At 71.4% G+C, this 57,671-nt stretch carries 44 protein-coding genes (2 of these 44 only partly in view); 25 read left to right on the top strand and 19 right to left on the bottom strand.

The genetic code is table 11. The features are described 5' to 3' along the window. On the bottom strand, nucleotides 1–1,141 hold the 5' end (the start) of the coding sequence (glgP, locus tag HCC61_RS19860; protein WP_169137197.1) for an alpha-glucan family phosphorylase. 1,595 nt of this gene lie to the left of the window's left edge; only the first 1,141 of its 2,736 coding nucleotides appear in the window; it begins with the start codon at nucleotides 1,139–1,141; the stop codon falls past the left edge of the window. 795 nt (nucleotides 1,142–1,936) lie between these two features. On the opposite strand from glgP, the gene HCC61_RS19855 reads away from it, so the two are divergent. The 6 genes from HCC61_RS19855 to glgB all read left to right on the top strand — a co-directional run bounded on the left by HCC61_RS19855 (nucleotide 1,937) and on the right by glgB (nucleotide 13,378). Then, nucleotides 1,937–3,100 carry a cytochrome P450 gene (locus tag HCC61_RS19855; RefSeq protein WP_206322771.1) on the top strand — a complete coding sequence of 388 codons (1,164 nt, stop codon included), beginning with the start codon at nucleotides 1,937–1,939 and terminating at the stop codon, nucleotides 3,098–3,100. Then, nucleotides 3,097–4,380 (top strand): cytochrome P450, encoded by a 1,284-nt coding sequence (locus tag HCC61_RS19850; RefSeq protein WP_169137193.1) that lies wholly within the window; start codon nucleotides 3,097–3,099, stop codon nucleotides 4,378–4,380. The genes HCC61_RS19855 and HCC61_RS19850 overlap by 4 nt, the downstream gene beginning before the upstream one ends. A 289-nt stretch (nucleotides 4,381–4,669) precedes the next feature. Further along, nucleotides 4,670–6,766 (top strand): alpha-1,4-glucan--maltose-1-phosphate maltosyltransferase, encoded by a 2,097-nt coding sequence (locus HCC61_RS19845; RefSeq protein WP_169137191.1) that lies wholly within the window; start codon nucleotides 4,670–4,672, stop codon nucleotides 6,764–6,766. Nucleotides 6,767–6,810: 44 nt separating this feature from the next. After that, nucleotides 6,811–8,523, top strand: coding sequence for a maltose alpha-D-glucosyltransferase (gene treS / locus HCC61_RS19840; RefSeq protein WP_169137189.1), 1,713 nt, complete (start codon nucleotides 6,811–6,813; stop codon nucleotides 8,521–8,523). A gap of 198 nt (nucleotides 8,524–8,721) precedes the next feature. Then, a complete protein-coding gene (locus HCC61_RS19835) occupies nucleotides 8,722–10,383 on the top strand; it encodes a phosphotransferase (protein ID WP_169137187.1) in 1,662 nt (553 codons plus the stop codon). Between the two features lie 79 nt (nucleotides 10,384–10,462). After that, on the top strand, nucleotides 10,463–13,378 hold the full coding sequence (glgB, locus tag HCC61_RS19830) for a 1,4-alpha-glucan branching protein GlgB (protein WP_346777290.1): 2,916 nt from the start codon (nucleotides 10,463–10,465) through the stop codon (nucleotides 13,376–13,378). 239 nt (nucleotides 13,379–13,617) lie between these two features. Here the strand turns inward: glgB and HCC61_RS19825 are convergent, their stop codons facing one another. Next, the gene (locus tag HCC61_RS19825; protein WP_169137185.1) at nucleotides 13,618–15,051 is read right to left on the bottom strand and encodes a cation:dicarboxylase symporter family transporter; all 1,434 of its coding nucleotides are present in this window, start codon (nucleotides 15,049–15,051) and stop codon (nucleotides 13,618–13,620) included. 174 nt (nucleotides 15,052–15,225) lie between these two features. Between HCC61_RS19825 and HCC61_RS19820 the strand changes: the two genes are divergently transcribed. The 6 genes from HCC61_RS19820 (at nucleotide 15,226) to HCC61_RS19795 (ending at nucleotide 22,568) form a co-directional block, all read left to right on the top strand. After that, the gene (locus tag HCC61_RS19820) at nucleotides 15,226–17,139 is read left to right on the top strand and encodes a sensor histidine kinase (protein WP_169137183.1); all 1,914 of its coding nucleotides are present in this window, start codon (nucleotides 15,226–15,228) and stop codon (nucleotides 17,137–17,139) included. Next, complete coding sequence (locus tag HCC61_RS19815) at nucleotides 17,136–17,855, top strand: response regulator (protein WP_169137181.1); 720 nt, start codon at nucleotides 17,136–17,138, stop codon at nucleotides 17,853–17,855. Before HCC61_RS19820 ends, HCC61_RS19815 begins: the two co-directional genes overlap by 4 nt. A 233-nt stretch (nucleotides 17,856–18,088) precedes the next feature. Next, complete coding sequence (locus HCC61_RS19810) at nucleotides 18,089–19,108, top strand: chitinase (RefSeq protein WP_346777289.1); 1,020 nt, start codon at nucleotides 18,089–18,091, stop codon at nucleotides 19,106–19,108. A 218-nt stretch (nucleotides 19,109–19,326) separates the two neighbouring features. After that, nucleotides 19,327–20,712 carry an extracellular solute-binding protein gene (locus HCC61_RS19805; protein WP_169137177.1) on the top strand — a complete coding sequence of 462 codons (1,386 nt, stop codon included), beginning with the start codon at nucleotides 19,327–19,329 and terminating at the stop codon, nucleotides 20,710–20,712. 98 nt (nucleotides 20,713–20,810) lie between these two features. Next, entirely contained in the window at nucleotides 20,811–21,644 is an 834-nt protein-coding gene (locus tag HCC61_RS19800; RefSeq protein ID WP_206322768.1) for a sugar ABC transporter permease, read from the top strand. A gap of 6 nt (nucleotides 21,645–21,650) precedes the next feature. Continuing rightward, a complete protein-coding gene (locus HCC61_RS19795) occupies nucleotides 21,651–22,568 on the top strand; it encodes a carbohydrate ABC transporter permease (RefSeq protein WP_169137173.1) in 918 nt (305 codons plus the stop codon). Nucleotides 22,569–22,644: 76 nt separating this feature from the next. Here HCC61_RS19795 and HCC61_RS19790 read toward each other — a convergent pair whose 3' ends face one another. Further along, nucleotides 22,645–23,115 (bottom strand): MarR family transcriptional regulator, encoded by a 471-nt coding sequence (locus HCC61_RS19790; RefSeq protein ID WP_169137171.1) that lies wholly within the window; start codon nucleotides 23,113–23,115, stop codon nucleotides 22,645–22,647. Between the two features lie 110 nt (nucleotides 23,116–23,225). On the opposite strand from HCC61_RS19790, the gene HCC61_RS19785 reads away from it, so the two are divergent. Then, complete coding sequence (locus HCC61_RS19785; protein WP_169137169.1) at nucleotides 23,226–23,639, top strand: DUF1398 family protein; 414 nt, start codon at nucleotides 23,226–23,228, stop codon at nucleotides 23,637–23,639. 87 nt (nucleotides 23,640–23,726) lie between these two features. Here HCC61_RS19785 and HCC61_RS19780 read toward each other — a convergent pair whose 3' ends face one another. Continuing rightward, the gene (locus tag HCC61_RS19780; protein ID WP_169137168.1) at nucleotides 23,727–24,752 is read right to left on the bottom strand and encodes an ATP-dependent 6-phosphofructokinase; all 1,026 of its coding nucleotides are present in this window, start codon (nucleotides 24,750–24,752) and stop codon (nucleotides 23,727–23,729) included. A gap of 349 nt (nucleotides 24,753–25,101) precedes the next feature. Here HCC61_RS19780 and pta point away from each other — a divergent pair, with 349 nt between their 5' ends. From pta to pyk, 3 genes are all read left to right on the top strand, one after another. Beyond that, a complete protein-coding gene (gene pta, locus HCC61_RS19775; RefSeq protein ID WP_169137167.1) occupies nucleotides 25,102–27,228 on the top strand; it encodes a phosphate acetyltransferase in 2,127 nt (708 codons plus the stop codon). A 993-nt stretch (nucleotides 27,229–28,221) separates the two neighbouring features. Next, nucleotides 28,222–29,601 carry an acetate kinase gene (locus tag HCC61_RS19770; protein WP_346777288.1) on the top strand — a complete coding sequence of 460 codons (1,380 nt, stop codon included), beginning with the start codon at nucleotides 28,222–28,224 and terminating at the stop codon, nucleotides 29,599–29,601. A gap of 84 nt (nucleotides 29,602–29,685) precedes the next feature. Next, nucleotides 29,686–31,113, top strand: coding sequence for a pyruvate kinase (gene pyk, locus HCC61_RS19765; protein WP_169137166.1), 1,428 nt, complete (start codon nucleotides 29,686–29,688; stop codon nucleotides 31,111–31,113). 205 nt (nucleotides 31,114–31,318) lie between these two features. Here pyk and HCC61_RS19760 read toward each other — a convergent pair whose 3' ends face one another. The 4 genes from HCC61_RS19760 to HCC61_RS19745 form a co-directional block, all read right to left on the bottom strand. Further along, entirely contained in the window at nucleotides 31,319–32,476 is a 1,158-nt protein-coding gene (locus HCC61_RS19760) for a hypothetical protein (protein WP_240969131.1), read from the bottom strand. Nucleotides 32,477–32,621: 145 nt separating this feature from the next. Beyond that, nucleotides 32,622–33,257 carry a DUF6114 domain-containing protein gene (locus HCC61_RS19755; RefSeq protein WP_169137165.1) on the bottom strand — a complete coding sequence of 212 codons (636 nt, stop codon included), beginning with the start codon at nucleotides 33,255–33,257 and terminating at the stop codon, nucleotides 32,622–32,624. A gap of 111 nt (nucleotides 33,258–33,368) precedes the next feature. After that, nucleotides 33,369–33,986, bottom strand: a complete 618-nt coding sequence (locus tag HCC61_RS19750; protein WP_169137164.1) for a DUF6230 family protein — start codon at nucleotides 33,984–33,986, stop codon at nucleotides 33,369–33,371. Between the two features lie 643 nt (nucleotides 33,987–34,629). Beyond that, nucleotides 34,630–35,598 (bottom strand): tetratricopeptide repeat protein, encoded by a 969-nt coding sequence (locus tag HCC61_RS19745; protein ID WP_169137163.1) that lies wholly within the window; start codon nucleotides 35,596–35,598, stop codon nucleotides 34,630–34,632. A gap of 475 nt (nucleotides 35,599–36,073) precedes the next feature. Here HCC61_RS19745 and HCC61_RS19740 point away from each other — a divergent pair, with 475 nt between their 5' ends. Then, nucleotides 36,074–36,709, top strand: coding sequence for a TetR/AcrR family transcriptional regulator (locus HCC61_RS19740; RefSeq protein WP_169137162.1), 636 nt, complete (start codon nucleotides 36,074–36,076; stop codon nucleotides 36,707–36,709). 758 nt (nucleotides 36,710–37,467) lie between these two features. Here the strand turns inward: HCC61_RS19740 and HCC61_RS19735 are convergent. From HCC61_RS19735 to HCC61_RS19715, 5 genes are all read right to left on the bottom strand, one after another. Beyond that, nucleotides 37,468–38,742: an APC family permease gene (locus tag HCC61_RS19735; protein WP_346777287.1), complete on the bottom strand. Its 1,275-nt coding sequence runs from the start codon at nucleotides 38,740–38,742 to the stop codon at nucleotides 37,468–37,470. A 259-nt stretch (nucleotides 38,743–39,001) separates the two neighbouring features. Continuing rightward, nucleotides 39,002–40,702 carry a methylmalonyl-CoA mutase family protein gene (locus HCC61_RS19730; protein WP_169137161.1) on the bottom strand — a complete coding sequence of 567 codons (1,701 nt, stop codon included), beginning with the start codon at nucleotides 40,700–40,702 and terminating at the stop codon, nucleotides 39,002–39,004. 169 nt (nucleotides 40,703–40,871) lie between these two features. Continuing rightward, nucleotides 40,872–41,204 carry a DUF3817 domain-containing protein gene (locus HCC61_RS19725; protein ID WP_169137159.1) on the bottom strand — a complete coding sequence of 111 codons (333 nt, stop codon included), beginning with the start codon at nucleotides 41,202–41,204 and terminating at the stop codon, nucleotides 40,872–40,874. Between the two features lie 118 nt (nucleotides 41,205–41,322). Beyond that, nucleotides 41,323–41,832 carry a MarR family transcriptional regulator gene (locus HCC61_RS19720; RefSeq protein ID WP_169137157.1) on the bottom strand — a complete coding sequence of 170 codons (510 nt, stop codon included), beginning with the start codon at nucleotides 41,830–41,832 and terminating at the stop codon, nucleotides 41,323–41,325. A gap of 21 nt (nucleotides 41,833–41,853) precedes the next feature. Then, nucleotides 41,854–43,311, bottom strand: a complete 1,458-nt coding sequence (locus tag HCC61_RS19715) for an MFS transporter (protein ID WP_206322738.1) — start codon at nucleotides 43,309–43,311, stop codon at nucleotides 41,854–41,856. A 187-nt stretch (nucleotides 43,312–43,498) separates the two neighbouring features. Between HCC61_RS19715 and HCC61_RS19710 the strand changes: the two genes are divergently transcribed. Beyond that, nucleotides 43,499–44,584: a DUF5937 family protein gene (locus tag HCC61_RS19710; RefSeq protein WP_169137155.1), complete on the top strand. Its 1,086-nt coding sequence runs from the start codon at nucleotides 43,499–43,501 to the stop codon at nucleotides 44,582–44,584. A gap of 102 nt (nucleotides 44,585–44,686) precedes the next feature. On the opposite strand, the gene HCC61_RS19705 is transcribed toward HCC61_RS19710, so the two are convergent. After that, nucleotides 44,687–44,986 (bottom strand): MTH1187 family thiamine-binding protein, encoded by a 300-nt coding sequence (locus HCC61_RS19705; protein WP_169137153.1) that lies wholly within the window; start codon nucleotides 44,984–44,986, stop codon nucleotides 44,687–44,689. Further along, entirely contained in the window at nucleotides 44,983–45,345 is a 363-nt protein-coding gene (locus HCC61_RS19700) for a DUF3817 domain-containing protein (RefSeq protein WP_169137522.1), read from the bottom strand. The genes HCC61_RS19705 and HCC61_RS19700 overlap by 4 nt, the downstream gene beginning before the upstream one ends. Nucleotides 45,346–45,466: 121 nt before the next feature. Here HCC61_RS19700 and HCC61_RS19695 point away from each other — a divergent pair, with 121 nt between their 5' ends. The 4 genes from HCC61_RS19695 (at nucleotide 45,467) to HCC61_RS19680 (ending at nucleotide 48,164) form a co-directional block, all read left to right on the top strand. Beyond that, nucleotides 45,467–46,105 carry an AIM24 family protein gene (locus HCC61_RS19695; protein WP_169137151.1) on the top strand — a complete coding sequence of 213 codons (639 nt, stop codon included), beginning with the start codon at nucleotides 45,467–45,469 and terminating at the stop codon, nucleotides 46,103–46,105. Next, nucleotides 46,105–46,755: an AIM24 family protein gene (locus tag HCC61_RS19690; protein WP_169137149.1), complete on the top strand. Its 651-nt coding sequence runs from the start codon at nucleotides 46,105–46,107 to the stop codon at nucleotides 46,753–46,755. Before HCC61_RS19695 ends, HCC61_RS19690 begins: the two co-directional genes overlap by 1 nt. Further along, nucleotides 46,752–47,537, top strand: coding sequence for an AIM24 family protein (locus HCC61_RS19685; protein ID WP_169137147.1), 786 nt, complete (start codon nucleotides 46,752–46,754; stop codon nucleotides 47,535–47,537). The genes HCC61_RS19690 and HCC61_RS19685 overlap by 4 nt, the downstream gene beginning before the upstream one ends. A gap of 141 nt (nucleotides 47,538–47,678) precedes the next feature. After that, on the top strand, nucleotides 47,679–48,164 hold the full coding sequence (locus HCC61_RS19680; protein WP_169137145.1) for a MarR family transcriptional regulator: 486 nt from the start codon (nucleotides 47,679–47,681) through the stop codon (nucleotides 48,162–48,164). Here HCC61_RS19680 and HCC61_RS19675 read toward each other — a convergent pair. Beyond that, a complete protein-coding gene (locus tag HCC61_RS19675) occupies nucleotides 48,161–50,080 on the bottom strand; it encodes a HAMP domain-containing sensor histidine kinase (RefSeq protein WP_346777286.1) in 1,920 nt (639 codons plus the stop codon). The two genes, HCC61_RS19680 and HCC61_RS19675, sit on opposite strands and share 4 nt — an antisense overlap. Further along, the gene (locus tag HCC61_RS19670) at nucleotides 50,073–50,738 is read right to left on the bottom strand and encodes a response regulator transcription factor (RefSeq protein WP_169137143.1); all 666 of its coding nucleotides are present in this window, start codon (nucleotides 50,736–50,738) and stop codon (nucleotides 50,073–50,075) included. The genes HCC61_RS19675 and HCC61_RS19670 overlap by 8 nt, the downstream gene beginning before the upstream one ends. 110 nt (nucleotides 50,739–50,848) lie before the next feature. On the opposite strand from HCC61_RS19670, the gene HCC61_RS19665 reads away from it, so the two are divergent. After that, nucleotides 50,849–51,676, top strand: coding sequence for a PepSY domain-containing protein (locus HCC61_RS19665; protein WP_169137141.1), 828 nt, complete (start codon nucleotides 50,849–50,851; stop codon nucleotides 51,674–51,676). A 533-nt stretch (nucleotides 51,677–52,209) separates the two neighbouring features. Here HCC61_RS19665 and meaB read toward each other — a convergent pair. Together meaB and HCC61_RS19655 are read right to left on the bottom strand one after the other, a co-directional pair. Further along, entirely contained in the window at nucleotides 52,210–53,169 is a 960-nt protein-coding gene (gene meaB, locus HCC61_RS19660; protein ID WP_169137518.1) for a methylmalonyl Co-A mutase-associated GTPase MeaB, read from the bottom strand. A gap of 155 nt (nucleotides 53,170–53,324) precedes the next feature. After that, nucleotides 53,325–54,557: an acetyl-CoA C-acetyltransferase gene (locus HCC61_RS19655; RefSeq protein ID WP_169137139.1), complete on the bottom strand. Its 1,233-nt coding sequence runs from the start codon at nucleotides 54,555–54,557 to the stop codon at nucleotides 53,325–53,327. Nucleotides 54,558–54,733: 176 nt separating this feature from the next. Between HCC61_RS19655 and mce the strand changes: the two genes are divergently transcribed. Both mce and scy read left to right on the top strand, forming a co-directional pair. Continuing rightward, a complete protein-coding gene (gene mce / locus HCC61_RS19650) occupies nucleotides 54,734–55,219 on the top strand; it encodes a methylmalonyl-CoA epimerase (protein ID WP_169137138.1) in 486 nt (161 codons plus the stop codon). Between the two features lie 182 nt (nucleotides 55,220–55,401). Further along, nucleotides 55,402–57,671: the 5' portion of a polarized growth protein Scy gene (gene scy / locus HCC61_RS19645; RefSeq protein WP_169137136.1), read on the top strand. It continues 1,084 nt past the right edge of the window; the window shows 2,270 of its 3,354 coding nt (coding positions 1–2,270); its start codon is at nucleotides 55,402–55,404; the stop codon falls past the right edge of the window.

Here is a 57,671-nt window from a genome sequence, read left to right as displayed (position 1 = left end):
GCGCCAGCCGCAGGCCCATCACCGCCATGTTGAACAGGCCCGGGTCGCCGCCGGGGTAGCTCTCGGCGCCGAGCCGGAGCACGTCCTCCGTGGCGACGCCCTCCAGTTCGCCGTCGTCACCGAAGTGGGAGGCGATCAGAGAGGTCTCGAAGCGGTCGATGCCCGCGGGCACGGGGGTGTGCGTGGTGAAGACGTTGCCCGCCCGCACCGACTCCAGCGCGGCCTCGAACTCCAGCCCCCGCTCCCCCAGTTCGCGGATGCGCTCCAGCCCCAGGAACCCGGCGTGGCCCTCGTTGGTGTGGAACACCTCGGGCTCGGCGTGCCCGGTGCGCCGGCAGTACGCGCGTACGGCACGCACACCGCCGATGCCGAGCAGCATCTCCTGAAGCAGGCGGTGTTCGCCGCCTCCGCCGTAGAGCCGGTCGGTGACGCGGCGTTCCTGTTCCGCGTTCGCCTGCACCGCCGAGTCGAGCAGCAGCAGCGGTACGCGTCCCACCCGTGCCTGCCACACATGTGCGTACAGCGATCGGCCGCCCGGCAGCCGCAGCGCGATCCTCACGGGCATGCCGTCCGCTTCGCGCAGCAGCCGCAGCGGCAGCTCGGCCGGGTCGAGTTCGGGGTAGTCCTCCTGCTGTGAGCCGTCGCGGGACAGGCTCTGCCTGAAGTAGCCGTGTCTGTAGAGCAGTCCGACGCCGATCAGCGGAACGCCCAGGTCGCCGGCGGCCTTGAGGTGGTCCCCGGCGAGGATGCCGAGGCCGCCGGAGTACTGCGGCAGTGCGCCGGTGATGCCGAATTCCGGCGAGAAGTAGGCGACGGCACGCGGGAGACCGGCGGAGGCCGCGGCCTCCCGCTGGTACCAGCCGGGTTCGTTGAGCGCGTCGTGGAGGTCGCCCGCCGCGACGGCGAGCCGCCGCAGGAAGGCGCTGTCGGAGGCGAGTTGCGCGAGCTTGGAGGGCGGCAGCGCGCAGAGCGTGCGCAGTGGGTCGCCGCCCGTCCGCCGCCAGGCCTCAGGCGCCAGGTCGCGGAAGAAGCGCCGGGTCGGCGGGTGCCAGGACCAGCGCAGATTGTGCGCCAGTTCGCTCAGGGGACGGAGGGGTTCGGGGAGTACGGGGTGCACGGAGAAACGACGAATGGCCTTCACACCCCGACCGTAACGGGGCATACGTACGCATAGCGGCAATGATCCATTTCATCCGCGGTGTCCACCCTGACGCGGCCCGCGCGGCGGCCCGTGCGGGCCGCACGGAAGCCCGCGCGGAGGCCGGATGGAGGTCCGGGCGCGGCCGTGACGGGTGCGGCGGCGCGTATGACCGCCGATCACCAACCCGCCGTTCGCGGCGGCCACTCGGCGCCGCCGCAGTCACATCCGTCACATCCTCCGGGCAATTCCGCTCGTCACAGGCCCGGGCCGGAATGCCCAGCTCCACCCCCTCGACCGCGCTCCGCATCTCCTCCTAAGCTTCGTGACCTCAGTACAGGGGGCACGAGTTCTGCACGTACCACCTGCGTCTCTGCACATCCGGCGCGGACGTCGTGTGCGTGCGGAGACCACGGAGGTGACCGGAGAGCAACGGCGCGGGCCGCACGGCGCGGCCCGGGGCACGCTCGCTCCCCGACGGGGTGAAGCGTGACGGCGCAGCAAGCGGCGGGTTCCTGACCAGTTCCCGAATGCCGCCTGCGCCGCTGGAACCGTCCGCCGGCGAGGCCGCGCGCCTTCCAGCCCCGCCCTGTGTACGCAATCGGTCGCGATCCATCACACGGAAGGTTTTGCATCGTGACGGCGTATCAACACGCCCACAAGGGGGAGTACGACTTCTTCGGGACGTCTGCCGCCGCACCGGCCCCGCCGCCCGGCTGTCCCGCGCACGCCGCCGGGAAGGCCGTGCCGCTCAGCGGTCCCCGCTTCCACACCGACCCGTCCGGCCACTACCGCGAGATGCGCGGCGAGCACGGCCCCGTCGTGCCGGTGCTGCTGCCCGGCGAGGTGCCGGCCTGGCTGGTGATCGGCTATCAGGAGATGTACCAGGTCACCACCGACTCACGGCTCTTCCCTCGCGATTCGGGGCTGTGGAACCAGTGGGAGACGCTGCCGGAGGACTGGCCGCTGCGGCCCATGATCGGCCAGCGCCAGCCGTCCATCTACTACACGGTCGGCACCGAGCACCAGCGGCACCTGTCGATGGTGCAGACGGCCATGGAAGGCATCAGCCCCCTCGAACTGCGCACGCACTGCGAGGAGTTGGCCGACCAGCTGCTCGACGCGTTCTGCGCGCGCGGCGAGGCGGACATCATCTCCGAGTACGCCAAGCCGCTGCCGATCCTCGTGCTCGCGAGGCTCCTGGGCTTCCCGGACTCCGACGGTCCGGGCCTGATCAAGGCGATGACCGATCTCGCCGACGGCGGCGCCGACGCCCTGGAGGGCTTCCAGCACTTCGGCGCCAAGATCCACGAACTGGTCGCCGAGAAGCACGCCGCTCCGGGCGCCGACCTCACCTCCTGGATGCTCGCCCACCCCGACGACTTCACGGACGAGGAGTACGCGCTCGACCTGATGGCCATCACGGCCGCGGGCCATCTGCCCACCGCGGACTGGATCGGCAACTCCGTACGTCTGATGCTCACCGACGAGCGCTTCGCCGCCTCCCTCACCGGAAACCGCCGCAGCATCCCCGAGGCGATGAACGAGGTGCTGTGGGAGGACACCCCCACCCAGATACTCGCGGGCCGCTGGGCCTCCGCGGACACCTGGCTCGGCGGGCAGCACATCCGCAGCGGCGACATGCTGCTGCTCGGCCTCGCCGGGGCCAACGCCGACCCGAAGGTGCACGTCACCGCGGAGGGCGCGGACACGGGGCTGCGGGGCGGCAACAGCGCCCATTTCGCCTTCAGCCACGGCGAGTTCCAGTGCCCCTTCCAGGCGCAGGAGATAGCGGAGACGATCGCCCGCGTCGGTATCGAGGTGCTGCTCGACCGGCTGCCCGAGATCGATCTGGCCGTACCGGCGGGCGCTCTGGCGCGGCGCCCCTCCGCGTTCCTGCGCGGCATGACCGCCCTGCCCGTCCACTTCTCCCCCACTCCCCCGATCGAAGGCAGGTCATGAGCCTCCCCGCATCCAGCTCCTCCGCCGCACACGACGGGACGGGGCACGACGCGACCGGCCACGGCGGTTGCCCGATCGTCATCGACCCGATGGTGGGCGACCTCGACGGGGAGACCCGCAGGCTGCGCGACGCGGGCACCCTCACCCGCATCGAACTCCTCGGCGTACCCGCCTGGTCCGTGACTCGGCACGCCGCCGCGAGAAGGCTGCTCACGGACCAGCGGCTGGTGAAGGACATCAGCCGCTGGACGCTGTGGCGCACGGGAGAGGTCACCGAGGAGTGGCCGCTGATCGGCATGATCGACGCGGGCCGTTCGATGTTCACGGTGGACGGCGCCGAGCACCGGCGGCTGCGTACGAAGACCGCGCAGGCGATCACTCCGCGCCGCCTGGAGGACATGCGCCCGGTGATCGAGTCCATCACCCACCGCCTGCTCGACGACCTGGAGGAGCAGTCCGCTGACGGTCCCGTGGACCTGAAGCAGGTCTTCGCGCTGCCGCTGCCGATGTCCGTGATCAGCGTGCTGATGGGTGTGGACCCTGCGCTCCATCCACGGCTGCACACCCTCTACAAGGCGTTCTTCTCGATGCTGACGCCGCAGGACGAGCGGCTCGCCGTGATCGCCGAACTCGACGGAATCTTCACCGACATGGCCAGGGCGCGTACGGCCGAGCCGCGCGACGACCTGACCAGCGCGCTGATCCTCGCCGACCAGGGAGGCGAGCCCCTCACCGAGGAGGAGGTCGTCGGCAACCTGAAGGCGATGGTCGCCGCGGGCCACGAGACGACGATCGGTCTGATCCTCAACGCCGTACGCGCGCTGCTCGCCCACCCCGACCAGCTGAAGTCCGTGCTCGCCGGAGAGACCGGCTGGGACGCGGTGATCGAGGAGACGCTGCGCTGGGACACCCCCACCACGCACCTGCTGATGCGCTTCGCGACGGAGGACATCGAGGTGGACGGCACCGTCATACGCGAGGGCGAGGGCGTCGTCGTCTCGTACCGCGCGATCGGCTGGGACCGTGACCAACACGGCCCGGACGCCGACCGGTTCGACATCACCAGGCCGTCGCCGAACCGCCATATGACCTTCGGCCACGGTCCGCACATCTGCCCCGGCGCCGCGCTGTCGAGGCTGGAGGCGGGCATCGCGCTGCCCGCGCTCTTCGGCCGCTTCCCGGGCATCCGCCTCGCGGTCCCGGTCGAGGAGATCGTCAACCAGCCGGTGCTCACGCAGAACGACCTCCAGTCCTTCCCGGTACATCTGCGCGGCGATTGAAGAGGACACCGATACGCCGGCCGTCGCCGCGGCCGCGGCCCGGACCCCGCCCCGGGGCCCGGGCTTTCGGCGCGGCCGGGGTCCGGTTCGCGGCACGCACCGGATCCGGCCACGGCCCCGGCGGGCGGCCCGGCGGGCGGCCCGGCACGGCGGAACCCCGGCCGGGCCGCCGGGCGGGTGAACGCGCGTCACGGCCATGCGCGCGGCACCGGCGCTCCAGGCGAAGCAGATAGAACAGGCGGAAGATCACAAACCGTCCGCCTGTTCCACTCCGCACCAAGGTGAAGCAATGATCGGTCGCATCCCCGTCCTCGACGTCCGGCCCCTCGTCGACTGCGGGCGCCACCCCGCAAAGGCCGTACCGGGCGAGACGTTCCAGGTCTCGGCCACCGTCTTCCGCGAGGGCCACGAGGCCCTCGGCGCCAACGTCGTACTGCGCGACGCCACCGGCCGCCGCGGCCCCTGGACGCCCATGCGCGAACTCGCCCCCGGCACCGACCGCTGGGCCGCCGACATCACCCCCGACAGCGAGGGGAGATGGACGTACGCGATCGAGGCGTGGAGCGACCCCATCGCCACCTGGCGCCGCGAGGCGAAGCTGAAGATCCCCGCCGGCATCGACACCGAAGCGGTGCTGGAAGAAGGGGCGGTGCTGCACGAACGCGCCGCCGCCGACGTGCCCAGAAGCGAGGGCAGGGACGGCGTCCTGGCCGTGGCCGACGCGTTGCGCAGCCGCGGCCGCGGTGTCGCCGCACGGCTGGCGGCCGCCCTCACGCCGCAGGTGACGGCCGTGCTGGAGCGCCGTCCGCTGCGTGAACTGGTCACGTCGACGCGTCCGCTGCCGCTCCAAGTGGAGCGCGAGCGCGCGCAGTTCGGCTCGTGGTACGAGTTGTTCCCGCGTTCCGAGGGCGCGGTGCTGCCGGAGAAGGAGGGCGAGCCGCCCGTCCACGGCACGTTCCGCACCGCCGCCGCACGGCTGGAGGCCGTGGCCGCCATGGGCTTCGACGTGGTCTATCTGCCGCCGGTGCACCCCATCGGCGACCAGTTCCGCAAGGGGCCCAACAACGCGCTGTCCGCGGGGCCGCACGACGTCGGCTCACCCTGGGCCGTCGGTTCGGCCGCGGGCGGCCACGAGGCGGTGCACCCCGGCCTGGGAACGGTGGAGGACTTCGAGCACTTCACCGAACGCGCCCGCGCCCTCGGCATGGAGGTCGCCCTCGACTTCGCGCTCCAGTGCTCGCCGGACCATCCCTGGATCAAGGAGCACCCCGAGTGGTTCCGGCACCGTCCGGACGGCACGATCGCGCACGCCGAGAACCCTCCGAAGAAGTACCAGGACATCGTCCCCCTCGCCTTCGACACCGACCCGTCGGCCTACTCCTCGCTCGTACGCGAGACGCTGCGGCTGCTGCGGCTGTGGATGGCCAGAGGCGTCCGCATCTTCCGCGTCGACAATCCGCACACCAAGCCGGTGGGCTTCTGGGAGAAGGTCATCGGGGACGTCAACCGCTCCGATCCCGATGTGGTCTTCCTCGCCGAGGCGTTCACGCGTCCCGCGATGATGCACGCCCTCGCGAAGGTGGGCTTCCAGCAGTCGTACACGTACTTCACGTGGCGCAACACCAAGCAGGAGCTGACGGAGTATCTGACGGAACTGGCGGGCGAGGCGGCCGCCTACATGCGTCCCAACTTCTTCGTCAACACCCCGGACATCCTGCACGCGAGCCTCCAGGAGGGCGGGCGCCCCGTCTTCGAGACGCGCGCCGTGCTGGCGGCGACGCTCTCCCCGTCCTGGGGCGTGTACGCGGGCTATGAGCTGTGCGAGGCAAAGGCCGTACGGCCGGGCAGCGAGGAGTACCTGGACTCGGAGAAGTACCAGCTGCGCCCCCGCGACTGGGCCGCCGCCGAGGAGTCCGGGAAGACCATCGCGCCGCTGATCGGACAGCTCAACCGGCTGCGCCGTGAGCATCCCGCGCTGCACGGGCTGCGCTCGCTCACCTTCCACCACTGCGACAACGACCAGGTCATCGCCTACTCCAAGCACCACGACGGGCCGGAGCCCGACGCAAGCCCCAACGCAGGCCCCGGCGCGGGCACCGGCGGCGACACCCACAGCGGCACCGGCGGCGACACCGTCATCGTCGTGGTCAGCCTCGACCCGAACCAGGCGCAGGAGGCGACGGTGACTCTGGAGGAGCACGATCTGCGCCGCTTCGGCCTGACCCCGGCGCAGGCCGAAGGGCGGGACAGCTTCCCGGTGCGCGACCAGCTCACCGGGCGGACGTACGACTGGAGCAGGAGCAACTACGTGCGCCTGGCGGCCGGAGGGGACTCCCCCGCCGCAGCGCACGTCCTCACGCTGCGGCCCGACCCCGGTGGTGCCTGACGGATCCCGTCCGACACCACCGCCGACCCGAAGGGCACTCACCCATGACCGTGAACACCCCCGTACACGACACGTTCGAGGACACGCCCGCCAAGGACCGCGATCCGGACTGGTTCAAGCGGGCCGTCTTCTACGAGGTGCTCGTCCGCTCCTTCCACGACAGCAACGGCGACGGCATCGGAGACCTGAAGGGGCTCACCGCGAAGCTCGACTATCTCCAGTGGCTCGGGGTCGACTGCCTGTGGCTGCCGCCGTTCTTCAAGTCGCCGCTGCGCGACGGTGGTTACGACGTCTCCGACTACACGTCCGTGCTGCCGGAGTTCGGGGACCTGGCGGACTTCGTGGAGTTCACGGACTCCGCGCACCAGCGCGGCATGCGCGTCATCATCGACATGGTCATGAACCACACCAGCGACCAGCACCCGTGGTTCCAGGAGTCCCGGCACAATCCCGACGGGCCCTACGGCGACTACTACGTGTGGGACGACGAGGACACCCGCTACTCCGACGCGCGGATCATCTTCGTCGACACCGAGGCCTCCAACTGGACGTTCGACCCGGTCCGCAAGCAGTACTTCTTCCACCGCTTCTTCTCCCACCAGCCGGACCTCAACTACGAGAACCCGGCCGTGCAGGAGGAGATGATCTCCGCGCTGCGCTTCTGGCTCGACCTCGGCGTGGACGGCTTCCGCCTGGACGCCGTCCCCTACCTCTACGCCGAGGAGGGCACCAACTGCGAGAACCTGCCCCGCTCACACGACTTCCTCAAGCGGGTGCGCGCGGAGATCGACGCCCACTACCCCGACACGGTGCTGCTCGCCGAGGCCAACCAGTGGCCGGAGGACGTCGTCGACTACTTCGGCGCCTTCGACAAGGGCGGCGACGAGTGCCACATGGCCTTCCACTTCCCGGTCATGCCGCGCATCTTCATGGCCGTACGCCGCGAATCGCGCTACCCCGTCTCGGAGATCCTCGCCAAGACCCCGCCGATCCCCTCCGGCTGCCAGTGGGGCGTCTTCCTGCGCAACCACGACGAACTGACGCTGGAGATGGTCACCGACGAGGAGCGGGACTACATGTACGCGGAGTACGCCAAGGACCCGCGCATGCGCGCCAACATCGGCATCCGCCGGCGCCTCGCCACGCTGCTCGACAACGACCGCGACCAGATCGAGCTGTTCACCGCGCTGCTGCTGTCCCTCCCCGGCTCCCCCATCCTTTACTACGGCGACGAGATCGGCATGGGCGACAACATCTGGCTCGGCGACCGCGACGCGGTGCGCACGCCGATGCAGTGGACGCCGGACCGCAACGCGGGCTTCTCCTCCTGCGATCCGGGCCGGCTCTTCCTCCCCACGATCATGGATCCGGTCTACGGCTACCAGGTCACCAATGTCGAGGCGGCGATGAGTTCGCCGAGTTCGCTGCTGCACTGGACGCGGCGGATGGTGGAGATCCGCAAGCAGAACCCGGCGTTCGGGCTCGGCACGTACACCGAACTCTCCTCCTCCAACCCGGCCGTGCTCGCGTTCCTGCGCGAGGTGCGGCTGCCGGACGGCGGCGACGACCTGGTGATGTGCGTGAACAACTTCTCCCGCTTCCCCCAGCCGACAGAACTCGACCTCCAGTTCTTCAACGGGCGCGTCCCGGTGGAACTGATCGGCGGCGTCAGCTTCCCGCCGATCGGCGAACTGCCCTATCTGCTGACGCTGGGCGGCCACGGCTTCTACTGGTTCCGGCTGCGCCGGCAGCACTGAGAAGCGGGCGACGGACAGGGACGCGCCCTTCCGAGAGCGCGAACGAAGAAGGCCCGGAGCCGATAGCGGCTCCGGGTCTTCCGCCGTCGGCCGCCGGGTGAAGATCTCCGACACGGCGTGCACAAGCGGACACAGAACATCCCATTCAGCCACAATCTGCGTGCTTTTCGTATACCCGGGGAAAGGACGCCAGACGTCATGTCGGAAAGTTCCTTGTCCCGCACAGCTCTTCGGACTCCTCGGACTGCTCGGACTCCTCGGACGGACGCCGTCCCCTCGGCCGGCGAACTTCTCGGCTCCCTCGCCGGGCCGCTCGCCGAATGGCTGCCCCGGCAGCGGTGGTTCGCCGGAAAGGGCCGCCCGATCAGCGGTTTCACCATCGTCGCCGCCACCGAACTGCTGCCGTGCGACGGTACGGGGGAAGCGCCCGGGCTGATCCATCTGCTGGTGCGGGCACGGCAGCCCGGCGACGACGCGGAGTCCGCCGACTGCTACCAACTGCTGCTCGGAGTGCGCGATCCCACCTGCCCCGTGCCGCCGGCGCTCGACGGGTCGCTCATCGGGCACCTGACCTGCGGGCCGCTACGGGGCAGCACGGTCCACGAGGCGCTGTCCGACCCGCTGCTCGCGGAACGTCTGCTGGAACGGCTCGCGACCCCGGGCCGGCTCGGTCCGCTGCGGTTCCGTCGCGAGCCCGACTCCGCGATGCCGAGGGGACTCACGCCACGGCCGCTGGCGGCCGAGCAGTCCAACTCCTCGGTGGTGTACGGCGATCGCTACATCCTCAAGCTCTTCCGCCGCGTCGAACCGGGCGTCAACCCGGACCTCGAACTGCCGCTCGCCCTCGCACGGCACGGCTCGCGGCGGGTTCCGGCGCCGACGGCGTGGTTCGAGGCCGAGACCTCCGGCCCGCGTACCGGCACGGAGCACGGGAGCGGACCAGGCGGGGCACACGGGGTGCGCTCCGCCGCTGCATCGGCGGCCGGGGCCCCGCTGACGCTCGGCGTGCTCCAGCCGTATCTGCCCGGCTGCCGCGACGGTTGGCAGCTCGCCCTCGACGCGCTCGCCGAGCGGCGCGACTTCACCGCGGAGGCCCGGAGCCTGGGGCGCGCCACCGCCGAGGTGCACACCGGGCTCGCCGAGGCGCTGCCCACGTGCGTACTGGAGCGCGACGAACTGGAGCGCACGGCGGCCGCCATGACGGAGCGGCTTGACGCGGCGGGGCGCGCGGTGCCCGAACTGCGCCCGTACCGGCCGGGACTGCGGGACGCCTTCCGCGCGCTCGCCGCGCTCGGACGCCTCGGTCACACCTGCGACGCGCAGCGCGTACACGGCGATCTGCACCTGGGTCAGGTGCTGTACGGGCCGGAGGGCCGCTGGTCGCTGATCGACTTCGAAGGGGAGCCGGCGCGTCCGCTGGCCGAGCGCCGGGTGCCGCAGCCGGTCGTGCGCGACATCGCCGGGATGCTGCGCTCCTTCGACTACGCGGCGTGCCGGCGGCCGGGACCGGCGGAGGCGGGTGCCGGGGGACGGGACACGGGCGACCACGGCTCCGGCCCGGGCACCGGCTCGGGCACCGGCTCGGGCACGGGCTCGGGCTCGGGCACCGGCTCCGGCTCCGGCTCCGGCTCCGGTGACGCGTTCGCGCGGCGGTGGGCCGACGCCAACCGCGAGGCCTTCTGCGCCGGTTACGCCGAGGCCTCCGGCCGCGATCCGCGCGAGGAGGCCACGCTGCTGCGCGCCTACGAGACCGACAAGACCGTCTACGAAGTCCTCTACGAAGCCCGGCACCGCCCCACCTGGCTGCACGTACCGATGTCCGCGATCCGCCGTCTCGCGGCCACGCCGGCCCACCGGTGACCGGCGGGCGGCGTTTGCGTACGCGCCCCGACCGCCAGCCGTCGACAGCCGTCGACGACGTACTCAGGAGGTTCCGACCGTGACCGTCCCTCAGCTGCCCGACCCGAACGGGAACCAACGGCCGCACGTGCCGGCCACCTTTCTGCGCGGACGGGCCAACGGACCCGCGGGAGACGCCCGTTGGGGCCGGTCGCTCGCCGCGCTGACCGGGCCGCTGGCCGGCCCGCCCGGCGGACCGGCCGTCCACGAACCGAACGGTCAGGGCGCGGCAGGCAGACAGCGGTCGCGGCTGCCGCAGCCGGCGGCGGCGCAGCAGCGGGCCGCCGTACGGGCGGCGACGGTACGGGCCACGGGGAGGCGGACCGCGGGCAGGCGGACCGCGGGCGACCCGGCGCTGCTCGTACCGCCGCCGGAGCGCGAGGAGCAGGCGGATCGCGGGGAGCGCCGGGCGCCCGGCGGGCGGCGGGAGCCCGGCGAGCGGGTGGCGTCAGCGGATCCCACAAGCTCTCCGGAAGCCCCCGCGCCCGCGCCCCCGTCCGGGAGCGAGAGCGGGACCGGGGCCGGGATCGGGAGCGAGGGCGGGACGGGATCCGTAGCGGACCGGCCGCGCGCACCCCGCGCCGCCGCCGTGCCCGCCCTGCCCGCCGAGGACCGCGAGCGGCTGCTCGCCGGCACCCACGACGACCCGCACGCATGTCTCGGCCCGCGGCTCACCGAGTCGGGCGGCATCGCCTTCCGCACGCTGCGCCCGCACGCCCGCTCGGTGAGCGTCGTCCTCCCGTACGACGACCCCGAAGGCGACGGCGACAGCGACAGACACGACAGCGACGGACACCGTGGCGAAGGCGCGCGGGTCGCCGAACTACTCGACGAGGGCGACGGCTTCTTCGCCGGAGAGCTGCCGCCGCCCGCCGCCGGGCCCGGCCTCCGCGACGGGCTGATCCCCGCCTACGAGCTGCTGGTGCGCTACGGAGACCGGCGGGACCACCAGGCGGGCGGCCGAGGGAACGACCCGGGCGGCGACGCCGTCCGCGTCGCCGATCCCTACCGACTGCCGCCCGCGCTGGGCGAGTTGGACCTGCGCCTGTTCGGCGAGGGCAGGCACGAGGTGCTGTGGCGGGCGCTCGGCGCGCGGACGATGACGCATCTCGGCCTCACCGGCACCCGCTTCACCGTCTGGGCGCCGAACGCGCGCGGCGTGCGCGTCGCCGGCGACTTCAACGGCTGGGACGGTACGGGCTGCCCGATGCGTGCGCTCGGCACTTCGGGGGTGTGGGAGCTGTTCCTTCCGGGCGTCGGTGACGGCGCGCTGTACAAGTTCGAGGTCGTACGGGACGACGGGACTCGCGAACTGCACGCCGACCCCATGGCGCGGGCCGCCGAGGTGCCGCCTGCCAACGCCTCGGTCGTCCACACCTCCGGCTACCGTTGGGGCGACGGCGACTGGCTGGACCGCCGTGCTGCGGGGAATCCGCTCGCGGCTCCCATGTCCGTCTACGAGGTGCATCTGCCCTCGTGGCGTCCCGGCCTGACGTATCGCCAACTCGCCGAGCAGCTCCCGCAGTACGTACGCGAGACGGGCTTCACGCACGTGGAGCTGATGCCGTGCGCCGAGCATCCCTTCGGGGGCTCGTGGGGCTATCAGGTCACGGGCTTCTACGCGCCGACGGCACGCCTCGGCGGCCCCGACGACTTCAAGCACCTCGTCGACTCGCTGCACCGGGCGGGCGTCGGCGTGCTGATGGACTGGGTACCGGCGCACTTCCCGAAGGACGAGTGGGCGCTGGCGCGCTTCGACGGCTCCTCGCTCTACGAGCACCCCGATCCGTCCCGCGCCGAGCATCCCGACTGGGGGACGCTGGAGTTCGACTTCGGACGGCCCGGGGTGCGCGACTTCCTGGTCGCCAACGCCGTCTACTGGTGCGAGGAGTTCCACATCGACGGGCTCCGCGTCGACGCCGTCGCCTCGATGCTCTACCTCGACTACTCGCGCGGGCCCGGTGAGTGGACGCCCAACTCCCTTGGCGGGCGGGAGAATCCGGACGCGGTGGCGCTGCTCCAGGAGATGAACGCGACGCTGCACCGCCGTTGCCCGGGCGTCGTCACCGCGGCCGAGGAGTCCACGACGTGGGACGGGGTGACGCGGGCGACGGACCAGCCGGGCGAGTGCGGCTTCGGCGGGCTCGGCTTCGACTTCAAGTGGAACATGGGCTGGATGCACGACTCGCTCGGGTACATGCGGCTGGAGCCGGGCGAACGTGCCTACCGGGGCGGGCAGTTGGCGCGGGCGATGAGCTACGCGTACGCCGAGAACTTCATCCTGCCCGTCTCCCACGACGAGGTCGTGCACGGCAAGGGGTCGCTCGTGGCGAAGATGCCGGGCGACGCCTCGCGGCGGCTGGCGGACCACCGTGCGTTCCTGGCCTTCATGTGGGCGCACCCGGGCAAGCAACTGCTGTTCATGGGACAGGAGTTCGCGCAGGACACGGAGTGGTCCGAGGAGCGCGGGCCCGACTGGGAACTGCTCGCCGCGTCCTCACCGGACGGCGGCGGGCGGGACGGCGGGCGCGGCGTGTGGAAACTGGTGCGCGATCTCAACGCCCGCTACACCGGCACACCTGCGTTGTGGCAGCTGGACACCGACCCGGCCGGATTCGCCTGGGTCGAGGACGGCAGCAGCGGGCCCGCCGGTACGGATCCCGGCGAGGCGGGCGTCTTCGCCTTCCTGCGCTACGACGCCGCGGGGGACGCGCTGCTGTGCGTGAGCAACTTCTCGGACGCGCCGGTGAGTTCGTACCGCCTGGGCGTGCCGTACACGGGCGGCGCCGGCTGGCGGGCGGTGCTCTGCACCGACGACGTGCGCTACGGCGGTGCCGGTAAGGGGACGGGCGACGGCGGGATCCTCACGCCCGAGGCGCATCCGTCGCACGGGCGGCCGGTGTCCGTCACGCCGGAGCTTCCGGCGCGGTCGACGCTGTGGTTCCGCCCGGCCTGACGGGCAGCACCGGGCCGGAGCGACGCGGCACCTGATACGACCTGCGACGGCCTGCCACGACCTGCCACGACCTGCCACGACATACGACCTTCAGGGCACCTGCGACAGCGAGGCCCGCACGGTACGGCGAGTGCGCGTACCGTGCGGGCCTCGTGCGCAGGCCTCCTACCGCAGGCCTCGTGCCGCGGGGCATGGGCCGTACGGACCGGGCGGGAAGTCAGCTGCCGGGCGAGTGTTCGTCAGCCGTCGCCCTTCGCGGTGGAGACGGGCTCCTTCGTACCGCCGGAGCCGCCGGAGCGCGCCCCGGGCACCTCTCCCTCCGTACCGCCGTGGTCCGTCCCGGCACCGGAGTCCTGGAGCGACGACTCGTCGAACGGCAGCTCCCCGGACAGCACCCGGTTCACCCGCTCCCTGTCGATCTCCTTGGTCCAGGTGCCGACCAGGACCGTGGCCACCGAGTTGCCCGCGAAGTTCGTCAGGGCGCGGGCCTCGCTCATGAAGCGGTCGATGCCGACGATCAGGCCGACGCCGTCGACCAGTTCGGGCCTGTGCGACTGGAGGCCGCCCGCGAGGGTGGCGAGTCCGGCGCCGGTGACGCCCGCCGCACCCTTGGATGCGACGAACATGAAGATGAGCAGCGAGATCTGCTGACCGATGGTCAGCGGATCGCCCATGGCCTCGGCGACGAAGATCGAGGCCATCGTCAGATAGATCATCGTGCCGTCGAGGTTGAAGGAGTAGCCGGTCGGCACCGTGATGCCGACGACGGACCTGCTGACGCCCAGGTGCTCCATCTTCGCGATGAGCCGCGGCAGCGCGGACTCCGAGGACGAGGTGGAGAGGATCAGCAGGAACTCCCGCGCCAGATACCTGAAGAGCGAGAGCACGTTGATCCCCGTGATCGCCTTCAGCAGCAGTCCCAGCACGCCGAAGACGAAGACGACGCAGGTGGTGTAGAAGCCGACCATGATGATGGCGAGGGATTTCAGCGCATCGAGTCCGGTCTCGCCGACCACGGCCGCCATCGCGCCGAAGGCGCCCACGGGCGCCGCCCACATGACCATGGCGAGCACCCGGAAGATCAGCCGCTGAAGGTGGCCGATGCCCCGCAGGACAGGCTCGCCGGCCGTGCCCATCGCCTGGAGCGCGAAGCCCACGAGCAGCGCCACCAGCAGCGTCTGGAGGACCTGGCCCGCGGTGAAGGCCGAGATCAGCGTCTTCGGGATGATGCCGAGCAGGAACTCGGCCGTGCTCGCGCTGGCGCCCTTGGCCTCCGCCGCGCCCGCGTCGCGCGCCTCGTCGGTCAACTGGAGCCCGTGGCCCGGGTCGAGCAGGTTGCCGACGACCAGGCCGATGGCGAGGGCGACCAGGGACATCGCGAGGAAGTAGCCGAGCGCGAGGCCTCCCACCGCGCCGACCTTCGCCGCCTTCCGTACCGAGCCCACGCCCAGCACGATCGTGACGAAGATGACGGGCGAGATCATCATGGTGATCAGGGAGACGAAGCCCTCACCGAGCGGCTTCAGCTCCTTCGCCGCGTCGGGCGCGATGAGGCCGAAGGCCACTCCGAGCACGACCGCCCCGATGACGGCCAGGTACAGATAGTGGGTGCGGTCCCGCCTGGCAGGGGTCCGCTCGGGCGGCGCCGAAGACGGCGGTGTCTGCTGGGACACGTCGGGCTCCTCGTTCTGCGTCGTTGCGGCTCTGACCCTCTTTCCGCGCCCCGCGGCCCCGGTGCGGGGCCGTCCGGACTCGGTCCGGGTCCCGGCGACTATGCATCGCGGAGTGACGCCCGTCACTGTTCCGTGCATTACGTGCACGGAAATTCCACCAGGCAGACTGGCCGCATGCGCACTCCCCGTACACCGCGGCCTCCCCGCAGCCTGGCCGGCCAGCTCTTCGCGATGCAGGTCGTGCTGGTGGCGGCGGTGGTGGCCGGGTGCGCGGTCTTCGCCTACGTGACGGACCGTATGCAGGCGGAGGAGTCGGCGCGGCACCGCTCGTCGGCGACGGCCGGCGCGATCGCCCGCTCCCCGTCCGTACGGGAGGCGATCCGCGGGCCCCGGCCGAGCGAGCAGCTGCAACCGTACGCGGAGAAGGTCCGCCACGACACGGGCGTCACCTTCATCACCATCATGAACACCGAGGGCATCCGCTGGACCCACCCGAACCCGCGGCGGATCGGCGGGCGCTTCGTCGGGCACATAGGTCAGGCGGTCGAGGGCCGCGCCTTCTGCGAGACGTACACGGGGACGCTCGGCCCCTCGGTGCGCGTCGTGACGCCGATATGGGACCACGGGCGAGTGGTGGGCCTGGTCAGCGCGGGCATCGCCGTGGACACGATCACGGAGGAGCTGCGCCGCCAGGTGATGCTCCTGGTGGGGGTGGCGGGCGGCGCGCTCGCGCTCGGCGGCATCGGCACGTACGTGATCAACGCACGGCTGCGGCGGCATACGCACGGCATGAACGCGGCCGAGCTGAGCCGCATGCACGACTACCACCAGGCGACGCTGCACGCGGTACGCGAGGGGCTGCTGATGCTGGACGGACAGAAGCGGGTGGCCCTCGTCAACGACGGTGCCCGCGAACTGCTGGGGCTGCCGGGCGGCCGCGCCGAAGGACACGGGGGCGACGGGCCCAGGGGCGACGAGCCCGATGACGACGGACCCGGGGTGCTGGGCCGGAGCGTGGCCGAGCTGGGCCTGCCGCGGACGCTGACGGGTGCGCTGCTGGCCTCCGAGCCCCGCGTCGACGAGGTGCATCTCACCGACGACCGCGTGATCGTCGTCAACACCTCCCCCGTGGACGGCGGTGAGCAGCGCGGCACCGTGGTGACCCTGCGGGACCACACCGAACTCCAGTCGCTCACCGGGGAGTTGGACTCGGTACGCGGCTTCGCGGAGGCCCTGCGCTCACAGGCGCACGAGTCCGCGAACCGGCTCCACACCGTCATCTCCCTGATCGAACTCGGCCGCACGGACGAGGCCGTGGAGTTCGCCACCGAGGAGCTGGAACTCGCACAGGCCCTCACCGACGAGGTCGTCGCGGCCGTGGCCGAGCCGGTGCTGGCCGCGCTGCTGCTGGGAAAGGCGGCACAGGCCAACGAGCGGGGCGTGGAGCTCTCGCTGACCCCCGACAGCCACATCGACGACGGGCTGCTGCCGCCGAGCCTCCCGCACCGCGACGTGATCACGGTGCTGGGCAATCTGATCGACAACGCCGTGGACGCGGCGGCCGACTCGGGCAAGGAGCACGGCACTTCGCGCGTGGGCGTGAGCGTACGCGGCGAACGGGACGCCGACGGCGGCACGTCGGCGCTGCTGCTGACGGTCACCGACACCGGCCCGGGCATACGGCCGGAGGAGGCCGAGTCGGTCTTCGAGCGCGGCTGGTCCACCAAGTCCCGGGCGGAGCACGGTGTTCGGGAAGACACGGACGGCAGCGAGCCGGATGGGACGACCGGCGGTCAGGCCGGCGTGGAGACCGGCGCGGAGACCGGCGCCGGAACCACTGCCGGAGCCCACAGCGGCCACGGCCACGGTACGGGCCACGGCCACGACCCCGGTACCGGCAACGACCCCGGCAACGGCAACGGCCACCGCGACCCCACGGGCGGAGCCCACGGCGGCAGCCGCGGCCTCGGACTCGCCCTCGTGCGCCAGGCGGTCCGGCGGCACGGCGGCACGGTGGTGGTGGGCCGGGCACCGCAGGGCGGCGCGGAGTTCGCGGTGCGGCTGCCGCTCCCGGGAGGACAGCGGTGAGCGGCGACGGCGGCGGCCCCACGGAGACCGCGGACATCCGGGTGCTCGTCGTCGAGGACGACCCGGTGACGGCCGACGCGCACGCGCTGTACGTGACGCGGGTCCCCGGCTTCGCCGTCGCGGGCGTCGCGCACTCGCGCGCCGAGGCGCTTCGCGTGCTGGAGCGCACGGCGGTCGACCTGATCCTCCTGGATCTTTATCTGCCGGACGGTCACGGGCTGGCGCTGCTGCGCTCGTTGCGCGCCGCCGGCCGTACGACGGACGTCTTCGCGGTGACCTCCGCGCGCGATCTGACCGTCATCAGGGAGGGCGTCTCGCTCGGCGTCGTACAGCATGTGCTGAAGCCGTTCACCTTTCCGACGCTGCGTGAACGGCTGTGCCGCTACGCCGAGTTCCGCACCACGACGGCGAACGCGCAGGGTGTGGCGGGCAGTCAGGCCGAGGTGGACAGGGCGCTGTCGGGCCTGCGCTCCGCTCCCCGTACGAACGCTCTGCCCAAGGGACTCAGCCCGGCGACGCTGGAGGCCGTGACGGGAGCGCTCCGAGAGGCGGGCGAGGCGGGGCTGTCGGCGAGCGCCGCGGCCGGGGCGCTGGGCGTCAACAGGATCACCGCACGGCGGTACTTGGAGCATCTGGTGGCGGACGGCAGCGCCGCGTGCAGCCCGCAGTACGGGCAGGTGGGGCGTCCGGAGCTGCGCTACCGCTGGCGCGGCTGACGGGCCGGAACGCGAGGGCCGCGCCACGGATCCCGGCCCCGTTCCCCGCTCCCCCGATGCATGGGCTCCAAATCGACTGGAACCTTTCCTTACTTTTCTATTGTCTGGACCAAAGCGGGCGCGCTAGCGTGCGGCTCCGCACCACGCTCCCGGGACGGCGGCAGGCCGTCCCCGGACCATTCGTGCATCCCGAATCCCAATCCCGATTCCCCCATCCACGACGGGAGTTCGACGTGGCCCCCCACCTCACGCCGCGCAGACGCATCGCGCTCGCGCTCGCCGCGGCCATCACCGGCTCGGCGGCCCTCGCGGTCAGCGCGTACGCCACCGCGGAGAAGAGCGACGACGGCGCCAAGGCGAAGGCAGCCGCTCCGAGCGGGCTCAACGGCCCGTACCTCTACCTCGGTTGGGGCGACCCGCCGAAGGCGGCCGACGTACTGAAGGAGTCCGGCCTCACCCAGCTCACCATGGCCTTCGTCCTCTCCGACGGTGGCTGTTCGCCCGCCTGGGACGGCAGCAGGCCGCTGGAGGGCGGCCAGGACGCGGAGACCATCAAGTCCGTGCAGGACGCGGGCGGCGACGTCACGCCCTCGATCGGCGGCTGGAGCGGCAACAAGCTCGGCGAAGCGTGCTCCAGCGCCGAGGAGTTGGCCGGCGCCTACCAGAAGGTCATCGACGCGTACGGGCTGAAGTCGATCGACGTGGACATCGAGTCCACCGAGTTCGAGAACGCGGAGAGCCGCCAGCGCGTCATCGACGCCCTGAAGATCGTGAAGGAGAAGAGCGCCGACACCAAGGTGTATCTGACCTTCGGCACGGCCACGAACGGCCCCAACGACAACGGCAAGGACCTCATCAAGAAGGGCGCCGACGCCAAGCTCGACGTCGACGGCTGGACGGTCATGCCGTTCGACTTCGGCGACGGCACCACCGACATGGCGGCGGCCACAAAGTCCGCCGTGGACGGACTGGCCAAGACGGTCGGCGAGGCGTACGGCATCTCCACCGACGACGCCTACCGCAAGGTCGGCTTCTCCTCGATGAACGGAAAGACGGACCAGGAAGGCGAGTCGGTCTCGCCGGCCGACTTCAAGGCGATGGTCGACTACGCCAAGGAACACCACCTGGCGCGGGCGAGCTTCTGGTCCGTCAACCGCGACCGTCCGTGCAGCGGCGGCGGCGCCGACTCGTGCGGCGGCATCGACCAGGAGCCCTGGGAGTTCTCCAAGATCCTTGCCGGCTACACGGGTTGAGGACGAGCCGGAGGACGCCGGGGTGACGGCCTCGGCGTCCACGGTCCGGGTGCGCCGAACACGGCCCGTACGACGTTGATAACAACGTTGTCACGGTGTTGAACTGCGCGTCTGCACGGCCATTGACCTGGACACGGCGGACCGGGAGATTGTACGGACAAAGCCGTCCCACGCGGCCTGCGGCCCCCTCGGCGCCCCGGCCGTGGCCCGAGGAGGTCATGCCCGTGAAGCCCGTGACGCTCAGACTCCGCAGCAGCAGCCCGATGGTCCTCGGCATCGCCGCCGTCCTCGCCGCAGGCACTCTCACCGCCTGCGGCGGGGGCGCCGGCAGCGATCCGGACACCATCAAGATCGCCTTCCCGAAGGACACGGACAACAAGGTCACCGTCCGGGACAACTACGTCAAAGACATGGCCGAGGAGTTCGAGAAGGAGCACAAGGGCAAGAAGGTCGAGATCATCCCGATCCAGGCCTCCGCCCAGGACTACGTCACCAAGCTCCAGCAGATGATGCGCTCCCCGAAGACCGCGCCGGACCTGGTCTACGAGGACACCTTCCTCATCAACTCCGACATCAAGAGCGGCTACCTCCGCCCGCTGGACGACTACACCGGCAAGTGGGACGACTGGAAGCAGTTCGACTCCACGGCCAGGTCGGCCGCCAAGGGGCAGGACGGAAAGATCTACGGGATCCTCGACGGCACGGACACCCGCGCCCTGTGGTTCAACAAGAAGATCTTCAAGAAGGCCGGACTGCCCGAGGACTGGAAGCCCAAGACCTGGGACGACGTGCTCGAAGCCGCCCGTACGGTCAAGAAGAAGGCGCCGGACAAGATCCCGCTGAACGTCTTCACGGGCAAGGGGGTCAGCGAGGCCGCCGCCATGCAGGGCTTCGAGATGCTGCTCTACGGCACCGGCAAGGACCCGCTGTACGACGAGAGCTCGAAGAAGTGGGTCAAGGGCAGCAAGGGGTTCAAGGACAGCCTGAACTTCGTCAAGACCGTCTACGGCGAGGGCCTCGGTCCGGAGGTCGACCAGGCGCTGAGCCCCACCATGCAGACCAAGGTGGTCACCGACCTGCTGCCCAAGCAGAAGCTCGCCATAGCCCTCGACGGCTCCTGGCTCGGACAGCAGTGGCTGAAGACGGGCGGCAGCCCGTGGCCCGGTTGGGACGAGACGATGGGGATGGCCCCGATGCCGACCCAGAACGGTGAGGCGCCCGGCGAGGTGAGCATGTCCGGCGGCTGGACCTGGTCGATTCCTCAGAAGTCGAAGAACCCCGAGCTGGCCTGGCAGATGATCGAGCACATGCAGAGCAAGAAGAACGCCGTCGAGTGGTGTGTGCGCGGTGCCCAGATCGCCGTACGCGACGACGTCGCCGCCGACCCGAAGTACCTGAACTCGATGCCGGGCATCAAGTTCTTCACCAAGCGGGTCGAGCACACCCAGTACCGTCCCACGCTGCCCGTCTACCCCCAGGTCTCCACCGCCATCCAGGAGGCCATGGAGGGCGTGACCACCGGGGACGCGTCGGTCGGCGAGGCGGCGAAGTCCTATGACGAGCAGCTCGAGTCGATCACCGACGGAGCGGTCGTCAAGAAGTGAGCACCACCGACCTCGCCGCTGTCGGCAACAAGGTCCCGGGGCGGGGCGGAGCGCCCCGGGACCAGCGGCCCGTACAGCGGAAGAACACGTGGCGCTGGCTGCCCATCGCCCCCGCGACCGTCCTGCTGCTGCTCTTCCTCGCCGGGCCCATCGCCTACTGCGTGTACATCGCCTTCACGGACATGCAGTTGACGGGACAGGCGTCGGCGTCCTTCGTCGGCTTCGACAACTTCAAGAAGGCCTTCGCGGACGAGAACTTCCGCAACTCCGTCCTCCTCACGCTGGTCTTCACGCTCATCTCCTCCATCCTCGGCCAGAACACGCTCGGTCTGACGCTGGCCTCGCTGATGGCACGCTCGACGAGGTTCATCCGGTCGGTGACGGGGTCCGTCGTGATCTGCGCCTGGGTGCTCCCGGAGATCGTGGCCGGCTTCCTGCTCTACACCTTCTTCAGCAAGGAGGGCACGCTCAACGAGATCCTGGCGTTCCTCCATCTGCCGTCCCAGAACTGGCTGTTCACCCTGCCCATCATCGCCGTCTCGTTCGCCAACGTCTGGCGGGGCACGGCGTTCTCGATGCTGGTGTACTCGGCGGCGCTCTCGGAGATCCCGAAGGAGGTCACCGAGTCCGCGGAGGTCGACGGCGCCGGATCGTGGCAGCGGCTGTGGCACATCACGCTGCCGATGATCCGCCGCTCCATCGGCACCAACCTGATGCTCAACACCCTCCAGACGCTCTCCGTCTTCGGGCTGATCTGGGCCATGACGCGCGGCGGTCCCGGCAACCGCAGCCAGACCCTGCCGATCTTCATGTACGACCAGGCGTTCAACAAGTCGCTCATCGGCTACGGCACCGCGGTGGCGCTGCTGCTGCTGGTGGTCGGCGCGCTCTTCTCGCTCGTCTATCTGCGCCTGATGCGCGAGGAGGTCTGAGACCGCATGGCAGCCATCTCCGAAACCCCCGCCGCCACGAAGGCCGCGGCCTCGGCCGGCCCGGCGGCCCGGCGGCGCTCCCCTCGCCCAGGGGCGGCACTCAGCCGCGGCACCCGGCAGCGGCTGGCCGCCGATCTCGGACTGCTCGTCCTCCTGGGGGCGTTCGTACTCCCGCTGATATGGCTCGTCTTCGCCTCGGTCGACACCGACCCGTCGATGAAGGTCGCACCGCCGTCGGGCCTCACGACGGAGAACTTCTCCAACGTGCTGACCGACGAGATCACCTTCACGCCGATGCTCAACAGCCTCGTGCTGTGCGGCAGCGCGACCCTGATGACGGTGACCGCGGCGGCGCTGGCCGCCTATCCGCTCTCCCGCTACAGGGCACGCTTCTCGCGCCCGTACCTGCTGACCATCCTCTTCAGCACGTGCCTGCCGATCACGGCCGTCATGGTGCCGGTCTACGGGCTCTTCGTGCAGGTCAACCTGATCGACACTATGCACGGCACAATCTTCTTCCTGGCGACGTCCCAACTGCCCTTCGCCGTCTGGCTGATGAAGAACTTCATGGACGGCGTGCCGATCGCGCTGGAGGAGGCGGCCTGGACGGACGGGGCGAGCTGGCTACAGGCCCTTACGAAGGTCATCCTCCCGCTGATGGGCCCGGGCTTCGCCGTCGTGACCGTCTACAGCTTCATCCAGATGTGGGGCAACTTCTTCGTCCCCTTCATGCTGATCATCAGCCCCGATCAACTCCCGGCGTCCGTCAGCATCTTCACCTTCTTCGGCAACCTCGGCTCCATCGCCTTCGGAGAGCTCGCCGCGTTCTCGATCCTCTACTCGACACCGGTGCTGCTGCTCTACATCCTCATCGCCAAGCGGCTGGGCGGCGGCTTCACACTGGGCGGAGCGGTGAAAGGCTAGCGCGCGTTCCCGGGGACGCCGCGCACCCGTGACGCCCCCGGGTCCGTGAACTCGCGGCGGTCACCGGCCGATTCGGCTACCCGGACCGGCCGCCCGCCCCGCCCCTGGCCCCTCCCCCGTCCTCGTGGTGGCGTACCTGCTCGATGACGCGGCGCAGCACCGCGCGTGCCGAGGCGATCTCGTCCTCCGCGACGCCCTCGCCCCACGCCCTGTGCGCCTCCGCGGCGCGTTCGGTGATCCGGCGCAGGGTCCGCCGCCCCGCGGACGTCAGGCCGAGGAGCGGAGAGCCGCGGTGGTCGGGATTGGCCTCGAACGCGGCCAGTCGCTCGCCCACCAGATCGTTGGCGACCCGCTGCACCCCCTGGCGGGAGATGCCCAGGCGCCGGGCAGCCTGCGCCACGGTCAGCGCCCGCTCGGAGACGACACTGAGCAGTTGCCACCGCGCCTGCGTCTGGCCCTCCGCGGCGGCGACGCCCTCGCCGGAGCGCCGCAGCACACCCGCCGCCTCGTAGACGTCCGCGACCAGCAGAGCCATCTCGTCGGCCATCCGCCCTCCAATTGACAACATGTTGTCGTCTCGACTATCTGTTGTCAGTGTAGCCGGGGGACGTCCCGGCTCCCCGCCCCTTCACCGGGGACTACTCACCGGAGACGCCCATGAACGACGCGATCACGAATCTGCGGGCCGCACTGGAACGCGCCGAAGACGTCCGCCCCGCCGTCGGCGGATTCCCCCACCTCGCCGAGACGCTGCGCCAACACGGCGTCACACACTGCCGGATGGCCGTCCCGTCGAACGCGATGCTCTACCTCACCGCGTACGGGCCCGTCGCCGTACAGGGCGGGCCGCTGATCACCGGCATGACCGGCGTCCCGGACTTCGACAGCGGGGCACTCGTCACGGCGCTCCGCTCGGACCAGGCGGGAGAGACGACGTTCCCGGAATTCGTCCGGGGCTGCTGGAGGGCCGGGGTCGTCTGGTACGAGGTCGACCTCCAGGCCCGTACATGCACCTACGTCGGAGCGTCCGGCGACAGCTACCGGGAGGAGTACGCAGCGGTGACCCTCTGAGTCGTGTCCGCCAAGTCCCGTCCGCTGCGCGGGTCCTGGCGTCTCCGCCCGACGCGACGCTCGGAGCGGGCGCCGCGCGCGCAGCGCTCAGTACACCGACTCCGCCTCGTCCATGCGGTCCTGCGGCACACGCTTCAGCTCGGTCACCGCGTTCGCCAGCGGTGTCATGACGATCTCCGTGCCGCGCAGCGCCGTCATCCGGCCGAAGTCGCCGCGGTGCGCCGCCTCCACCGCGTGCCAGCCGAAGCGGGTCGCGAGTACGCGGTCGTACGCCGTGGGGGTGCCGCCGCGCTGGACGTGGCCGAGGATGACGGGCTTGGCCTCCTTGCCCAGGCGGTGCTCCAGCTCGCTCGCGAGCCGGTTGCCGATGCCGACGAAGCGCTCGTGCCCGTACTGGTCGATCACGCCCCGCTCGTACGGCATGGAGCCCTCGGCCGGGACGGCGCCCTCGGCCACACAGATCAGCGCGAACTTCTTGTCGCGCGAGAAGCGCTCCTCGACCATCTTCACCAGGTCCGCGACCTCGAAGGGCCGCTCCGGGATGCAGATTCCGTGCGCGCCCGCGGCCATGCCGGCCTCCAGCGCGATCCACCCCGCGTGCCGTCCCATGACCTCGACGACCATGACGCGCTGATGCGACTCGGCGGTGGTCTTGAGACGGTCCATGGCCTCGGTGGCGACGCCGACCGCGGTGTCGAAGCCGAAGGTGCGGTCGGTCGCGGAGATGTCGTTGTCGATGGTCTTGGGCACGCCCACGACCGGGAGGCCCGCGTCCGCGAGCATCCGGGAAGCGGTCAGGGTGCCCTCGCCACCGATGGGGATCAGGGCGTCCAGGCCGAGGCGCTCGATCAGCTCCTCGGAGTTGTCGCACGCCTCGCGCAGGCGGTCGCGCTCCAGCCGGGCAGACCCCAGGATGGTGCCGCCCCGGGCGAGGATGCCTGCGACGTCGTTGGTGTCGAGCCTGCGGTAGCGCCCGTCGAGCAGACCCGTGAATCCGTCCTCGAAGCCGATCACTTCGTCATGGCGGTCGTGCACGGCCCGGTGGACGACGGAACGGATCACGGCGTTCAGACCGGGGCAGTCGCCACCTGCCGTGAGGACTCCGATGCGCATGGGGGTTGTGTCTCCTGGGTCGGTGAGCGGCCCTGCGGTAGGGGCCGCCGCTGCTGCTGATCCATGGGTCGAGCCGGGAGCGAGTCTTTCATGTGTTGAACACACGTCGCACAGCCCGTCCGCTCCTCGGACCCCGCCGGCCGCTGCGCCGGCTCCCGCTGTCCGCACCGGCGCGGCCGGCCGCCGGTGGCCGCGGGTACGGTCAGGGACATGGGGGACGCCTTCGCACGCACGCCTTCGGGCGGGGAGGCGGGCCCCGGTGACGTCTCGGCCCCGGGTCCCCCGGGCGACAACTATTCCACGCCCGTGGGCCACGGGCGTACGGTCCCCGACGAGAGGAAGAACACCCGTGACCCGCAGCGTGTACGTGACGGGAATCGGCCGCGGCGACGGCCGTCAGGTCGTCGAGCTGGGAGTCATGGAGCTCCTGACCCGCCGGGTCGACCGCGTCGGGGTCTTCCGCCCGCTGGTGCACGACGGCCCCGACCGCCTCCACGAGCTGCTGCGCAGCCGCTACCGCCTCACGCAGCCGACGGAGACCGCCTTCGGCATGACGTACGAGGAGGCGGCGGCGCTCCAGGCGGGACGCGGCGAGGACGAGCTGGTCTCCCGTCTGATCGAGCAGTTCCACGCCGCCGCCGAGGGCTACGACGCCGTGCTCGTGCTCGGCACCGACTACGCGGACACCCAGCTCCCCGCCGAACTCGGCCTGAACGCCCGCCTGGCCAACGAGTTCGGCGCCGCGGTGCTGCCCGTCGTATCCGGCAAGGACCAGGACGCCGGCTCCGTCGCAGCGGAAGTCCACAACGCCCACCACGCCTTCGCCTCGCTCGGCTGCGACGTCGTCGCGACGGTCGCCAACCGCGTGCGCGGCACCGAGCGGGACGAAGCCGCGCGCCTCCTCGAAGGGCGCCTGCCCGAACCCGTCTACGTGCTGCCCGAGGAGCCCGCGCTCTCCGCGCCGACCGTCGCGCAGGTACGGGACCGGCTCGGCGCCGACATGCTGCTCGGCGACCCCGCCGCCCTCGGCCGGGACGTGCGCGACTTCGTCTTCGGCGGCGCCCACCTGCCCGCGTTCCTGCCCGCCCTGACCGAGGGGTGCATGGTGATCACCCCCGGGGACCGTGCCGACCTGGTCGTGGGCGCCCTCGCCTCGCATGCGGCGGGCTCCCCGGCCATCGCGGGCGTACTGCTCACCCTCGGCCAGCTGCCCGGCCCCGAGACCATGGCTCTCGCGGCACGGCTCGCCCCGGGCACGCCCGTACTCGGGGTCTCCGGCAGCTCCTTCCCGACCGCGGCCGAACTGCTCGCGCTGGAGGGCCGGTTGACGGCGGCGACGCCGCGCAAGGCAGAGGTGGCGCTGGGCCTCTTCGAACAGCACGTGGACACCGTGCAGTTGGCGGACCGGCTCGCGGTCGTACGGGGCGAACGCGTCACGCCGATGATGTTCGAGCACCAACTCGTCGAGCGCGCACGCGGACACCGGCGGCACATCGTGCTGCCGGAGGGCACCGAGGAGCGGGTGCTGCGCGCCGCCGAGGTGCTGCTGCGCCGCAACATCTGCGACCTGACGCTGCTCGGCGAGCACACGGCCGTACGGAAGCGCGCGGCGGAGCTCGGCGTCGACCTCACCCTGCTCGCCGAGGACGAACTGCCCTCCACGGCACAGGCGTCCGTGCGCACCGTCGACCCGCAGTCCTCGCCGCTGCGGGAGCGCTTCGCCGAGTCGTACGCCAAGCTGCGCTCCCACAAGGGCGTCACCTTCGAACTCGCCCACGACGTCGTCGCGGACGTCTCCTACTTCGGCACCCTGATGGTGGGCGAGGGCCTGGCCGACGGCATGGTCTCCGGCGCGGCGCACTCCACGGCCGCGACCGTGCGCCCGGCCTTCGAGGTGATCAGGACCAGCCCGGACGCCTCGATCGTCTCCTCCGTCTTCTTCATGTGCCTGGCCGACCGCGTGCTCGTCTACGGGGACTGCGCGGTCAACCCCGACCCGGATGCGGAGCAACTCGCGGACATCGCGGTCCAGTCGGCGACGACGGCCGCACGCTTCGGCGTCGAACCGCGCATCGCGATGCTGTCGTACTCGACGGGCGCCTCCGGCTCGGGCGCGGACGTCGACAAGGTGCGCGAGGCGACGGAGCTGGTGCGCGAGCGCAGGCCGGACCTGCTGGTGGAGGGCCCGATCCAGTACGACGCGGCGGTGGAGCCCTCGGTCGCGGCCACCAAGCTCCCCGGGTCGCAGGTCGCGGGACGGGCGACCGTGCTGATCTTCCCGGACCTCAACACCGGCAACAACACCTACAAGGCGGTGCAGCGCTCGGCGGGCGCGGTCGCCGTCGGCCCGGTCCTCCAGGGCCTGCGCAAACCGGTCAACGACCTCTCACGGGGCGCGCTCGTCTCCGACATCATCAACACGGTCGCGATCACGGCGATCCAGTCCCAACGGGAGGGGCCTTCGGCCCCGGAGTGACGGCCGGCGTAACCGCCGGAGCGAACACGCGACTTGCGGCCCTCCGCGCCCCACCACGCGCCAGCGCGCAAGCGCTGCGCGCGCCGCCCGGCGACCTCGGCACACGCCGCGACGACAAGCGCAACCGGCACCAACCGTCACAACGCACCAGCACCACGCGCGCGCAGGCGACTTGCGGCCTTCCGGGCCCCACCACGCGCCAGCGCGCAAGCGCTGCGCGCGCCGCCCGGCGACCTCGGCACACGCCGCGACGACGAACGCAACCGGCACCAAGTGGGCCAGCGCAGCCAGCAAACCCCGGGCATGGGGCGCCACCACGCGCCGGACATGCCTGCGCGCCAGCGCGACCGCGCACGCCCTGGCGACCGCGGCACAACGCCGCGACGACGAACACAACCGGCGCCGGGCGGTTGGCGCGTCGAGCACGCTGAGGGCACATCCGCGCGGGCGCGGCGCGACGGGGTCGCGACGCGGCAACCCCCAGCACCGCGTTGCGGCAACGAACACGAACACGCCGCGGCGGCCTGCGCGACAGCACGCCGCGACCATGAACCCAGCACGGCGCCACGCGACTTGCACCGCGAGCAAAGCCCGGCACCAACCGTCACAACGCACCAGCACCACGCCCGCGCAAGCGCGGCAACGCGAGGAGCCGCCGACGATACGAACGCGAAAGCGCGGCACAGCGCCGCGACGGCGAACGCAAGAACCACGCCGCGCGGCAAGCGCACCCCGGGGCCCGAGGCGCCGCCACGCGCCGGAGATGCCTGCGCGCAAGCGCGACCGCACACACCCCCGGCGGCCTCGCGCGGCAGCGCGTTGGCGCCCCCGGCGCCGCGACGTCTGCGGCGGCGATATCGTCGTGCGCGCGCCGCCTCGCACATGCGCGCCCGTACGTCCGCGCGTACGCGCGGCACACGCACCACCCCCACCGCACGCCGTCCGCCAGGACACCACCGTCCGCCAAGGACACCGCAGAAAGCCGAGCCGCCCGTGACCGCGTCCTCCGCGTCTCCCCCGACCCCCGGGTCCGCCGCGAACTCCGCGAACTCCGCGACTTCCGCGGACTCCGCGACCCCCACGAACTCCGCGACCCGCGTCCTCGTGCTCAACTCCGGTTCCTCCTCGGTCAAGTACCAGCTGATCGAGATGGCCGACGGCTCGCGGCTGGCCGCGGGCCTCGTGGAGCGGATCGGCGAGAAGGGGTCGCGCCTCGTGTACTCGCACTCTTCCCCCGCCCACGGCGGAGAGACCCCACCCGGCGGGGAGACCCCACCGGCTTCAGGAGATGAACGCCGGGAGCGCGTCGAGGAGTTCGCGGACCACGAGGCCGCGCTGCGGGCGGTCTCGCGGGAACTGGCGGCGGACGGCCACGGCTTGGAGGACCCGCGGCTGGCCGCGATCGGGCACCGCGTGGTCCACGGCGGCCAGACCTTCACCCAGCCGACGCTCGTCGACGACGACGTGATCGCGGAGATCGAGCGTCTGATCCCCGTGGCGCCGCTGCACAACCCCGCGAACCTCGAAGGCATCGTCACCGCCCGCGCCCTCAATCCGCGGCTGCCGCAGGTCGCCGTCTTCGACACGACCTTCCATACGACGATGCCGGAGTACGCCGCCCGGTACGCCATCGACACCGCCACCGCCGATGAGCACCGGGTGCGCCGCTACGGCTTCCACGGCACCTCGCACGCGTACGTCTCCCGGAAGACCGCCGAACTGCTCGGCAAGGACCCCTCCGAGGTCAACGTGATCGTGCTGCACCTCGGCAACGGCGCCTCGGCCTCCGCCGTGCGCGCTGGCCGCTGCGTGGACACCTCGATGGGGCTGACGCCGCTTGAGGGCCTGGTCATGGGTACCCGCTCCGGTGACGTGGACCCTGCCGTGGTCTTCCATCTGGTAAGGGTCGCGGGCATGTCGGTCGACGAGGTCGACGAGCTGCTGAACAAGCGGAGCGGGCTCGTCGGCCTGTGCGGCGACAACGACATGCGGGAGATCCGCCGCCGCATCGACGAAGGGGATGAGGCCGCCGCGCTCGCCTTCGACATCTACATCCACCGCCTCAAGAAGTACATCGGCGCCTACTGCGCGGTGCTGGGCCGCGTGGACGCCGTGGCCTTCACCGCGGGAGTGGGCGAGAACTCCGCTCCGGTACGGCGGGCCGCGCTGGAGGGCCTGGAGGGTTTCGGACTGTCCGTCGACGACGCCCGCAACGAGGCGCCGCGGGCCGGCGAAGGCTCGAAGGAGCCCGCACTGATCTCGCCCGACGGAGCCCCCGTCGCGGTGGCCGTCGTACCGACCGATGAGGAGCTGGAGATCGCCCGGCAGACCTATGCGCTGGTCAGCGAGGCGGGTTCCGCGGCTCGCCGCTGACCCCCCGCAGGCCCCCTCAAGCACTCGTGATCCACTTCACCCCCGATACGTTCCGCGTTTGAACAAACCGTTAGGATCGTCCCCATGCGCCGTTCCAAAATCGTCTGCACCCTCGGCCCGGCCGTCGACTCGTACGAGCAGCTGAAGACGCTGATCGAGGCCGGCATGAACGTGGCCCGCTTCAACATGAGCCACGGCAGCCAGCCCGAGCACCAGGAGCGGTACGACCGTCTCCGCAAGGCCGCCGAGGAGACGGGCCGCGCCGTGGGCGTGCTCGCGGACCTCCAGGGGCCCAAGATCCGTCTGGAGACGTTCGCCGAGGGCCCGGTGGAGCTGGTGCGCGGTGAGGAGTTCATCATCACCACCGAGGACGTCACGGGTGACAAGACGATCTGCGGCACCACCTACAAGGGGCTGCCGGGCGACGTCACCAAGGGCGACTCCGTACTGATCAACGACGGCAACGTCGCCCTCCAGGTGGTCGAGGTGGACGGCGCCCGCGTGCGCACCATCGTGATCGAGGGCGGCGTGATCTCCGATCACAAGGGCATCAACCTGCCGGGTGCGGCGGTCAACGTCCCGGCGCTGTCAGAGAAGGACGTCGAGGACCTGCGCTTCGCGCTCCGCATGGGCTGCGACATGGTGGCGCTGTCCTTCGTGCGGGACGCCTCCGACGTACGGGACGTGCACCGGATCATGGACGAGGTCGGACGCCGCGTCCCGCTGATCGCCAAGGTCGAGAAGCCTCAGGCCGTGGCGAACATGGAGGACGTCGTCATGGCCTTCGACGGCGTGATGGTCGCCCGTGGCGACCTGGCCGTGGAGTACCCGCTGGAGCGGGTGCCGATGGTGCAGAAGCGGCTCATCGAGATGTGCCGGCGGAACGCCAAGCCGGTGATCGTCGCGACGCAGATGATGGAGTCGATGATCACCAACTCCCGTCCCACGCGCGCCGAGGCGTCAGACGTCGCCAACGCGATCCTCGACGGCGCGGACGCCGTGATGCTCTCCGCCGAGTCGTCCGTCGGCCAGTATCCGGTCGAGACGGTCAAGACGATGTCGAAGATCGTGGAGGCCGCCGAGGAGGAGCTGCTCAGCCGCGGGCTCCAGCCGCTCGTGCCGGGCAAGAAGCCCCGTACACAGGGCGGTTCGGTGGCGCGCGCGGCGGCGGAGATGGCGGACTTCCTCGACGGCAAGGCGCTCGTGGCCTTCACCAAGTCCGGGGACACGGCGCGCCGGCTCTCCCGCTACCGCTCCTGCCAGCCCATCCTCGCCTTCACCACCGAGCCCGAGACGCGCAACCAGCTCACCCTGAGCTGGGGCGTGGAGACCTATGTGGTGCCGCACGTCCAGCACACCGACGAGATGGTCGAACTGGTCGACGCGGAGCTGCTGAAGCTCCAGCGCTACGACGCGGGCGACACGATGCTCATCACCGCGGGCTCGCCTCCCGGCGTTCCCGGCACCACCAACATGGTGCGGGTGCACCACCTGGGCGACACCCGGAGCTGACGCCGGCCCCGCCGGCGTTCCCTGCCGGCGGCAGGCGAGCAAGTAGCAGGGCCCGCGGCCTCGTTGAGAGGTCGCGGGCCCTGCTGTATGCGGCTCCCGGCTGAAGTCTGCTGTGGTGGCGCTTCAGTCGTTCTGTTGTGCTGTCGTGCGGTCCTGCTGTCGTGCCCGTTCCGTACGTACGGCCCGTACGGCCGACGCGGTCTGCTCAGTCGATCGTCTGGTGCATTCCGGGAACAGTGAGGTTCCCGCCGAACTGACCGGCCTGCTTGACCTTCACGTTGGTGAAGTACGCCTCCGGGATGTTCAGCGGCGGTGGGTGCTCCGGGTCGAAGGTGATCGGGATCAGGCCGAACAGATTGCCCTTGAGCTCCTCGGTGTACATCGTCACCTTGCCGCCCTTGACCGTGGAGGTGGAGCCCTGGGCAGCGCGCACGTGATAGTTCGTGCCGTCCGGGCCCGTCACGATCTGGTGCAGGTCGCCGATGTCGAGGCTGCTGGCGGTGAACTTGAGGGCCTGCTTCGTCTTTCCGTCCTGAGTACGGATGTTGACGACGCCCTCGTAGTCCAGGCCGTGCAGTCCGAGCGAACTGGCCTCCAGCCGCCACGCTTCGTTGGGCAGGGTGTTCGGGGTCTGCTCGTCCTTGCCGGCGGACTTCTTCTCCTCGACGCAGGGGAAGTCCTTGCCGTCCTTGCGGGCGGTGTCCTTCCCTGCCTCGTCGTCGCCGCCCGCCGAAGGCAGCTTGTCCTTGGCACCCTTGCCGACGTCCTCGACACCCTTGCCGAGCTTGTCGGTGGTGTCCTTGAGGCCGTCGCCGACCTTGCCGACGGCGTCCTCGACGGGCTTGTCCGACTTGGAGGCCGAAGAACCGGACGACCCGGAGCCGGAGTCGGAAGAAGCCTTCTCCTCTTCCTTCTTCTTCTCCTCGGCCGCCTTCTCCTTCTTCTCCTTCGGGGTCAGGACGTCGCCGATCGCGTCGCCGATGCCGCCCAGCAGGCCGCCGTCGTCGTCGCCGTCGTCCTCATCGGGGTCGGACGGCGACGGGCTCGGCGACGGGTCCCCGGAACCGCCGCTGCCGCCGCTGTCACCGGACGGTGAGGGGCTCGGGTCGGGCTTGGAGGAGTCCGAGCCGGAACCGGGCTTGGAGTCGGAGCCGTCCTTGCCGGCTTCTTCCCGCTGCTTCTCCCTCTCCTTCTCCGCCTTCTCCTTGGCCTTCTCGAGCCTTTCCTTCGCGGCCTTGTCCTGGTTCTCGTCCTTGTCGGGCTGAGACACACAGGCGCCGCCCTTGAAGGGGTTCTTGGGCAGCGGCTTGGCGCTGGCCAGCTGGGGCGTCAGCCCCATCCCCATCAAGACCGCGGACGGCATAGCCGCGATGGCTATCGCCTTGCCCGCGGGAACATGCAGACGGTTCAGCAGCGGCTTCCTCGGCGCCGCGTGCCGCGGTCCGATTCTTCCCCGGCCGGCGTCGGACGCTTCTTGCGCCGACGGCACCGCCTCCTCATGAACCTCGTCACCCGGCACGGTGCCTCCCGTTCCCGTGGTTCGCATCGGCGGCTCCGGTCGACGAAGCCGTTCCAAAGACTGAAAGGTCGTCCTGGGCCGTGCCCGTCAGACGTCCGGTGTCCGCGCCCTTGTCCTTGTCCGCGCCGGTGGGCGACGAGGAGTACGTCGGACTCGAAGGCGCCCTGCGGGCAGGCGCGTCGTCGGCGTCCAGAGGCTCGTCGTCTTCGGCCTCACGCTTGGCGAGGGGCTTTCCCGGCCCCCAGGAGACACCGAGGGCACCGCCGATCAGACCCAGCAGGAATCCGATGACATAGCCGCCGAAGTTCGAGACGACCAGGGCGACAAGGGACAGCAGAATCGCCGCGATACCGGCAAAGACCCGAGAGTGCGGCTGGAACCACATCGTCAACCCGAGTACGACGAGCAGAACGCCGATGATCAGCGAGCCTGCGCCCGCCGTCGTCGACATCCGGATCGTCAAGGACCCCAACGTGAGGTTGTGATACGGGATGTACGCGATCGGAAATCCGGCGAGAAGCGTCAGCAGTCCGCCCCAGAACGGGCGCTGTCCGCGCCAGTCCCGGAAGGAACTGCGCTTCTGGCCGAATCCGGTCGTCAGCCTTTGTCGCGTCTCGGCGCTCATGTCGTACAGCTCCTCGGGACTGGCAAAAAGCTTGCGTTGGTGGAGCAGACCGGACGGGCGCGGGGCGGCACAGAGCAGCCGCGCCGCACCCGTCCGGTCAGTGAGTGCTTGTCAGTAGCACTCGTTCTTGCCTTTCTTCACGCCCATCTTCAGGCCGCTGAGCTTGAAGGTGCCGGCGGTGGTCGCCCAGGCACGCTGCTTGACGTCCGTGAACGTCGCGCTGTCTGCCTGCTGGGCGAACGAACCGGGCGCGTACTTGTCACCCTTGTTCGGACCGGGGCCCTTCGAGGTGCTGTCGGTCGCGACGCCGATGTCGATGTTGTTGAACGTGGCGTTGGCGCCGATGTCATCAGCATCGATGTACAGCTTCTTCGCCTCGACCGGGGCCGACGCGTCGGCCCCCGCGCTCAGCTTCATCGTCACGTCGCCGAACGCCGGAACCGGCACGACGACGGACTGGCAAAGATTCTTGATCTTCGCCTCGTTGAAGCCGACGACTGCGACGGGCTTCTTACCGGCCTTGGTCGAGTCGACAGCCCCGTACTGGACGAAGCCCTTGCCGTCCAGACGGTCGGCCGTGACCTTGAACTGCTGGCCGGAGACGCTGAACGACGCCGCCAGCGCACCCTGCGAAAGTGCCACACCTATCGCTGCGGTGGCAGCGACACTCGGCACCATGACGACGGCGAACCGCTTCCATCTGGTCCCGCCACGAGCCAGGGACTCCATGACTTTCCTCCTTCTCGGACGTACATCTCCGGCCTGGACGGACCGCTCCTGAACGGCCCGCTCCCTGACCTGGGATGGGAGAAGTGCTACGTCCTCGGGAAGGAGAGCGCCGTCATCGACAGACGTACGTATACGTCACGTCCGAGCTGTCGGCGATCACCCCCGAGCGACAACCACTGGCCACGCTCTCGCGCAACCTGCTTTTCCGGACAGGCCCTGCCGGTTCGGCAGAGACCCCCCTGTCCGTAAGACCGGCGATGTTGCTGGATGGGGCTCAAGTTTGCGTGCCGGTCCTGCCCGGTGGGGATCCAAAGTCCGCGAAGCGCCGAATGGTTGCCGGGCTGCGGGCGATGGACCGAGCTTGGCCGATCGTGGTGCATCCGAAGCCTGCGCACAAGGGGGTGCGTTACCAGTGAGTAACGGCCAGATAACTGGACGGCGGCCGATCAGCATAGGCCAGACACACAGGGTCGTCACCCCCGGGGCACGAAGCCTGGAACCAACCGGACATCCAAGAAGAAAGCGCGCGAGGTCATTTACTACGAGTAACAGCGGCTGCGATTACCAAGTTTTGGCAAAACACAGCCGCTGATGTCGCTAAAACCACCTGTCGTGACAGCACGTGCGAGACCGCAAGCGCCCGTCAGAACAGCACGCGTGCAAGGGCACTACGCGCGGTGACTACCCGTGGATCCTCCGCACCAATCACTTCGAAGAGCTCAAGTAGCCGCAGGCGCGCAGTCTCCCTGTCGTCTCCAGCACTCCTTTTCACCGTCTCCACAAGCCGGCCGAAGGCGTCCTCCACATGGCCGCCCGCCATGTCCAGGTCCGCCGCGCGGAGTTGGGCCGCCACGTCCGCGGGCTTGTCCGCGGCCTCCTTGCGCACCTGCTGCGCGTCCAGGTCCTGCACGCGGGCGAGGAGCTCGGCCATCGCGAGGCCGACGCGGGCCTCCGTGTGACCCGGGTCGTCCGACAGGACGTTCTTGTACGCCTGCACGGCACCGTTCAAGTCGCCCGAGTCCAGGGCCTCCTGGGCGGCGGCCAGCGCGGGGTCCTCCGGCGCCGCCGGTGCCTCCGCGGCCTCTTCGTCGCCCTCCTCGGCGAGGGCGCCCTGCACGCCGGTGATGCCGAACCGCTCCTCGGAGACCTGGATCAACTGGTCGAGGGTCTGGCGGATCTGGGCCTCGGGGGCGGCTCCCTGGAAGAGCGGCAGCGCCTGCCCGGCCACCACCGCGAACACCGCGGGGATGCCCTGGACGCCGAACTGCTGCATCAGCATCTGGTTCTTGTCGGCGTCGATCTTCGCGAGCAGCACGCGCCCGGCGTACTCCCGCGTCAGTCGCTCGAGCACGGGCGACAGCTGCTTGCAGGGCTCGCACCACTCGGCCCAGAAGTCGATGACGACGGGGACCTCAGCGGAACGCTGGAGGACCTCCGCCTCGAAGCCGGCCTCGTCTACGTCGAACACCAGGCTCACCGGGGCTCCCGCCCCGCCGCCCGGATCCGCTGAGCGTGCCGCCCTGGCCTGCTCTGCCTTCTGCTTGGCCTCACCGGCCGCTTTCACCGCGGAGAGGTCGACCACTCCGCTCATGGACATGTTGCGTGGCTGCATGAGTCCAGTCTCCCCCTTTCCCACCGTGATGTGCGTCGCGCCGGGGCCCCGTCCCGTCCCGGCGGTGGTCGTGTGCTCGTGATGACGGTCGTGTGCTCGTGGTGATGTCCGGGGCACCACGCCTGTCATGCCGGTCGTGGCTGCGGTGCCTTCGGTGGTGCGCGTGGTCAGGCGCGCGGTCGTGGTCGTCGCACCGGAGATCCCCGTTTTCCGATACGGACCGTAGCGTAACGCGTCCGGGGGCCGGTCGCGCAAGCCCCCCTGCTCATTACCGGAACGGGCGGGACGGGCACGGCGGTTCCCGGCTCCGGGTCGGCTTCCGCCTCCGGTTCCGGCTCCGGCTCCGGCCCCGGGAGGGTGGCGCGGGTGCGGAAGGGGTTGCGGAGGGGTGCGCGGGCTCGGGTGGGATGCGCGGGTGCGGGCGGTCCGGATCCGTTTGCCCGGTGCCGCTGACCGGCCGGTATGGTCTGGCGGCATGCCCTCATCCGCCCCCTCTCCCCGTCGCGCGGGCAGGCCGCGCAGCACCGAGGCCGACGCCGCGATCCTGGACGCGACCCGTGAGGCGCTGGTCGAGGTGGGCTGGAGCAAGCTCACCGTGGGGTACGTCGCGGCGCGCGCGGGTGTCGCGAAGACCACGCTCTACCGGCGCTGGTCCAACAAGGGCGAACTCGTCGTCCACGCGGTCGCCGCGCTCTTCGACGAACTCGAACTGCCGGACTGCGGAAGCCTCCAGGCCGACGTCGAATCCGTGGTCCTCGCCTTCGGGGACATGCTGCAACGGCCCGGTACGAACGCTTCCCTGATGGCCGTCGTCGCGGAGTCCACGCACGACCCCGCGCTGCGGGAGCACATCCGCGAGGCGATCGTCGAACGGCAGAAGCGGCTGGTCCTCCAGGGCCGCGAACGGGCCCAGGCGCGCGGTGAGTTGCCGCCGGACGCGGCCGATCCGGAGGAGGACGCCCGGCTCGTCGACCTGATCTTCGACGTCATCGCCGGCGCGGTGGTCCACCGGACGCTGGTGAGCGGGGAACCGGTGGACGCGGACTGGGCGAGCCGCTTCACGACGCTGATCCTCCACGGTCTGGCGGAGGCCTCCGCGGGGGCGCCCTGACGGGCGCCTTTACCGGCCCCTCGGGGCGGGGGCGAACGGTGGCGCGCGGTTGCGCGCGCGTGTGTGTGCGCGTCCATGTGTGTGCGGCAGTTCGGCACCGCCGGGCCCCAGCGTCCGGGTTGCGCGCCGTCGCGGCGGAGACGAGGGCGTGAGCGACGCCCCCCGCAACGCACCGCCCCTGCCAGTGAGTTCGGCACCGCCGGGGCCCGGCGTCCGGGTTGCGCACCGTCACGGCGGAGATGGGGGCGTGAGCGACGCCCCCCGCAACGCACCCGCCCCGCGGGTGAGTTCGGCACCGCCGGACCCCGGCGTCCGGGTTGCGCGCCGTCGCGGCGGAGACAAGGGGGCGGTGGCCACACCCCCGGACAACCCCTCCCCACAACAACACACCCCGCCCCGCAGGCCAGTTCGGCACCGCCGGGCCACGCCATCTACGTTGCGCGTCGTCGCGGCGGAGACAAGGGGGCGCGGTAGCCAGGCCCCCGGACAACCCCTCCCCACAACAACACACCCGCCCCGCGGGCCAGTTCGGCACCGCCGCACCCCGCCGTCCGGGTTGCGCACCGTCACGGCGGAGACAAGGGGGCGGTGGCCACACCCCCGGACAACCCCTCCCCACAACAACACACCCGCCCTGCCGGTGAGTTCGGCACCGCCGGACCCCACCGTCGGGGTTAAGCACCGTCGCGGCGGAGACAAGGGGCGGTTTGCGCGAAGGGGACGGGCGCGTGTCGGGCCCCCGCGGCGCAGCCGCACCGTCAGCGGCGGTGGAGCCGGAAGGCCGCGGCGCCCACGGCAAGGGACGCGGCGCCCGCGACGACCGAGGGGAGCGGGAGGGCGAAGGCCATGGCCAGGCAGCCGGCGAGGCCGAGTGCCGGGACGACGCGGCGGCGCCAGGCGGACGAGCCGCCCGCAGCCGTCGAACCGAGGGTCCACGCCGACGCGTTGGCGATCGCGTAGTAGACGAGCACCCCGAAGGAGGAGAAGCCGATGGCACCCCGTACATCGGTGGTCGCGGCCACCAGCGCCACCACGGCGCCGACCGCCAGGCCCGCGCGGTGCGGCACCCGGAAGCGGGGGTGGACGGCGGCGAGCGCGTGCGGGAGATGGCGGTCGCGTGCCATGGCCAGGACCGTGCGGGAGACGCCGAGTAGCAGGGTCAGCAGGGCCCCGAGCGCGGCGACGACGGCGCCCGCCCGTACGGCCTGCTCCAGGCCCGCCACACGCGCCGCCCGCGCGGCCTCCGCCAGCGGCGTGCCCGTGCCCGCCGTTCCCCCGCCGCCCAGGGCGGCCAGCACGGCGACCGCGACCGCCAGATAGACGGCCAGCGTGATGCCCAGCGCGAGCGGCACCGCGCGCGGAATGGTGCGTGCCGGGTCGCGGACCTCCTCGCCGAGGGTGGCGATGCGCGCGTACCCGGCGAAGGCGAAGAAGAGCAGGCCGGCGGCCTCCAACACCCCGTGGAAGGTGGGTGCTTCGCCGGATGCGAGCCGCTCAGGGCGCGCCGCGCCGGAGGTGAGCACGGCGGTCACCGCGGCGGCCAGTACGGCCAGTACGAGGGCGACCACCGCACGGGTCGTCCATGCCGACTTCTGCACCCCGGCGTGGTTCACCGCCGTAGTCGCCACCACCGCGGCCACGGCCACCGCGTGCGTCTGCTCCGGCCACGCGTAGGACCCGGCGGTCAGCGCCATCGCCGCGCACGACGCCGTCTTGCCCGTCACGAAGGCCCATCCGGCGAGGTGCCCCCAGAAGTCGCCGAGCCGCTCGCGGCCGTAGACGTAGGTGCCCCCGGATTCCGGATAGCGGGCGGCGAGACGGGCCGAGGACGTGGCGTTGCAGTACGCGACGGCGGCCGCCAGCGCGAGGCCTGCCAGGAGTCCGGAGCCGGCGGCACGGGCGGCGGGCGCGAGCGCCGCGAAGATCCCGGCGCCGAGCATCGAGCCGAGGCCGAGGACCACGGCGTCGAAGAGTCCGAGCTGCCTTGTCAGCCGCACCTGCGGGCGTGCGGCACCGTCCGGTGTCTGGTTCACGTACGGCTCCCTGTACGGCCCGCCGCCTGCCGTTCGGGCGCCGGACTCGGCGCGGCACGGGCCGGGTCTGCTCTGGTACGGGCGTACATCGTACGAGCCTGCCCGTCCGCGCCCGGGCGTCGCGGCCCGCAGCCGGCAGGGCGGCGGCGGGCAGACGCCGCCGCCCGGACGGAGCCCGCCGAAGCATGCCGGAGCTACGCCAGAAGGCTGTCGGGAGCCGTCACGAACGCTCCGGCCCGGTCCGGAGCGATCCACGCCGTCAGAAGACCGGCGGCTCCGTGTAGACGCCCCACTCGTCCCGCAGCGCGCCGCAGATCTCGCCGAGCGTGGCCTCCGCGCGCACCGCGTCCAGCATCGGCTCGATCATGTTCGCGTCGCCGCGGGCGGCCTCCATCATCCGCGCGAGGGCCGCCGAAACGGCTGCCTCGTCACGCTCCTTGCGCCTCGCGCCCAGGGCACGCACCTGCTCGTGCTCGACCTCGTGGCTGACGCGCAGGATCTCCAACTCGCCGGTGACGGAGGAGGTGTGGCAGTTGACGCCGACGACCTTCTTGTCCTCCTTCTCCAGCGCCCGCTGGTACGTGAAGGCGGCCTCGGCGATCTCGCCGGTGAACCAGCCGTCCTCGATGCCGCGCAGAATGCCCGAAGTCATCGGCCCGATGGGGTGGTTGGAGTCGGGCACGGCACGGCGGCCGCGCTCCTTGATCTGCTCGAAGATCTTCTCCGCGTCGGCCTCGATGCGGTCGGTCAGCGCCTCGATGTACCACGAACCGCCCAGCGGGTCCGCGACGTTGGTGACCCCGGTCTCCTCCATCAGCACCTGCTGGGTGCGCAGCGCGATCTCCGCGGCCTGCTCGCTGGGCAGCGCGAGTGTCTCGTCGAGGGCGTTGGTGTGCAGGGAGTTGGTGCCGCCGAGCACCGCCGCGAGGGCCTCGACCGCGGTGCGTACGACGTTGTTGTACGGCTGCTGCGCGGTGAGCGAGACCCCGGCCGTCTGCGTGTGGAAGCGCAGCCACTGCGCACGCTCGCTCCTCGCCCCGTACTCCTCACGCATCCAGCGCGCCCAGATCCTGCGCGCCGCACGGAACTTGGCGATCTCCTCGAAGAAGTCGACGTGCGCGTCGAAGAAGAAGGAGAGGCCGGGTGCGAAGGTGTCGACGTCCAGGCCGCGGCTCAGGCCGAGTTCGACGTATCCGAAGCCGTCGGCGAGCGTGTACGCGAGCTCCTGCGCAGCCGTCGAACCGGCCTCCCTGATGTGGTAGCCGGAGACCGAAAGCGGCTTGTAGTCAGGGATGTTGCGGCTACAGTGCTCCATCAGGTCGCCGATCAGGCGCAGATGGGGCTCGGGCTGGAAGAGCCACTCCTTCTGGGCGATGTACTCCTTGAAGATGTCCGTCTGGAGCGTGCCGTTGAGCGAGCCGGGGTCGGTGCCCTGCCGCTCCGCCGCCACGAGGTACATGCAGAAGACGGGCACCGCGGGACCGGAGATGGTCATCGACGTGGTGACCTCGCCGAGCGGGATCCCGGCGAAGAGCTCGTCCATGTCGGCGGCGGAGTCGACGGCGACGCCGCAGTGGCCGACCTCGCCGAGCGAGCGCGGGTCGTCGGAGTCGCGGCCCATCAGGGTCGGCATGTCGAACGCGACGGACAGGCCGCCGCCGCCCGAGTCCAGGATCATCTTGTAGCGCTCGTTGGTCTGCCGGGCGTTGCCGAAGCCCGCGAACTGGCGGATGGTCCACGTACGTCCGCGGTAGCCGGTGGGGTAGAGGCCACGCGTGAACGGATACTCGCCGGGCCAGCCGATCCGCTCGAACCCCTCCACCGTGTCCCCGGTGCGCGGCCCGTAGACCGGCGCGACGGGGTCGCCGCTGAGGGTGGTGAAGTCGGCATCGCGCTTGCGGGCGGCGTCATAGCGGGCCTGCCAGCGGCGGCGGCCCTCCTCGATCGCGTGAGCGTCCATACCGTCGAATTTACTTGGACGTCCTACTAGTTGTCGACCGAGCTTCGGGGGTTGTCTGCGACAGGGTTCGAAAGGAGGGGTGCGCGGTGCGCGCGAGCGGTGTGACACGGCCCGCGCCGGCCTCGGCGGCAGGGCCGTCGGGCGCCCGGCGGGCCCGGGTCTACGCGGTCTACGCCTCGGCCGTGGCCGTCCGCCCGTCCTCGACGAGCGGCGCGACCTCCCGTACGACCTTGCGCTCCACGAAGAAGGCGGCGGTCGGGATCGTCCCGGAGATCAGCACCCACAGCAGCCTGCCGAACGGCCAGCGGGCCTTCTGGCCCAGGTCGAAGGCGACGACCAGGTAGATCATGTAGAGCACGCCGTGGATCTGGGAGACCACGAAGGTCAGATCCTCGCCGGTGCCGAAGCCGTACTTGAAGATCATGCAGGTGCACAGCACGAGCAGCATCACGGCGGTGACGTAGGCCATCACCCGGTACCGGGTCAGCACGGACTTCTTCATGGGCACGAGCGTAACCGCCCGATCCGCGGTCCTTCCGGGCGCCCCCGGGCATCCCGGAGGCGGGCCCGGCCGGGCAGACCGGGGGCGGGCCCGCCGCCGGACCGGTTCCGCTGCCCGGCTACTCCTCCGAGAAGTCCTGCGCCGAGACGCGCAACGGCCGGAGCATCGCAAAGATCTCGCCGCACTCCTCGGCGTCGTACGCGCTCATCCCGAAGTCGACGGCCATCAGCTCCCGTGTGGCCGCCTCGCACACCTCGCGGCCCTTGTCCGTGATGGAGGCGAGGGTGCCGCGCCCGTCGTCGGGGTTGGGGCGCTTGGACACCAGCCTGGACCGCTGGAGCCGGTCGACGGTGTTGGTGACCGAGGTGGGGTGCACCATCAGCCGCTCGCCGATCTTCGACATCGGCAGCTCGCCGGCCCGCGAGAAGGTCAGCAGCACGAGGGCCTCGTATCTGGCGAAGGTCAGTCCGTACGGCTTGACCACCGCGTCGACCTGGGCCAGGAGGATCTGGTGCGCTCTCATGATCGAGGTGATCGCGGCCATGGACGGCACCGATCCCCAGCGCTGCTTCCAGAGCTCGTCGGCGCGGGCGATGGGGTCGAACGTCAGACTGAGCGGCTTCGGCACGCGGTAAACCCTAGTGGGCGCTCACATGTCGCCCATAGGCGTCTCGGGGACCGGTCCCTCGGCGCTCTCCCGGCGGTCCGTGTCCGGGACGGCGGGCACGGCGGGTGCGGGAGGTGCGGGAGGTGCGTGAGGTGCGGGAGGTTCGGAAGGTGCGGGAGGTGCGGGCGTCGCGGCGGGCAGGTCCCGTACGGCCGGTGCGATCGTGGCGGCCGGTGCCGGACGCGGGGCCCGGGCGGCGTACACCGCGTGGACGGCGGCCGTCACGCACACGGTGCCCGCGGCCCCGGCCGCCACGATCGCCCAGTGCGGCGCCATGAACTCGGCGGCGGCTCCCCCGGCCGCCATCCCCACGCCCTGCACGGTCATCAGCCCCGCCGTCATCACCGTCATGGCACGCGCGCGCAGCTCCTCGGGGACGGCGTCGAAGAACCAGCGGTCGAGCCCCAGCGTGTACGCGATGCCCGAGCCCGCGAGCAGCAGCCCCGCCAGCGCGAGCGGCAGTCCCGGACGCCAGGCGAAGAGCAGGAACGGCAGCAGCAGGCAGCAGGCGAGGGGCAGCACCAGCCGCTCCCGTGCGGGCGGCTTCAGCAGCGCGCCCGCGGCCAGTTCGGCCGCGACACCGCCCACCGGCATGGCCGCCAGCAGCAGCCCGACGCCCGCGGGCCCCGCCCCGATCTCCTCGGAGTAGGGGGCGGCCAGTCCCTCCGGTACGACGAGGAAGGCGGGAGGCAACCAGTTCAGCAGGATCAGTGCCCGGATCCGGCGGTCGGCGAAGAGGGCACGGGTGCCGGGGGCAACCGAGCCGCGGGCGCGGGTGCCGACGGCGCGGATGCCGCCCCGCCCTCCGCCGCCCGCCCCGGTCCGCGCGCCGTCCGCCGCCGGGTCCCGCACCGCGGCCGGACGGTCCGCCGTGCCGACGCGCAGCAGCGTCGCCGAGGCCAGGAACCCGGCGACGGTGGTGAGCAGCGCACCGCGCGGAGGCAGCACCACCAGCAGCAGCCCCGTGGCCGCGAAGCCCGCGATCTGCGCCCCCTGTGCGGAGATCCTGATCAGCGAACGCCCCAGCACGAAGGCGTCGCCCTTCAGGAACTCGCCGAGCCCGGCGGCCCGTACGCCCCCGAACAGCGGCTGCACGAAGGCCGTCACCGCACGCAGCACCAGCAGCGCGGCCAGCGGCATACCGGGCACGGCCATGCCCGCGACGCTCACCGCGCAGACCAGATCGCAGCCGATGAGCACCGGCCGCGCCCGTAGACGCTCGGCGACGGGCGCGAGCAGCGCCCCGCCCAGCGCCTGCGGCATGAACCCCAGGCCGAAGGTGAGGGCGGACATCAGGGGCGAGGCGGTCTGCGCGTACACGAGCACGGGCAGCGCGACGTGCGATACGACCGCGCCCAGCAGGGAGAGGACGTGCGCGGCGAAGACGAAGCGGAATTCGCGCACCCGGAGGACCGCGCCGTAGCCGTGCTGAGAGGTCATGACGGAAGACTGTCGCCGCGCCGGCGGCCTCTCTAGTCTTTCGGCACACCGCGAATCGACGGAAGCGGGGACGGACCGGCAGCGCGGCCTCATCGCGCGAAGGCACGTCCCAGAGCCCGGGCAGGCAGCGGAGAGCGGGGAGGCAGCGGAGAGCGGGGAGGGCGCGGAGAGCGGGGAGGGCGCGGTCATGCCACTGCATCTGCGGTTCGGCACCGACGACTTGCTGCGCTGCCGCTTCGCGCTCTCTCCGCTGTGCGAGACCCACGCGGCCATCCGCGCCGTGCGCCGTACGGATCAGCCCGCCTACCACCTGCCGTGGCTGCGCCGCGTACACGACACCGTCGAAGAACTGGATCTGGCCGCCCTGTGGCTGCTGAAGCCGCGGCGCGGCTACTCGCCGGACTTCCTCAACCCGCCGCCCGAAGCGAACCGCGGCACCGGCTCGGCCGCCTCGTTCGACGACGAGCTGGACCGCGTACGCGCGGTCGACCCCGCGCTGGCACGGGACGAGATCGCCCGCGCGCTGGCGGCCACCCCCGGCGCCGCCGAGTCAGCGCGCGGACTGGCGATGCTGGAGGACCCGGCGCGTGCCGTGCAGGAGCTGGCCGACGCCGTCGAGCGTGCCTGGAAGGCGCTCATCGCGCCGGACTGGCCCCGCCTCCGCGATCTGCTGGAGGCCGACATCGCCCACCGCACACGGCAGTTGGCCGAGGGCGGCCTGGAGGAGCTGTTCGCGGATCTGCACCAGGAACTGCACTGGCGGGACGGGACGCTGTGGATACGCACCAATCTGCGGGAGACGATCGAGCAGGAGCTGAGCGGGCGCGGGGTGCTGCTCGTGCCGAGCGTGTTCGTCTGGCCGGACATGGCGAGCGGCTTCGAGCCTCCCTGGCAGCCCACCGTGATCTATCCGGCGCGCGGTGTCGGCGGACTGTGGCAGCGGCCCGCGCCCGGCTCGGCGAAGGCTCTGGCACGGCTGCTGGGCGCCAACCGGGCAGCCGTACTGGGCGAGTTGGAGGAGCCCGCCTCCACGTCGTCGCTCGCGCGGCGGCTCGGCCTCGCGCCCTCGTCGGTGTCGGCGCATCTGTCGGCACTGCGCGACGCGGGACTGCTGACCTCGCGCCGCGCTCGTCACCGGGTGCTCTACGAGCGGACGCCGCTGGGCATCGCGCTGGTCGGCGGCGCGGGCAGACGCACGGACGACGGCGCACCACCGGAGGATGGCGCGATCCCGGACGGCGGCACCGGCCCGGACAGCCGCACAAATCCGTAGAACGGCACAGACCCGTAGAACGGCACAGACCCGTAGAACGGCACAGGTCCGAGAACAGCACAGGCCCAGGCGACGGCACCCGTCAGCCCTGACCGTCGAGCCTCAGCCCCGACCGTCGAGCTGCCGCTCCACCGACTCGACCTTCGCGGTGAGCCCGTCCGTCACGCCCTGCCTGATGTCGGCCTTCAGCACCAGCGATACGCGCGGCGCCCGCCGCTCCACCGCGGCGACGGCCCGGCGCACCACGTCCATGCACTCGTCCCAGTCGCCCTCCAGCGACGTGAACATCGCGTCGGTACGGTTCGGCAGCCCCGATTCGCGGACGATCCGTACCGCCTCCGCGACGTACTCGCCGACGTCCTCGCCGACTCCGAGCGGCGTCACCGAGAAGGCGACGATCATCGGCGCTCCACGTTCGAGGGCCGGGCGTTGGCCTCCTTGCGGGCGCGGGCGGCGATCACGCCGGCCTCCGTCTCGCGGCGCAGCACCCTGTCGGCGAAGAAGCCGCCGAAGGGCAGCACGGCCAGGACGAACAGCAGGGCGGCACGGCCGACGGACCAGCGCACGCGGTTCCAGGCGTCGGCCCAGAAGAGCAGATACAGGATGAAGAGCACGCCGTGCACGGCGCCCATCACGGGGACGGCGTTGAAGTCGGTGGTCCGCTTCAGCACGGAGCAGCCCAGCAGCACCAGGAACGAGATCGCCTCGGGGACCGAGACGAGGCGGAGACGGCGAAGGGCGGAGACCGACTTCGGAGGCAGGCCGGTCGGGGTTTCCAGAATGGACACGGGACGACCTCGATCATTTTGTGAAGAGATGCACAAGCCCTGTCCATTGTGGCAGCCGTGCCCGGCGCGACGGGGCCCAGGGTAGGTTTCCCATGTGCCTCAGTTCCGACTTCACAGTTCGAAAGTGCTCGCCGTATCGATGAGCGGCGACGCGGTGAAAGCCAAGAACGGTTCCATGGTCGCCTACGACGGCGAGATGGCGTTCAAGAAGATGTCAGGCGGCGGCGAGGGCCTGCGCGGCATGGTGACCCGGCGGCTGACCGGCGAGCAGATGACGATGATGGAGGTGAAGGGACACGGCACGTGCTATTTCGCCGACCGTGCCTCCGACATCAACCTCGTGCAGCTCAACGGCGAGACCCTGCACGTCGAGGCGAGCAATCTGCTCTGCACGGACGCGGGCCTGCGCACCGGTACGACCTTCACGGGGCTGCGCGGCGCCTCGCAGGGCAACGGGCTGTTCACGACGACCGTGGAGGGCACCGGCCAGGCGGCGCTGATGTCGGACGGGCCCGCGGTGGTGCTGCGCGTCACACGGGGCATGCCGCTCCAGGTCGACCCGGGCGCGTACATAGCGCACCAGGGCGGCCTCCAGCAGCACTTCCAGTCCGGCGTGAACTTCCGCACGTTCATGGGCGAGGGGTCGGGAGAGTCCTTCCAGATCCGCTTCGAGGGCGACGGGCTGGTGTACGTGCAGCCCAGCGAGCGCAACACGGTCGGGGGCGATGTGTGATGCCGTTCCGTGAGATCAACTCCAAGCTGGTCGAGGCCCAAGTCCAGCCGGGCGGGCGGCTGTTCAGCCAGCGCGGCGCGATGATCGCGTACAAGGGGGACGTCCGCTTCACGCCCAACATGCAGGGCGGCCAGGGCGGTCTGGCGTCCATGATCGGCCGGCGGGTGGCGAACGAGGCGACGCCGCTGATGACCGTCGAGGGGCAGGGCACCGTGATGTTCGGGCACGGCGGCCACCACGTCGAGGTGATCGAGCTCGACGGCGACACCCTCTGCGTCGAGGCCGACCGGCTGCTCGCGTTCGACGGGACGCTGGAGCAGGGCACCCTCTTCCTCGGCTCGGACGGCGGCGTGATGGGCATGGTGCGCGGCCAGGTCACCGGTCAGGGGCTGTTCACCACGACCCTCAAGGGCAAGGGCGCGGTCGCGGTGATGGCGCACGGCGGGATCATCCAGCTCCCGATCGCCCCGGACCGGCCGGTGCACGTGGACCCGCAGGCGTATGTGGCCCACCACGGCGACGTACGGAACAAGCTGTCCACGGCGCTCGGCTGGCGCGACATGGTGGGCCGCGGCTCCGGAGAGGCCTTCCAGCTCGAACTGACCGGAAACGGCGCGGTGTTCGTACAGGCAAGTGAGGAGAAGCTGTGACCACGGCCCCGCAGGTACTGGACGTCACGACGCTTCCGTCCGACGACAACGTCAACCCCTACACCTTCTGCGTGGAGCTGAACGGCCAGTGGTTCCTCCAGAAGGGCAAGATGATCGCCTACTACGGGCAGATCGAGTTCAACGGCGTGGGCCACGGCCATCTCGACCGCCTCGTCGCCACGAGCTTCCACTCCCCGCTGCACGCCGCCGACTGGGTCGTCGCCGAGGGCAACGGGAAGATGCTGCTCGCGGACCGCGCCTTCGACGTCAACTCCTACGACCTGGAGGACGGCAACCTCACGGTGCGCTCGGGGAACCTCCTCGCCTTCGAACCGTCGCTGTCCCTGAAGCAGTCGATCATCCCGGGATTCCTCACGCTGATCGGGACGGGCAAGTTCGTCGCCGCCTCCAACGGCGCGGTGCACTTCGTCGAGCCGCCCGTGCGCGTGGACCCGCAGGCCCTCGTCGGCTGGGCGGACTGCCCCTCGCCCTGCCACCACTACGACCACGGCTACCTCAAGGGCGTGCTGGGCGGCATCCGCGCGATGACAGGCATCGGCGGTGCCTCGGGCGAGGAGCACCAATTCGAGTTCGTGGGCGCGGGCACCGTCCTCATCCAGTCGAGCGAGACGCTCATGGCAGAGCAGGCCACGGGCGCCGTGCCGTACGAGGCGGGCGTACCGGGCGGTGGCCCCGGACCGCAGGGCGGCCAGCACGGCGGGCAGCAGACACCGCAGCTTCCGGGCCAACTGGGAAGTCTCCAGCGGAGGTTCGGGCTCTGAGAGCGCCCGCGGGCGGGCCGCCGGGACCGCGCTCGGGGCTGTGCTCAGGACAGTGCCCGTGAAGGTTCCTGTGAGGATGCACGTGCAGCTTCTGGCCGGGAGCAGGGCACACCCGTACGAGCGCTATGTAAAGTCTCGTGCATGGACACCGACGACGGCACCGACGGCACCCGTTGGCTCACCGCTGACGAGCAGAAGGCCTGGCGCGTCCACCTGGATGTGAACCGTCTGCTCATGTACCAGCTGGAGCGTGACCTCCAGCCGTTCGGCCTGACCATGAACGACTACGAGATCCTGGTGAATCTCTCCGAGTCCGACGAGCACCGGATGCGGATGAGCGATCTCGCGGCCTCCACGCTCCAGTCCAAGAGCCGCCTCTCGCACCAGATCACGCGCATGGAGAAGGCGGGTCTCGTCCGCCGTGAGAACTGCGAGTCCGACAAGCGCGGGCTCTTCGCCGTGCTGACCGAGGACGGCTGGGAGACGATGCGCGGCGTCGCACCGCACCATGTCGACTCCGTGCGGCGGCACTTCATCGACCGCATGGCCCCCGAGGACGTCGAGCACCTGCGGGAGACCCTGCTGCCGGTGGCCGAGAAGCTCCGCGCCGAGCGGGGCCGCTTCTAGCCGGTTCCCCGCCCGCCGTCCCGCCCATCGCCCTGTTCGTCTCCCCGCTCGCTTCCCGGTCCGTCCTCAGGGCCGTCTCCCTGATCGTCACGAAGGGCGTCCGCCTGCCCGTCACCCATCGTGTCCGCCGGTCCGCTGCCCGTCCCCTTGCCCGCACCCTTGCGGGCCGCGGGCAGTCGCAGGACGAAGCGGGAGCCGGCCGGGACCGTCAGCGTCCCGCCGTGCCGCTCCGCGACGTCGCGGGCGATGGCCAGGCCGAGGCCCGCACCGCCCTCGTCGCGGCTGCGGGCGTCGTCGAGCCGTACGAAACGCTCGAAGATCCGCTCCCGCTCGGCCTCCGGGACCCCGGGCCCGTCGTCGTCGACCTCCAACTCGACCCAGGGGCGGCCGTCTTGGCGCACCTCCCGTACGGAGGCCCGTACCTCCGTGGCCGCGTGACGCTGGGCGTTCTGGAGCAGGTTGACCACCACGCGCGCCAACTGGGCCCGCGAGCCGGTCACTTCGCCGTCGGCCATCGTCCCCAGCCGTACCGGGTGCGCGCTCGGGTCCTGCTGCTGCGCCAGCTCCTCCCGGACGAGCGCGCCCAGCGACACCCGGCCCTCCCCCGGCCGCTCGCCCGCGTCGAGACGTGCCAGCAGCAGCAGGTCCGTGGCGAGCTGCTGGAGGCGCACCGTGTCCTGGACCGCGCCGTCGACGTCCAGCAGATCGGGGTGGGCGGCGCCCACCTCCAGCTGGGTGCGCAACGAGGCGATGGGGCTGCGCAGTTCGTGCGAGACGTCCGCGACGAAGCGCCGCTGGCGCTCGACGGAGGACTCGAGGGCGGCCAGGGTGTCGTTCGTCGTACGGGCCAGCCGCGCCACCTCGTCGCGCGCGTGCGGCTCGGGCACCCGCCGCGACAGATCGGCGCTCGCCATGATCCCGGCCATCTCGCCGCGGATGCTCTCGACCGGCCGCAGGGCACGCCGCGTCACCAGCCAGGTCACGCCACCGACGACGACCAGCAGCGCGGGCAGGCCGATGAGCATCGCCTGCGTCACGGACGAGACGGCCTCCTGCTGGTCCCTGAGCGAGGCCCCCGCGTAGACGGTGACGGGGACGCCGTCCCGGGTGACGCTCTGCACCGCGACGACCGTGAAGTCCTCGGTCCTGGCGCTGTCCTCGTCGACCGGCAGCCTGACGGTCCGCTCCTCGACGTCCCTGTCGACCTTCGAGGGCTCGTCGGACTCGTCCGGCTCGTCGCTCTCGCCGCCGTCCGGCTCGCGGGTGCCGTCGTCGCCGGGGCCGTCTTCGCCGGGGCCGTCGTCCCCCTTGTCATCGGCGCCCTTGTCGTCTGCACCCTTGTCGTCGGCGCCGCCACGGCCGCTGTCGTCGTCGCCGTCGTCGCCGCTGCCCGGGCCGCCGGAACCGCCGTGTCCGCCGCCGTCCTCGGCCTCGTCGCTTCCGTGCCCCGCGCGAACGCCGGTCTCGGTACCGGTCCGGGTCCCGTTGCCGGTCGGGGTCCCGGTCTGGGCCACGGCCATGACGTGGATGCCGGTGCCGGTCCCGGCCTGGGCGGCGCTGCCGTCGCGGGTGCCGGTCCCGGTCCTCCCCGACGCGTCGGCCTCCGGGCGGTTGAAGTCCGCGACGGGGCCGCGCCCCCGCAGCGTCTCGTCCGCTCCCAGCACCTGCCCCTTCGGGCCGACGACCTGCACGGGTTCGTTCTTCTCCAGGCCCTCCACGTTGCGTACGTCCCGCGCCGGTACGTCCGAGACCTGTGCGGCCACCTCGCGGGCCGCCGACTCGGCCTTCAGCCGCGCGTTCCCGGCCAGCCCGTCCCGCAGCACCATGACCACCGCGATGCCCGCGGCCACCAGCGCCACCGCCACGACGAGGGTCGCGCCGAGAGCCGCGCGCGTGCGTACGGATCCCCTACGCACCGGCGTCCACCAGCCGGTAGCCGGCACCGCGCACCGTGACGATCCAGCCTGGGCCGAGCTTGCGGCGAAGCGCGCTGATGTAGACCTCGACGATGTTGACGTCGCCTTCGTAGGCGAAGTCCCACACGTGCTCCAGGATCCCGGCCTTGGAGACGATGTCGCCCGCCCGCACGGCCAGTTGCTCCAGCACCGCGAACTCCTTCGCGGTCACCTCGACGTCCCGATCCCCCACCGCGACCCGCCCGCTGCCCGGATCGACCACCAGCGCGCCGAGGCGCAGCACCGTCTTGGCTCCCCTGGTGCGCCGCCGCAGCAGGGCCCGTACGCGGGCGAGCAGCACGACGTACGAGAAGGGCTTGGTCAGATAGTCGTCGGCACCGGTGTCCAGGCCCTCCGCCTCGTCGTACTCGCCGTCCTTCGCCGTCAGCATCAGCACGGGCGTCTCGTCGCCGGCCGCGCGCAGGGCGCCGCAGACCCGGTAGCCGTTCATGCCGGGCAGCATGATGTCGAGCACGATCAGGTCGTACGTGCCCTCGGTCGCGCGGTGCAGGCCCTCGGTCCCGTCGTGCGCGACGTCGACGGCGAAGCCCTCGGCGGTCAGGCCGTCGGCGAGCGACCGGGCCAGCCGCCGCTCGTCCTCCACGATCAGCAGGCGCATGGGTTCACTCTCCCCCATCGGACCTGAAGTGATCTTCAGGTGGCTTCAGGCTGCGTTCAGCATCAACGCGCCACGGTGGGCCGCGACATCGGACGTACTCGGGAGGAACCATGAGGCGCAAGATCGCCATCGCCGCCGTGACCGCCGCGGCGCTCATCGGCACCGGCGGAGCAGTCGCCTTCGCGCAGGACGACGACCCGCGGCCCTCGGCCGGCTCTTCTTCGGCCAGTCCTTCCTCGGCCGGCCCCTCCTCGGCACAGCATGACGGCACTTCCGGGTCGGGGAAGCGTACGGCCGCCGAGGCGGCGGGCCTCGCGCAGAAGGCCGCCGGGGGCACGGTCACCGGAATCCAGCTCGACGACGACAGGCAGGGACCCGTCTGGGAGGTCGACCTCGACCGGGACGGCGGCTCGAAGGAGGTCAGGCTCGACGCCCTCACCGGCAAGGTCTTCTCCCAGGAGGACGAGGGCCAAGAGGACGCGGTCCCGGTCGGCTTGAAGGTCTCGGCGGCGGACGCCGCCCGCAAGGCGGCCACCGCGGGCACCGTGACCTCCGTCGACATCGACGACGACAGCGGCGACGACAGCGGCGACGACAGCGGCGACGCCTGGGAGGTGGAGACGAAGGGCCAGGACGGCAAGGTGCACGAGGTCAGGGTCGACGCACAGTCCGGCGAAGTCACCGAGGGGGCCGCCGCGGACGCGCGGGACGACGACGGCGACGACCGCGACGACGGACGGGACGACGACCACGGCGACGATCACGCCCGCCACCACGACGGTGCGGACGACCGCCGGGACGACGACCACGGCGACGACGACGGCTATGCCGACGATGACGACGACAGCGGCCGACACGGGCGCCACCACGGTGGGGACGACGACGGTGACGACCGCGACGACGACGGCAGTCGCCACGGCGGCAGCGGCCGCCACTGAGCCGGTGCCCCGCCCGCGCGGCGCACCGCCGGGCGGGGCCACGCGACACCACCGCCCCGCCACCGGAACGGTCCGGTGGCGGGGCGGTCCTGTGGCGGGGCAGTCCTGTGGACTGCGCAGGGCCCATGACCGGGACGCCCTGCCATCCGGCAGCACCTGCGACCGCTCATGACCTCGCCCAACGGGGCGCAGCGGAGCCGTACATGACCGCACTCGGCCGCATCTGTCCGCCACCGGGCCGAACCGGGCCCAACTTGCCCGTGATTGGCCCCACTTGGCAGCACTCGGCCCTACTTGGCCGTACTTGCCTCGGCCGTAGTTGCCGTGCCCGTACTTGCCGTGCCCGGCGCCATCCGCGCCGCAGGCAACCGCCGTACCGCACCCGAGCGGACCGCCGCGCATCGCACGCGCCGCCGCAGGGAGTTGCCGTACCGCACCCGGGCGGACCGCCGCACGCCGAACCGTCACAAGGCGCCGCACGCGCCGCACGCGCCGAACGCATCGCACACCAAACCGCCAGAGCGCGCGCCGCGCTACCGCTCCGTCACGCCCGCCACGAGTTCGTCCGCCGCCGCGTACGGATCGAGGGAGCCCCCGCTGACCTTCGTGGCAAGCGCGTCCAGCCGCTTGCCGCCGCGCAGCTCTCCCATCCGCTCGCGCAGCGCCGTCACCGCGATCGTCTCGATCTCGCGGGCCGCGCGCCGTTCGCGGCGCTCCGCGAGGACGCCGTGCTCCTCCATCCACGCACGGTGCTTGTCCAGGGCGGCGATGACCTCGTCGACGCCCTCGCTGCGCGCCGCGACGGTCTTCACGATGGGCGGCCGCCAGTCGCCCGGCGCCCGCGCCTCGCCCAGCCCGAGCATGTGGTTCAGCTCGCGTACGGTCGCGTCCGCACCGTCACGGTCGGCCTTGTTGACGACGTACACGTCGCCGATCTCCAGGATTCCCGCCTTCGCGGCCTGGATCCCGTCGCCCATGCCCGGCGCGAGCAGCACGACGCTCGTATCGGCCTGCGCGGCGATCTCGACCTCGCTCTGGCCCACGCCGACGGTCTCCACGAGCACGACGTCGCATCCCGCCGCGTCCAGCACCCGGATCGCCTGCGGTGCCGCCCAGGCGAGACCGCCGAGGTGGCCGCGCGTCGCCATGGAGCGGATGTAGACGCCCGGGTCGGAGGCGTGCTCGCCCATCCGAATCCGGTCGCCGAGCAGTGCGCCCCCGGAGAACGGCGAGGACGGGTCGACCGCGAGGACCCCGACCCGCTTGCCCGCGCGCCGGTACGCGGTGACGAGAGCCGAGGTGGACGTGGACTTGCCGACGCCGGGCGAACCCGTCAGCCCCACCACGTACGCGCTGCCGCAGTGCGGTGCGAGCGCCGCCATGACCTCGCGCAGCTGCGGGGACGCCCCCTCCACGAGGGAGATGAGCCGGGCGACGGCCCTCGGCCGTCCCTGCCTCGCCTGCTCGACCAGCTCGGAGACGTCCACCGCCATGCTGCTGCGCTCCCCTGTCCTCTGTCTCATCGCCGGGACCCGCCGTCCCTTCACCGGGACCCGCGATCCCTTCACCGGGATCCGCCATGCCGGCGGGTCCCTGCCGGTACGGGCGGCGCCTGCCCGGGTCCTGCCCGCGCGCCGGCCCCCGGCTCCTACCGGTCCGCGTTCCCTGGAACCCGCACGAGCAGCGCGTCCCCCTGCCCGCCGCCGCCGCACAGCGCGGCGGCTCCGGTGCCGCCGCCCCGGCGCCGCAGTTCGAGGGCGAGGTGGAGGACGATACGCGCACCGGACATTCCGATCGGGTGCCCGAGCGCGATGGCGCCGCCGTTGACGTTCACCTTTTCGGGGCCGACCCCGAGATCCTTCGTTGACTGCACGGCGACGGCCGCGAACGCCTCGTTGATCTCGATGAGATCGAGGTCGGCGGCCTTCAGCCCGGAGCCGTCCTTCGACAGCGCGTGCTCGATCGCGCGGGAGGGCTGCGACTGGAGGGAGTTGTCGGGGCCCGCGACGTTGCCGTGCGCGCCGATCTCCGCGAGCCATTCGACGCCGAGCTCCTCGGCCTTGGCGCGGCTCATCACGACGACCGCCGCCGCCCCGTCGGAGATCTGCGAGGCCGAACCGGCCGTGATGGTCCCGTCCTTGGCGAAGGCGGGCTTCAGCTTGCCCAGCGACTCGGCCGTGGTCTCGCCCCGGATGCCCTCGTCCTCGCTGAAGACGACGGGGTCGCCCTTGCGCTGCGGGATCTCGACCGGCGTGATCTCGGCTTCGAAGAGGCCGTTCTTCTGCGCCGCGGCGGCCCGCTGGTGCGAGCGCGCGGCGATCTCGTCCTGCTCGGGACGGGCGATGCCGAGCCGGGTGTTGTGCTTCTCGGTCGAGGCGCCCATGGCGATGTTCTCGAACGAGTCGGTCAGGCCGTCGTGGGCCATCGCGTCCAGCATCTCGACGGCGCCGTACTTGTAGCCCTCGCGCGACTTGGGCAGCAGGTGCGGGGCGTTCGTCATCGACTCCTGTCCGCCCGCGACGACGATGTCGAACTCGCCCGCGCGCACGAGCTGGTCGGCGAGTGCGATCGCGTCGAGCCCGGAGAGGCAGACCTTGTTGACCGTGAGAGCCGGCACGTTCATCGGGATGCCCGCCTTGACCGCCGCCTGGCGCGCGGGAATCTGGCCCGCGCCGGCCTGGAGCACCTGGCCCATGATCACGTACTCGACCTGGTCGCCGCCGATCCCGGCCCGCTCCAGCGCGGCCTTGATGGCGAATCCGCCGAGGTCGGCCCCGGAGAACGACTTCAGCGAGCCGAGCAGCCGTCCCATGGGCGTACGGGCGCCGGAGACGATGACCGAGGTGCTGTTGACGGGCGTACGGGACGGCGTACCAGTCATCTGGTTCAGATCCTTCCTGAGGGTCCCCCGTGCCGAACGGGCCCGGGGGTTGGAAGTTAACGAGGGTTAAGGGCGGTCACGCCAATGTACTGAGCAGTACGGCACCGGGTCACCGGTCGGCGGGTGTGACCGTGCGCACGTTGCGTAACCGAGCGCCGGGAGGCTGCACTGGGGAGATGCTGACGCGTATCGACCACATCGGGATCGCCTGTTTCGACCTGGACAAGACCGCCGACTTCTACCGTGCCACGTACGGCTTCGAGGTCTTCCACTCCGAGGTCAACGAGGAGCAGGGGGTCCGCGAGGCCATGCTCCGCATCAACGGCACCGACGACGGCGGCGCCTCCTACATCCAGCTCCTGGAGCCGGTGCGCGAGGACTCCACCGTCGCCAAGTGGCTGGAACGGCACGGTGAGGGCGTGCACCACATCGCCTTCGGCACAGCCGACGTCGACGCCGACTCGGAGGAGATCCGCGGCCGCGGCGTACGCGTCCTCTACGACGAGCCGCGCAGGGGTTCCATGGACTCGCGCATCACCTTCCTCCACCCCAAGGACTGCCACGGAGTGCTCACGGAGTTGGTCACCGCGGCAAGCCCGCAAGCGGGCTCACATCCCGCCGCTGAAACCCCCGGGGACTCATCGGCAACAACGAGCCACTGACGGCTGCTTCTCCGCCCGGTAGAGTGGCCACTCGGCCGGGGCGGGTCTCCGCACCATCCCGAGGAGGGTCCGGGCCCGGATATCCGGGCCCGGGGGACGGGCCGGAGCTCTGCCGATGATCTGACACCATCACCAAGAGGGTCAGTTCACCACGACAACCAGGGGACGGATGGGACCGCGCAGTGCGGGGCTACGACCGCTACGAGGCTGACGACCACCTCTCGCAGTTCGAGGCCGAGATGGAGCGGCTGAAGAAGGAGCGGGAGAAGGCCGTCGACCATGCCGACGACCTCGGCTATCAGGTCGAAGTGCTGCGTGCCAAGCTCCACGAGGCGCGCCGCGCTCTCGCCACGCGTCCGGCCAGTTACGACAACCTCTCCCAGCAGGCCGAGTCGCTGCTGCGCAACGCCCAGCTCCAGGCCGACCAGATGCGGGCCGACGCCGAGCGCGAGCTGCGCGACGCACGCATGGAGACGCAGCGGCTGCTCCAGGAGCGGGCCGAGCAGCAGTCCAGGCTGGAGTCGGAGCTGCACGCCGAGGCGGTGCGCCGCCGTCAGCAGCTCGACCAGGAGCTCGCCGAGCGCCGCTCCACCGTCGAATCGCACGTCAACGAGAACGTCGCCTGGGCCGAGCAGTTGCGCGCCCGTACGGAACAGCAGGCGCAGCGCCTCATGGAGGAGACCCGCGCCGAGTCCGAGCGCTCGCTCGCGCAGGCGCGTGAGGAAGCCGAGCGCCAGGCGGACGACACCCGCAGCAGGATCGACTCCGAGGCCGAGAAGGCCCGTTCGGAGGCCGACGCGATCCTGCGCCGGGCGCGCACCGAGGCCGAGCGGATGCTCAACGCCGCCTCGACGCAGGCGCAGGAGGCCAGCGAGCACGCTGAGCAGCTGCGCACCTCCTCCACCTCCGAGTCCGAGTCCTCCCGCCGCGAGGCCGCCGATCTGGTGCGCCGGGCCGGCGAGCGGATGCAGGAGGCCGAGGCCGCGCTGCGCGAGGCCCGCGGCGAGGCCGAGCAGAAGCTGACGAAGGCGACCGAGGCGGCCGAAAAGCTGCTGGCGGACGCCGAGTCGGACAACGAGCAGCGCCTGCGCACCGCGAAGAACGAAGTGGCACGCATGGTCGCCGACGCCACCAAGGAGTCGGAGGCGCTCAAGACCGAGGCCCAGCAGCTGCGCGACGAGGCCAAGGCGGAGGCCGAGCAGCTCATCGAGGAGGCCAAGGCGGAGGCCCGCAGCCGGTCCGCCGAGGAGTCCGCGAACCAGCTCGCGGAGGCCGCCCGTACCGCCGAGGACGCTCTCGACAAGGCGTCCCAGGAGGCCAAGGCCACCACGCGCAAGGCGTCCGAGGAGGCCGAGCGCATCCGCCGCGAGGCCGAGGAGGAGGCCGAACGGCTGCGCAGCGAGGCCCAGCAGCTCGTCGAGGAGCTGGAGGGTGCCGCCAAGGACGACACGAAGGAGTACCGCGAGAAGGCCGTCGAGTACCAGGAGGAGGCGCGGCGGCTGCGCGGGGAGGCCGAGCAGCTGCGCGCGGAGGCGGTCGAGGAGGGCGAGCGCATCCGCGACGAGGCGCGCCGCGACTCCGTGCAGAAGATCGAGGAGGCCGCGAAGAACGCGGAGGAGCTCCTCGTCAAGGCGAAGGCCGACGCGGAGGACACCCGGTCCGAGGCCGCCAACGAGAGCGAGCGCGTACGCACCGAGGCGATCGACCGGGCCACGTCCCTGCGCCGCCAGGCCGAGGAGACCCTGGAGCGTGCCAACTCCGAGGCGGAGGAGCTGCGTTCGACGGCCGAGCAGCAGGCGGGACAGACCCGTGCGGACGCCGACGAGGCAGGCAGGCGCATCCGCGAGGAGGCCGAGCAGGCCGCCAAGGACCGCAAGGCCGAGGCCGCCGCGGAGCTGGAGCGCCTGCACACGGAGGCCGAGTCGAAGGTCTCGGACGCCGAGCGCGAACTCCGCGAGGCGCACAGCGAGTCGGAACGGCTGCGCGAGGAGGCCCGCGCCGAGACCGAGCGGCTGCGCGCGGAGGCCGCCGAGCGGATGCGCACCCTCCAGCAGCAGGCCGAGGAGGAGGCCGAACGGCTGCGCAGCGAGGCGCACTCGGACGCCTCCCAGGCCCGCGCCGAGGGCGAGGCGCTCGCGGTGCAGCTGCGCAGCGACGCCACGTCCGAGGCCGAACGGCTGCGCAACGAGGCCCAGGACACCGCCGACCGCATCAGGGCCGAGGCCAACGCCGCGGCGGAGCGTACGAACACCGAGGCCGCCGAGGCCCTGGAGGCCGCCCGCGAGGAGGCGGACCGGCGGCGGCGCGAGGCCGAGGAGCTGCTGTCCGGCGCCCGCGAGGAGGCGCACAGGGAGCGTACGGACGCACGCCGCCAGAGCGACGAGCTCCTCGCCACGGCCCGGCAGCGGGTCGAGGACGCGCAGAACGAGGCGGCGCGGCTCGTCGAGGAGGC

The organism is Streptomyces sp. HNM0575 (genome assembly GCF_012726265.1).
Lineage (GTDB): Bacteria > Actinomycetota > Actinomycetes > Streptomycetales > Streptomycetaceae > Streptomyces.
The sequence above is the reverse complement of the archived record's forward strand: the minus strand, read 5'-3'. Positions and strand labels throughout refer to the sequence as shown.

Bases quoted from the DNA above. Each gene is read 5' to 3' on its own strand.
- HCC61_RS19855 (WP_206322771.1), top strand. From the start codon at position 1,937: ATGCGCGGCGAGCACGGCCCCGTCGTGCCGGTGCTGCTGCCCGGCGAG.
- HCC61_RS19835 (WP_169137187.1), top strand. From the start codon at position 8,722: ATGTCGGAAAGTTCCTTGTCCCGCACAGCTCTTCGGACTCCTCGGACT.
- HCC61_RS19755 (WP_169137165.1), bottom strand. From the start codon at position 33,257: ATGAGCGCCGAGACGCGACAAAGGCTGACGACCGGATTCGGCCAGAAG.
- HCC61_RS19665 (WP_169137141.1), top strand. From the start codon at position 50,849: ATGAGGCGCAAGATCGCCATCGCCGCCGTGACCGCCGCGGCGCTCATC.
- HCC61_RS19725 (WP_169137159.1), bottom strand. From the start codon at position 41,204: ATGAAGAAGTCCGTGCTGACCCGGTACCGGGTGATGGCCTACGTCACC.
- HCC61_RS19730 (WP_169137161.1), bottom strand. From the start codon at position 40,702: ATGGACGCTCACGCGATCGAGGAGGGCCGCCGCCGCTGGCAGGCCCGC.
- HCC61_RS19795 (WP_169137173.1), top strand. From the start codon at position 21,651: ATGGCAGCCATCTCCGAAACCCCCGCCGCCACGAAGGCCGCGGCCTCG.
- HCC61_RS19655 (WP_169137139.1), bottom strand. From the start codon at position 54,557: ATGACTGGTACGCCGTCCCGTACGCCCGTCAACAGCACCTCGGTCATC.
- HCC61_RS19760 (WP_240969131.1), bottom strand. From the start codon at position 32,476: ATGCCGTCCGCGGTCTTGATGGGGATGGGGCTGACGCCCCAGCTGGCC.
- treS (WP_169137189.1), top strand. From the start codon at position 6,811: ATGACCGTGAACACCCCCGTACACGACACGTTCGAGGACACGCCCGCC.
- HCC61_RS19790 (WP_169137171.1), bottom strand. From the start codon at position 23,115: ATGGCCGACGAGATGGCTCTGCTGGTCGCGGACGTCTACGAGGCGGCG.
- HCC61_RS19850 (WP_169137193.1), top strand. From the start codon at position 3,097: ATGAGCCTCCCCGCATCCAGCTCCTCCGCCGCACACGACGGGACGGGG.
- HCC61_RS19705 (WP_169137153.1), bottom strand. From the start codon at position 44,986: ATGATCGTCGCCTTCTCGGTGACGCCGCTCGGAGTCGGCGAGGACGTC.
- meaB (WP_169137518.1), bottom strand. From the start codon at position 53,169: ATGGCGGTGGACGTCTCCGAGCTGGTCGAGCAGGCGAGGCAGGGACGG.
- HCC61_RS19680 (WP_169137145.1), top strand. From the start codon at position 47,679: ATGGACACCGACGACGGCACCGACGGCACCCGTTGGCTCACCGCTGAC.
- HCC61_RS19670 (WP_169137143.1), bottom strand. From the start codon at position 50,738: ATGCGCCTGCTGATCGTGGAGGACGAGCGGCGGCTGGCCCGGTCGCTC.
- HCC61_RS19780 (WP_169137168.1), bottom strand. From the start codon at position 24,752: ATGCGCATCGGAGTCCTCACGGCAGGTGGCGACTGCCCCGGTCTGAAC.
- HCC61_RS19710 (WP_169137155.1), top strand. From the start codon at position 43,499: ATGCCACTGCATCTGCGGTTCGGCACCGACGACTTGCTGCGCTGCCGC.
- HCC61_RS19690 (WP_169137149.1), top strand. From the start codon at position 46,105: ATGCCGTTCCGTGAGATCAACTCCAAGCTGGTCGAGGCCCAAGTCCAG.
- HCC61_RS19715 (WP_206322738.1), bottom strand. From the start codon at position 43,311: ATGACCTCTCAGCACGGCTACGGCGCGGTCCTCCGGGTGCGCGAATTC.
- HCC61_RS19845 (WP_169137191.1), top strand. From the start codon at position 4,670: ATGATCGGTCGCATCCCCGTCCTCGACGTCCGGCCCCTCGTCGACTGC.
- HCC61_RS19785 (WP_169137169.1), top strand. From the start codon at position 23,226: ATGAACGACGCGATCACGAATCTGCGGGCCGCACTGGAACGCGCCGAA.
- HCC61_RS19740 (WP_169137162.1), top strand. From the start codon at position 36,074: ATGCCCTCATCCGCCCCCTCTCCCCGTCGCGCGGGCAGGCCGCGCAGC.
- mce (WP_169137138.1), top strand. From the start codon at position 54,734: ATGCTGACGCGTATCGACCACATCGGGATCGCCTGTTTCGACCTGGAC.
- HCC61_RS19745 (WP_169137163.1), bottom strand. From the start codon at position 35,598: ATGCAGCCACGCAACATGTCCATGAGCGGAGTGGTCGACCTCTCCGCG.
- HCC61_RS19750 (WP_169137164.1), bottom strand. From the start codon at position 33,986: ATGGAGTCCCTGGCTCGTGGCGGGACCAGATGGAAGCGGTTCGCCGTC.
- HCC61_RS19820 (WP_169137183.1), top strand. From the start codon at position 15,226: ATGCGCACTCCCCGTACACCGCGGCCTCCCCGCAGCCTGGCCGGCCAG.
- HCC61_RS19805 (WP_169137177.1), top strand. From the start codon at position 19,327: ATGCCCGTGAAGCCCGTGACGCTCAGACTCCGCAGCAGCAGCCCGATG.
- pyk (WP_169137166.1), top strand. From the start codon at position 29,686: ATGCGCCGTTCCAAAATCGTCTGCACCCTCGGCCCGGCCGTCGACTCG.